Genomic DNA, 57,671 nt, shown 5'->3' with positions numbered 1-57,671 from the left:
ATTCAGTTACTATTTCAATGGCAACAGAAGTAACAGCTTCAATCCTTTTTGACTCAAATCATTCATGGGATGAACGCATTTTATCAGAACAATTTCGCTATTAATGATTGTATTGTGCGTTTTATGTGTATATGGTTGTTATAGTTAGTTTTTTTGTGAAAGCATCTTAAAACTCTTTAAGAGTGGGGGATATTGGTTATACTCATCATTTAGATAGCAAAATTAAAATCACAGAGCAATTGATAAAAAAATGATACCATCTTTAAACAGTTTTGATGATTTAGGTCTTTCCGCAAAGGTTGTTAACGCTGTAAAATCAGCGGGATATACAACTCCAACACCTATTCAAAGTGAAACAATTCCTCACGTCCTTCAAAGAAAAGACGTTCTAGGAATCGCTCAAACGGGAACGGGTAAAACCGCCTCTTTCGTATTGCCTATGCTCACTCTCCTTGAAAAAGGTCGTGCAAGAGCACGAATGCCCCGTACGCTCATCTTAGAACCAACAAGAGAAATTGCAGCTCAAGTTGAAGAAAATTTCGATAAATACGGAATAAATCATCGTTTAAATGTTGCTCTTTTGATTGGTGGGGTATCTTTTGAACTCCAAGATCGCAAACTTGAACGAGGAGCTGATGTTCTTATAGCAACACCAGGGCGCCTTCTTGATCATTTCGAGCGCGGTAAATTGCTCCTGATGGGCGTTGAAATCCTTGTTATTGATGAAGCTGATCGCATGTTGGACATGGGCTTTATTCCTGATATCGAACGCATCTGTAAACTAACACCTTTTACGCGTCAAACTTTGTTCTTTTCTGCAACAATGGCACCAGAAATTACAAAACTAACGAAACAATTTTTACATTCTCCGGTATCTGTTGAAGTTACAAAAGCTTCCTCAACAGCGACCACAATTACACAACGGCTTGTTAAATCTGGAAATAAATCATGGGACAAAAGAGCAGTTCTACGAGAGCTTATCCAAAATGAAGGTACCGAGCTTCAAAATGCTATTATTTTCTGTAATCGCAAGAGGGATATCTCTGAACTTCTTAGATCACTCATTAAACATAACTTTAATGTAGGTGCATTGCATGGGGATATGGACCAATATTCACGTATGAACACCCTAGCCGATTTTAAAAATAATAAACTTACACTTCTGGTTGCTTCTGATGTTGCTGCCCGTGGTCTCGATATTCCAGCCGTAAGCCACGTATTTAACTATGATGTTCCTACACATGCTGAAGACTATATCCATCGAATTGGTCGTACAGGGCGTGCAAATCGTAGCGGAAAAGCTTTTACAATCGTCACAAAAGCTGATCAAAAATATATCAATGCCATTGAGGAAATGAGTAATGAAAAAATTGAATGGCTCAATGGAGATCTCTCGACTTTAATAACAGATGATCAAACAGAAGATATTGTTGTAAAGAAAAAGCCCTTAAAATCATCAAAGAAAACTGCTCCACAAGAGCCTGTTGCTCACACTAAAAAATCTGTAGAAGAGAATAAAACAGAATATATCAAAAATGCAAATAATAAGGAGAAGCCATCTGAGCAACAACGCTCACGAAAAAATAAGAACTACACGCCTCTTGGATTTGGTGATGATATTCCTGCATTCATGCTTATAAAAACGCGTAGATAGACTCGTCCTTTACTCTCTGTAAGCATAAAGTAAATAAAAGATGTCTTTTAAAAGTTTCCCTTATTTCTTAGAGAGTCTTTTTATTACCTTTTCACGCCCTAAAAGTTGCAAAAGCTTTCCCATTTCAGGTCCATGATCCATGCCCGTAAGCGCTTGACGCAATGGCATAAATAAAGACTTTCCTTTCCGACCTGTTTTTTCTTTTAATGCTGTTGTCCAAATTTTCCAACTTTCCTCATTCAAAGCACCTTCAGGTAAGAAATCGAGTGATTGATGCATAAATGCACGATCCTCTAGTGCTACTGTATCAAAATTCTGTTCATCATGAATGATTTTCCACCATAAAACAGCATCATTGACTTTATCAATATTACTTCTTATCGCGTTCCAGAAATATTCCGCCTTATCTCCCTCAATAGAAAGTTTTTTAAGGCGCATTTTAACGTCCTTATAACTTAGTTCATGAACAAGATGACTATTCAAAGAAAGAAGATCAGCAATATCAAATTTTGCAACAGATTTTGATGTATCTTGTAAATTAAAATGCTCTAAAAGCGCTGCTTGATGGGGATAGGGATGTACATTTTGTGATGTCCCAATCAAAACGGCGAGGCATTGAACAGCTATAGATTCAAATCCTTCTTCCCGTAGAGAACGAATAGAAAGATCATTATTACGTTTTGAAAATCCTTTTCCTAAAACTGTCGCCAATAAATTGGTATGAGCAAAAATCGGTAATTCTGCATTAAGAGCTTTAAAAAGAGCAATTTGAGCGCCTGTATTTGTAATATGATCATCCCCACGAATAATATGCGTAATAGCCATATCTACATCATCAACAATAGACGGCAATGTATAAAGATAGCTTCCATCTTCACGAATAAGAACAGGATCTGAAAGAGAAGCCAAATCAATCGTCTGCTTTCCCTTTATTGCATCATTCCAGCAAACTTCTGTTCGCTTTGTTTGTAAAGGATCACTTTCAAAATTAGGAAGAAGAAAACGCCAATGGGGTTTACGGCCTTGAGATTCAAAGTTTTTTTTCTCTTCTTCTGTCAATTTTAATGCTGCACGGTTATAAATAGGAGGCAATTTGCGTGAAAGCTGGATTTTACGACGCCGCTCTAATTCTTCTGCAGTCTCATAACAGGGATAAAGAAACCCGCGTTGTTTGAGAATTTCCGCAACTTCATCATATCGATTAAATCGCTTAGATTGGTAATAAATTGAATCTGGTTGAATACCAAGCCATTCAAGGTCAACAGCAATAGCATCAATATATTCTTGTTTAGAACGTTCAACATCTGTATCATCATAGCGCAAAATAAATTCTCCTTTATGCGCTTGCGCATAAAGCCAATTGAAAAGCGCAATACGGATATTGCCAATATGAATATAACCTGTTGGAGAGGGAGCAAAACGAACTTTAACCATAAAATAATACTCAATTTTTATCGCGAAAATGATTGACTATGGGATAGCGACGATCGCGTCCGAAATTTTTGTAACTGATTTTTACACCGGGTGCAGATTGTCGTCTTTTATATTCGGCACCATAAAGAAGCTGTTCAACTTTCTCAACAGTTTCCCGTGGATGCCCACGTTTAATAATATCGCCAATACTCATGTCATTTTCTACAAGAGATTGTAATATATCATCTAAAATAGGATAAGGCGGAAGAGAATCTTCATCTTTTTGATTTTCCCGCAGCTCTGCAGAGGGTGCTTTTTCTATAATATTGGATGGAATGATCATTCCTTCTGGTCCTCTCAAATTGTGCAAGTGATTTTTATTGCGCCACTCCGCTAATGCATAAACCTGCATTTTATAAATATCTTTAAGAGGATTAAACCCGCCATTCATATCCCCATACAGTGTTGCATATCCCACAGCCATTTCTGACTTATTGCCTGTCGTTACCACCATTGAGCCGAATTTATTTGAAAGCGCCATTAAAAGTGTACCGCGTATACGACTTTGAAGATTTTCCTCTGTGACGTCAGAGGGTAACCCTGAAAAAACAGGTGCCATTGTCTTTAAAAAAGCCTCAACAGGTTGTGCAATCGGTATGATTTCATAACGACATCCCAAAAGATCAGCACATTCTTTGGCATCTTTTAATGATTCTTGCGAAGTATAATGATAGGGCATCATAATGGTGCGAACCCTCTCAGCACCAAGAGCATCCACCGCCATTGCCGTACACAGGGCTGAATCAATTCCTCCTGAAAGACCAAGAATAACATCCTTAAAGCCGTTTTTATTAACGTAATCTTTCAACCCCAAAACACAAGCTTGATAATCAGCCGCTAATCCATTGAGAAGACTTTCACTAGGACCTGAAATACAGTGCCATCCCGTCGTTGTTTTTTGCCAATGGCTTAAAGCAATATGGCTATCAAAGTGTTTCATTTGAAATATCTTTTTGCCTTGTCCATTCAAGGCAAAAGACCCACCATCAAAAACGAGCTCATCTTGACCACCTACTTGATTAGCGTAGATAATTGGCACTCCAGATTGTAGAGCCTGTGTATGAACAACGTCTATACGTTTTAATGTTTTATTACGATAATAAGGAGATCCGTTAAGGACAAGAATAATTTCCGCTCCTTTATCTTTAAGCTCTGTACTAAGAGAGGAATCATTCCAAAGATCCTCACAAATGACTATTCCTAATTTAATTCCATGATAGACAATAGGCTGAGGACGTGGACCTGAAGAAAATAAACGCTTTTCATCAAATTCAGCATAATTAGGTAAATCAAACTTCAAACATTCGGCAATGACTCTCCCTTCATCAAGAAGCATGACACCGTTGTAAATATTGCCATTGCGTCTTAATGGAAGTCCAATGACAATTCCTGGTCCGCCTACGGTTATCTTTGCTAATTTCTCAACAGTCTCTTCACATGTTTTTGTAAAAGCAGGTTTTAGAACAAGATCTTCCGGCGGATAAGCACTTATAAAAAGTTCCGTGAATAAAACAAGATCAGCTCCCTCTTCTTTGGCCTTTTGATGCGCCATGACAGCTAAAGAAAAATTCCCCTCAATATCACCGACAATAGGATTTAATTGGGCAATTGCTACCCGAAAATCATTTTTCATAAGCCTTTGTATCATTTCATCAGTTTAACAACCATAACTTTATTCTTCATCATCGGAAATATCATTTTTTAAAATTCTTTTCTGCCATAATGACCTAAAAAATATTAGGCAAATTTTTGCCTACCCCCCAGCGGCAATTGCTAACGAGTCAGTCACGCGATTTTTTTTAAGGAGTTCCGCAACAAGAAACGCCAATTCTAACGATTGATCTGCATTTAATCGTGGATCACATTGCGTATGATAACGATCAGATAAATCGTCCACAGAAATAGCATGTGCCCCACCGGTACATTCAGTGACATCACGACCTGTCATCTCAATATGAATGCCTCCTGGATAAGTTCCCTCTCCATGATGCACAGCAAAAAAATTCTCGACTTCTTTTAAAACATAATCAAAGGGACGCGTTTTATAACCACTAACAGTAATTGTATTGCCATGCATTGGATCACATGACCATATAACCGCACGCTTCTCGCGTTCAACGGCGCGGATGAGTTTAGGTAGATAACTTTCAACCTTATCATAACCAAAGCGCGTAATAAGGGTAAGCCGACCTGGCTCGTTTTCAGGATTTAGAATATCAATTAATCTTAAAAGCTCATCAGGCTCAATGGAAGGGCCACACTTTAATCCTATAGGATTTTTGATACCACGACAATATTCAACGTGAGCATGATCAATCTGACGTGTACGGTCTCCAATCCATAACATATGGCCAGATGTTGCATACCAATTTCCTGAAGTTGAATCAATTCGCGTCAAAGCCTCTTCATAACCAAGTAAAAGTGCTTCATGACTGGTATAAAAAGATGTTTCACGCAATGAAGAATGCGTTTTAGATGTAATCCCTATAGAACGCATAAAATCAATTGCTTCAGAAATACGCTCTGCCAATAATTCATAACGTTCCCCCTGCGGACTGTTAGAAACAAAACTCAACATCCATGTGTGAACATTTTCTAAATTAGCATAGCCACCTTGTGAAAAAGCACGCAAGAGATTAAGTGTTGCCGCAGATTGGCGATAAGCCATGGACATCCGTTGCGGATCCGGAATACGAGAATCGGCTCTAAATTCAATGCCATTAATAATATCCCCCCGATAAGCAGGAAGTTCAATCCCTTCTTTACTTTCGATATCAGAAGAGCGTGGCTTTGCAAATTGACCAGCAATACGACCAATTTTAACAACAGGCTTAAAACTACCAAAGGTTAAAACAATCGCCATTTGCAAAAATACACGAAAAAAATCTCGGATATTATCAGCTTCATGTTCTGCAAAGCTTTCGGCACAATCACCACCTTGCAATAAAAAAGCTTGTCCTTTTGCAACAGCTGCTAATTCATTTTTTAAATCACGTGCTTCACCGGCAAAAACTAAAGGCGGATAGCTTCTCAGTTTTCGTTCAACATCTTCTAACATAGACTTATCCGGATAAGTCGGAACTTGTTTAATTGGCCTTTCTCTCCAAGAGCCAGGCCCCCATTCTTTTATCATTACACCCTCTCTAAAGACTAAACTTACAGCTTGGCATATCAAAAACTTTTCACCAGAATATATGCTGCTTAATTTTCTATTTTCTTTCCATTTTCATATATATAACTTGGTTTATACATCGTTACCAATTCTTCTGCCATCGTTGGATGCACTGCCATCGTCTCATCAAAGATATCCTTCGTCAGCTTACCCTTGAGAGATATCCCTATAAGCTGAGCCATCTCACCAGCATTTTCCCCTAAAATATGAGCGCCCACAACAATACGACTTTCACCATCAACAATGAGTTTCATAAGCATTTTCTCTGAACTACCAGAAAGAACATTACGCATAGGACGAAAAACTGTACGATAAATTTCAAGACGCTTATAACGCTTTACCGCCTCCTCTTCTGAAAGACCAACCGTTCCAATCTCTGGTTGAGAAAAAACTGCCGTTGTAATTAAATCATGATCAGGTGTTGTGGGAATATTCTCAAATGCTGTCTTAACAAAACACATTGCACCATGTATCGCAACGGGTGTTAATTGAATATGACCTGTTACATCACCAACAGCCCAAATATGGGGGATATTTGTTGTCATTTTCTCATCAACAACAACTGCACCAAATTCATTCACCTTAACACCTGCCCGCTCAAGTCTTAAACCCGTTGTATTTGGTACACGCCCCGTAGCCAACATAATTTGATCGGCACTGATTATTTTCCCATTTGACAAAACAACTTCATAACAATTTTCTGCAGCCTGTACTTTAGAAATTGTTATACCATAGAGAATAGAAATCCCTTTTTCAATCATTGCATCGCTGAGCAATTGCCGCAAATCATGATCAAAATTACGAAGGATTAAATCACCACGATGAAGGAGTGTTGTTTTTACACCTAATTCATGAAAAATATTAGCAAATTCAACACCAATATACCCTCCACCAACAATCACTATTGATTTTGGGAGTTGATTAAGATCAAAAATCTCATTAGAAGTAAGGCAAAATTCACCGCCTTCTATGGACGTATTTGGTGCAAGTTTTGCCCCTGTTGCAATCAAAATTTTTTCTGCACTTACCCGCTCACCCGTGGCAGAAAGCTCTAATGTGTGATCATCCATAAAAGTAGCACGACTTTCATAAATATGCACATTGTTATTTTCTAATCCCTTACGATACAGCCCTTCTAACCTTGATATTTCTTTATTTTTAGCTGCAACCAACTTTTCCCAACTAAAAATTGGATCCGCATATTCCCACCCAAAACCAACACTTTTCTTAAATTCTTTGGCATATTGTGACGCATAAACATAAAGTTTTTTGGGAACACAACCACGAATAACACAAGTGCCCCCTATACGATACTCCTCAGCTATAGCGACACGCTTACCAAGAGCTCCCACAAGCCGTGCTGCACGCACCCCACCAGAACCACTTCCAATAACAAATAAATCAAAATCAAAAGAACCCACGAACTAATCCTTCTCACATATCTACAAACAATAGGCTAAGATCATTTATTATCAAATAAAAGTCTTTTTTCTTTTGAAGAAGCATTTTAAGCAATATTCTTAAAGGATTTATTCTTATTAAAAGATTAAAAACGGCGGAAAAACCGCCGCTATTACAAAAATCAGAAATCGCCTATTGCAGTCATGATATCAATCAAACTATTTTTTGTTTTCTGGAGATCCTGATTTTGTAGGTATAGTAGAATTATTCAAATTAAGTGTTTCAGACATCTCTTTTTTCACATTTTCTACAAGATCTTGCATAAGAGCAGAACGCCATACATCAAATGCAGAATAGGAATCACGTGCAATATTGGGGACTTCTGTCAAAAACTTTTTACCGGTATCAGAATTATAAAATGCTGTAATGGCATCAAGCTCTTTTTGAGTAAAATATTTTGCATACACATGAGCAATCTCTTTTTCTAGATCAGAGCGCCTTTTAACTAAAGCAAGCGCTTGCTTATCAACAATATCAGAAATAGCTGTTGCCAAATTCGGATCATCACTGATTAGTTCATTTTTGAAATCATGAACCGCATTTGGTAAAAAATTATCAAATTGATCCGTTGCATGAATGGATCTGATCGCCTTTCGCGCTGAATCCAAATGTTGATCACTCACACCTTGTGCATGAACCATTCCAATATTCACAACAAAAATGGTAATTGCACCCCAATATGCGACAAAACGCGGAAAAGAAAATATTATTCTCATTTAATGATTACCCTGATAGTTAATTATAATTTAAATTTGTTATTCTACCTAAAGTCTTTAAGACCCTTTTTTATTGTGCTAGTATATCATCATGTAAATATCTTTTCTAAAAATCAAATGGTTCTAAAACTTTTGTTTGTCCATCAGCCATAGCAACAATTGCACGTGAAGCCAACCCCAAAAAAAGACCATGCTCAACAACGCCAGGAATGGCAAGAAGCGCCTCTGATAATAATTGGGGTTGCAGAATGCATCCCCAAAATGCATCAAGAATAAAATGACCACCATCTGTTTCAAAAGGATTTTTTCCATTCATTCGCAATATAATGTCTCCAGAAAGTCCGAAATCATCAGCAACTTTTTCGATGGCTTTGCGTGTTGTATGGATACCAAATGAATTAACTTCAATCGGTAGTGCAAAAGCACCAAGTCTTTTTACTATCTTGGTTTCATCAGCAATGACAAGCATTTCACGGGATGCCGATGCCACAATTTTTTCATACAACAATGCTCCACCTCCTCCTTTAATGAGCATCATCTGAGGACCAATTTCATCTGCTCCATCAATATCAAGATCCAATTCAGGTATTTCTTCTAAAGTGCTAACAGGAACTCCAAACTTACGACAGAGCTGTTCAGAATATCGTGAGGTAGCAACACCAGTCACACGCAGACCATCCGCAACACGCTCACCAAGAAGACGAATAAATTCATTGACTGTCGAACCAGATCCGATACCAAGCCGCATACCATCCTCAATAAATTCAAGCGCTCTAACAGCTGCCATTTTTTTTAACTGCTGAACATTCATGAATGACTTCACCTTTTATCCGCAAGCAGTACTCACTCCCCCTATTACCGCCGATAATAAAAGGTAACTACCTGACTCAATCTTCTAAACTTACCGTTATTTTTGCTTGAACAGATGTTACTCATTATAGAAATATATGATAAGAATAAAATAGAATAATCAACAATTATCTTTTTTATTTCTCTGAGAAAATTTGTTAGCATTTTTCTCATTCAATAAGAATTTTTGATTTATCTTGTGCTATCAATAGGATGTACAAAGATGTACATAGCAATTTTTTTGAAAAATTTAAAATGATCAGATATAAAAATCATCTATTTCTAGAAACTGTAGATTATTATTTCGTTTCAATGACATTGATAAATTTACCAATCTAAATACCGTAAAATATTATCAAAAAAGTCTTCTATTCTTTTCCGTTTTGTCATCGTCCAGATATGAAGAAAAATGCGATTAAATTATATATTTTTTTGTGCATACCGTCTATGCATATTCCATGGTCTATGAAACCCTAGAGAAGACCAAATAATATCCCCACTTTTGGTCATCATCACGCTTCCTCGTGATAACAATTGTTGAGGGGTAAATATTATTTTTGCCTTCTTGTGACATACTGGATTATGCATCGCAATTGTAAATGTTTGAATAAGAATATCTGCCTCTACGCATTGATCTGTTTCTCTCTGTAAAACGATAACTTTTAATCCATTATCCAATAAGGATGCACAAACATGACGATCACAAATAAATTGTCCGTGCAATGAAGGCCCATACTTTGTTGGTTTAATCATTTCATTCACACGGAATGACTTTTTCCATACGGATGACGTTAATTTAGAAATATGGTAACGATCAATATATAACTTTTTATCATGGATAACACCCACCAGACGCATATTATCTGCGATCATCAGTTGTACAGGTGAATGCATCACACAAATACAAATACCAACCAAAATAAAAAAACTAAAAAAGAGTCGGATAGGTGTTTTGCAAAAAGTCAATCCAACCAAGCCTATACTCAGTAAGATCAACGCAGATAACGGCATAAAACCAGGATTCAAATCAGGAGAAATAGCCTTGATAGCATGTGCAATCTTTATCACAAGATCAACTCCAAACCCCATAATTTGAAGGGGAAGCCATTCAAATCCTCCTAACATTGCAAGAACTGCGATTAATCCAAATGGAATAACAAAAATTGAGATGACAGGCAAAGCAAAAGCATTACTGATAATGCTCAAAGATGCCATATTAGAAAAATGATAAGCAGCATAAATTCCACTTGCACTCCCTGCAACAAAGGAAGAAGCACACGTTGAAAGAATCGATAAGAAAACAAAATTTATCACTCCTCCTCCAACATAAGAGGAAGTTGTTTTTCCTTTACGAAAAAATGATCTTCCACTCCACCAATCAAAAAAAGCAATCAAAGCAGCAGTCGCAGAAAAGGACATTTGAAAGCTAGGACCTAATATTTCATGGGGTGTCATTGCCAGAGTTATCAACCCTGCAATGGAAAAATTACGCATTGTTATAGCAGAGCGATTACACAATATAGCAACCAACATAACAGCAATCATCACAAAACTTCTTTGCGCTGATATTGCTAAGCCCGACAATAACAAATAAAAAGCTGTTATCATAAACGCAACGATAGCAGCAAACTTTTTACTGGAATAATAGGAAGAAAAAACTGGAAAAAATGCTAAAAAACTACGGATACTCAAAAGAACTATGCCGCTTAACAACGCCATATGTAAACCTGATATTGATAAAATATGGGCTAATCCAGCTGTACGTAATGCTTCATTTGTCTCATTTGAAATACCAGCACGCTGCCCTGTTATGAGAGCAGCTGCAACACTCCCCTTTTCTCCGTCAAGGGCTATACGGATTCTTTGTGTCATCTTCGTGCGTAAATTTTCAATTTTCTGTAAAATGATAGCGAATATTCCATCAGGCTGCGAAACGGATATTTTTCTTGGTTTTCCTAAATAAACGCCTTGTGCCCCAATTCTTTTAAAATAATTATGAAAACTAAAATCGTAGCCTCCTGGACGCACCGGCCCAGAGAATGCACGAATCTTAACTTTTCCACGCAGTCCATCACCAACCGCTAAGCCAGATGGCAAATATTTTGCTGATAAACGAACACGATGAAGACTACGGCGTAATATGGGCTTTTCTGTGCTCAAAATATCCAAAACTAAACGAAATCCTCCTTTGGCTCCTGACTCAATAGAAACAATTCTTCCCGTCAATGTAGTGACAATGTCACTGCTTAACATGGGTGTTGCAATACGCCACGTTTCTATTTTTGCCGCTAAAGCACCCAATATAATACAAAACAGAAATCCCACGGGAATCCATATTTTTCGATAAAAACGTGCACCATAAAATATTCCCAGAAAAATACTGACCAACGCCCCCAATTGTCCCCAAGTTGGCTCCTGTTCTAAATGAAAATAAAAAATGATTCCTAGAGAAAAAAAGACTAAAATCAACGAAAAACGGATACCAAAAGCAACCTCTTTATTGATACAATCCGCTAACCATTTGCGAAAAAAAATGATTACTTCTTTTAAGAGTGTCAATAAAAAAAGTTTTTGTTGATTATAGCTACCGTTCTTTGCATCATCATACCTAAAAAAAACACTCTGCCCTATCTGACATGGCTTTTTTCTTTCTGTAACAGATTTTTCGGATAAACCCTCTTTAACTTTACTTTTATAAAACATCAGCCCCCCACTTTAACTCGCAATACGGCTATTGCACGCCCCATCACTTATGCTAACATGACTTTTCTATAAAGTTCCATAAGTAATATCTTAGTTTAAAGGAAAATATTCGTGTCTGTTATTACTCGTTTTGCCCCTTCACCCACTGGCTTCCTTCACATTGGTGGTGCTCGTACTGCTCTTTTTAATTGGCTTTATGCAAAACATACCGGTGGAAAAATGCTTTTACGAATTGAAGATACAGACCGGGAGCGTTCAACAGAAGCAGCTGTAAAAGCCATAATAGATGGCTTGCACTGGATGGGTCTTAGTTATGATGGTCTCCCCATTTCACAATTCCAACGCGCAGAACGTCACCGCCAAATTGCCGAGCAGTTGGTCAAGAATGGCAAAGCATATTATTGTTATGCTTCACCTGAAGAATTAGCTGAAATGCGTGAAAAAGCCCGTGCAGAAGGGCGCCCACCACGTTATGATGGACGTTGGCGGGACCGTGATCGTTCTGAAGCTCCTAAAGGTGTTAAGCCTGTTATCCGCATCAAAGCCCCCCAAGAGGGAGAAACGATAGTACATGACCGTGTTCAAGGTGATGTTCGTTTTCCTAATAAAGATCTCGATGACTTTATTATTTTGCGTTCTGATGGTTCACCTACCTATATGCATGCTGTTGTCGTTGATGATCATGATATGGGCATCACACATATTATACGTGGAGACGATCATCTTACCAACGCAGCCCGACAAACAATCATCTTTAAAGCAATGGGATGGGATATTCCTGTTATGGCACATATTCCTCTTATCCACGGTGAAAACGGCGCAAAATTATCAAAGCGGCATGGTGCGCTTGGTGTTGATGCTTACCGAACCATGGGATATCTTCCTGCTGCTTTGCGCAATTACCTTGTCCGTTTAGGGTGGAGTCATGGGGATGACGAACTTATATCACTTGAAGATATGATTTCTTGGTTTGATATTGAGGATATTAACAAAGGCGCTGCTCGTTTTGATCTCAAAAAGCTCGATTCCATTAACGGACACTATATGCGCATGAGCAATGATCAAGACCTTTTTGATGCCGCTCTTGATATTCTACCAGAAACCAATAGGGGAGTACAAACCATTGAAAGACTTGATGAAAAACGCCGTGTTCAATTTTTAAAAGCAATCCCACATTTGAAAGAACGTTCAAAAACACTGTGCGAATTGATTGATAATGCCGCCTTCATTTTTACGCAACGACCATTACAGCTTGATGAAAAAGCACAAATGCTCTTAGATAAAAATGGACGAACCATTTTAAACACTCTTTATCTTGCTCTGAAAGCTTGCCCCTCTTGGGATACAAAAGCTTTAGATGAAACTCTTCGCTCTTATGCCCAAACAGAAAATCTTAAATTTGGATCTATCGCCCAACCACTTCGCGCAGCTCTTACAGGATGTGCAACATCGCCAGGTGTTTTAGATATCCTTATTTTATTAGGACGCGATGAATCCCTTCATCGCATCAAAGACCAACTTATCACAACAATATACTCATGATATGTACTGAGTATATCTCCTCAAACGGGTCTCTATACAAATATTTCAACGCTATCTAAAAGAGTTTTTTATGTTATATCATTGAAATACAATTTGTATTGAGTAATAATGATCACTAAGGAAATATTTTAGATTGCATGTACTCACTTTTAGAGGCAATCTGCCCTTAGTATAAGTAAGAAAAGCTTCAGTTATTGTATATCTCCTACTCTGATGAAGCAGAGTCTTAATTTTTAGAAGCGAAGGATCTGAAAGGAATACCGAATGTCTGAGAATAGCGCACATCTTATTGTGAATGATAAAAAAGTAGAACTTCCCCTGCGTAAAGGCACAAGTGGACCTGAAGTCATCGAAATTGCTTCTCTCTACAAAAAAACCGATATTTTTACTTATGATCCTGGTTTTACTTCAACAGCTTCTTGTGAATCAAAAATTACTTATATTGATGGTGATAAAGGCATATTGCTTTATCGTGGTTATCCTATCGACCAATTGGCTGAAAAAGGAGACTTTCTCGAAAGTTGTTATCTTCTCCTTTATGGTGAACTCCCAACACAGAAAGAAAAAAACGACTTTGATCGATGTATTATGCAGCATACCATGGTTCACGAGCAGTTTTCACGTTTCTTCCACGGCTTCCGTCGTGACTCTCATCCCATGGCCGTCATGGTTGCCTGCCTTGGTGCTATGTCTGCATTCTATCACGACTCTATTGATATTACAGATCCTCACCAGAGAATGATTGCTTCTGTACGTCTTATCTCAAAAGTTCCAACGCTTGCGGCTATGGCCTATAAATACAGTATCGGGCAAGCCTTTGTTTATCCACGCAATGATCTTAGTTATGCTGCAAATTTCCTCCATATGTGCTTTGCTGTTCCTTGTGAAGAATATAAAATAAACCCAGTGCTTGCCCGGGCGATGGATCAAATCTTTATCCTTCATGCAGATCATGAACAAAATGCTTCTACATCTACAGTGCGTCTTGCTGGATCCTCAGGTGCTAATCCGTTTGCCTGTATTGCAGCAGGTGTTGCATGCCTTTGGGGACCAGCACATGGTGGTGCCAATGAAGCATGTCTAAAAATGCTACAAGAAATAGGTTCTATTAAAAGAATTCCTGAATTTATTGCACGTGCAAAAGATAAAAATGACCCTTTCCGCCTTATGGGCTTTGGGCATCGTGTCTATAAAAATTATGATCCACGTGCAAAAATCATGCAAAAAACTTGTCATGAAGTTTTAAAAGAACTCAACATTCAAGATGACCCGCTTCTTGATATTGCAATAGAGCTTGAAAAAATTGCTTTAAGTGATGAATATTTTATTGAGAAAAAGCTTTATCCCAATGTTGATTTTTATTCCGGCATTACATTAAAAGCTTTAGGTTTTCCAACCGAAATGTTTACTGTTCTTTTTGCATTAGCACGCAGTGTTGGGTGGGTGGCACAATGGAAAGAAATGATTGAAGACCCTGCCCAAAAAATTGGTCGTCCTCGACAACTTTACACAGGTTATGCTATGCGTGACTATGTTCCTATGGATGAACGTGTAAATTAAAGAGATAAATCAATCAATAAAGCTTCAGTTTACTGAGGCTTTATTGAAAGTGATCAAAAAGCATCTTTTAAGGATTTTTATAAAACCTAATTTTAAAGCTCTTTCTCGCCAGAGAACATCATTATAAAAATTTACGAAAAAATTCTAAATTTTGGCTCTGTCAATAAATTGATAATACTCTTTTGAAAATTAGCTACACATTTAGTAAAAAGAAATTGAAAATTTTACCCTATAATTCTCATTATTTTCAATGAAACGTATTTTCTATGATTCCCTCATATCTAAAACCCTTATTACATATTAAAACTTAGCAATGTTAGAGTTTCACTCTCTATCTTCTTCAAATACAGTAGATTAGAATGAAAATGAAATGCACTCTTAAAATTTTCTATGAAAAATGACTCTTTCTATAGGAATAGCTATAAAGATCAACTTATTATAATGATTATATCCTATACAGGCATTCATCTTAAACATCATCGGCTAAAATCAGGCTTCTTAGAAGAAAATTTTCACAATCGTTAGAAAATAAATTTATTTTGACATTCTGCATTTCATATAAAAAGTGGAAATAATAATATTTTATCCTGTTAAGGACTAAAATTTTCTTTGTATTTAAATTAATAGTTTTTCTTTTAAAGATAATTTACTGATTTTTAATAAAATTATTAAAATTCATTGTATAAGCGATAAGAGGTGACCTTCTTTCCTGTATTTTCTATTCTCATACTTGATAAAAATAAATCATTTTTTTGATAATAATATCTAGCATAATGAAAACAACTCTATTTTTTACATTGCTCCCAAAGAGCTTAAAGATTATAAAAATGCATAATGGTTTCATATTTGCCAGCTTATCTAATAGGAGAACATAATGAAATTATTAGTAGGAGCTCTTATAATAAGCGCAACACTGTTTACTCTATCGGCCAATTCTCAAACGCTGAAAATTGCAAGTGATGCTTCTTATCCGCCATTTAGTTATATTGACTCAAATAACGAACTTCAAGGGTTTGATATTGATATAGCTTATGCACTTTGTAAAAAAATGAATATTGAATGCACTATCGTCATGCAAGACTTCGAGGGAATGATTCCCGGACTTATTGCCAAAAAATACGATGCTATCGTTTCTTCCCTTTCTCCTACAAAAGAGCGCTTACAAAAAATTGATTTTACAGATCCTTACTACAACACAGTACTCGCTGTTATTGTTAGCAAAAATTCGGGAATTAAAGAGATCTCAACACAAAGTTTTAAAGGTAAAAACCTTGGTGTACAATCAAATACAACACAGGCTGCATATTCAGAAGACCATTATGCCTCTGAAGAAGTGAATATCAAACTTTATCCTACAGCAATAGAAGTTACTCGTGACCTTTTAAGCCATCGGCTTGATATAATCATCTTTGATAAATTAAAAGCATTAAATTGGCTTGAAAATGAAGGAAAAGATTGCTGCGAGTTGCTAGGAACTTTAGAAGAAACAAAATTTCCTATTGCAATTGCACTCCGCCAAAATAATACTGATCTTAAAAATAAGTTCAATAAAGCAATAGAGGAAATCCGCGCTGATGGAACCTATGATGAAATTATGAGAAAGTATTTTGCATTCGACATTGATTAAATATCACTATGAATTAAACTTGAAGCTTTATATTTAAGGAATATTTTTAAACTCTTTGTTGAACATGCAAGTATGATTGAAAATCCAGTGTTTTTATAAGAAAAATTTATATTTATAAAAAGTCAATTTTTAAGTGTTTCTCGATATTTAAACCTTTCATGGAATCTAATAATAATTGAGATTGTATTTTTATTTTATAAAAATCTAATTTTTTCTTCGTATTCAAATTGAATAGCCTTATTTTTAAAGAAAATTTCTCGATTTTTATTTATGAGATAATGCAAGCAATCATTTCATGAAAATTAAGCCATCATACAAGCAATAAGATATTTATTTTCTTTAAATCAATAAACAAAGATAATTTTTTGATAATAATCTGCAACATAATGATCTAAAATAAACGCCGATAAATTTTTGCATTGCTCCCAAAAAGCTTACAGATTATAAAACGTGACGATTTCATATTTGCCCGCTTATCCAATAGGAGAATATCATGAAACTATTAGCTGGAGCTCTTATAATAAGCGCCGCGCTATTCGCCCAATTGGCTGATGCGAAAATATTAAAAATTGCGAGTGAAGGCACCTATCCTCCCTTCAGTTATATTGACTCAAATAATAAACTGCAGGGGTTTGATATTGATATAGCTTATGCACTTTGTAAAAAAATGAATGTTGAATGTACTATTGTCACGCAAGATTTCGAGGGAATGATCCCCGGACTTATTGCAAAAAAATATGACGCTATTGTTGCTTCTCTCTCTCAGACACAAGAGCGTTTACAAAAAATTGACTTTACAGATCCTTACTATGAAACAGCACTGGCTGTCATTGTTACTAAAGATTCAGGAATTAAGGAACTCTCAACACAAAGCTTTAGAGGTAAAAATCTTGGTGTGCAATCCAATACAACACAAGCTTTGTATGCGGAAGATCATTATGCCTCTAAAGAGGTAAAAATCAAACTCTACCCTTCCACAATAGAAATGAATCGTGACCTCTTAAATCATCGACTTGATATGATTATTGTTGATAAATTAGAAGCATTAAATTGGCTTAAAAATGAAGGAAAAGATTGCTGTTTCCTCCTAGGGACTCTGGAAGAAACAAAGTTTCCTGTTGCAATTGCAATCCGTCAAAATAATAATGATCTTAAAAATAAGTTCAATGAAGCAATAAAAGAAATCCGTTTGGATGGAACTTATGAGAAAATTATGAGAAAATATTTTACAAATGATGTTTATTAAATATCAATATGATATTTAAATGTGACCTACTGTCTATTTCTAAAAAACATTATCTAACTCTTTCATGAGGAACACAAGAATGATTGAAAATTTAGCATTGCTATCATTTAGCAATGGTGGATGGGGAGCGGTTATACTTTCCAGTGCAGGAATGACATTGTCATTGGCGTTATGTTGTGGCCTTCTAGGGCTTCCCTTAGGTCTTCTAAATGCAGTAATGATTCGATCCAATATTAAGATAGCTAAAGCTCTAGCACGTCTCTTTTCAACGGTATTTCGTGGATTACCAGAGCTTTTAACTCTGTTTTTAGTTTACTATGGGTTACAAAACCTTATTCAAAATGCCTTTGACTATTTTAATCTTGAAGTCATGTTCAGCATCAATGCTTTTGTTGCTGGTGTCCTTGCACTCAGCCTGGTTTTTGCTGCTTTCTCTTGTGAAGTTTGGCTTGGAGCATTTAATATTTTTGATAAAGGTCAATATGAAGCTGCCAAAGCTTTAGGACTTTCACGATCAACCACATTTTTTCGTATTGTCTTTCCTCAGCTCATCCGAAATGCCTTACCAGGACTTTCTAATAATTGGCTTACTTTACTGAAAGATACATCTCTCGTTTCAACTATCGCGCTTGTTGACCTCATGCGACAAACGAATTTAGCTGTCGCGGCAACCAATAAACCCATGCTATTTTATCTTGTAGCATGCTTACTCTATTTATTATTTTCAGCGTTTTTTGCTACAATATTACGCTATGTGGAAACATACACTCAAATAGGCTATAAAAAGGTGCTAGGTTAATGATTCCGGAGTGGCTTTATTTCCTTTTTAATCCTGATCTTTTAAGCCGTTATGGACCAAAATTTATTGATGGCTTTATTGTTACTATTGAGCTTGTTTCTATTTCTTGTTCTCTTGGTTTTTTCCTTGGTATGCTTATCGCTTTTGCGCGTTTATCAAAGAATACGTTTTTACAATATTTTGCAAATGCTTATGTTTATTTTTTTCGCGGCTCTCCTTTGTTAGCCCAACTCTTCCTTTTTTATTATGGGCTTGGTTCAATGAACAATTTTTGGCAACAGGTTGGTCTATGGTGGTTTTTTCAAAACGCGTGGTATTGTTGTCTTTTTATTTTTACACTCAATTCTGCTGCCTATCAATCTGAGATCTTTAAAGGAAGTTTTTTATCCGTAACAACTGGGCAACGTGAAGCATCAAAAGCTTTAGGTCTAAGCAACTCTGTCACATTTTTTAAAGTTATTCTTCCACAAGCAATGATTATAGCATTACGCCCTCTAGGCAATGAGTTGATTTTAATGATTAAATCCAGTGCCATTGCCTCACTTATTACTGTTTATGATTTAATGGGGATTGCTAAACTCACTTATTCACGTACATTCGATTTTCAAGTTTACGTTTGGGCAGCCCTTATCTATCTTTTTATTGTTGAACTCATTCATCGTTTTATTGTTTTTATTGAACATCGCCTCACTCGATATTTACGATAAATAAATGATCATAAAAGAACTTTACCAAATCAAAATGTTGAATTAATAAATTCATTCATCAATGAAAGAATAAAACAAGATGAATTTGAAAAATAATCAATCGATCTCTCCCAATAAAAACCCTGTGATCTCCATTCGAAACCTCAATAAATGGTACGGAAATTTTCAGGTTCTACATGATATTAACTTTGATGTTCAAACTGGTGAACATATCGTTATTTGTGGGCCATCCGGATCTGGAAAATCAACGTTAATTCGTTGTATTAATCAATTAGAACAAGCACAAAAAGGTTCGATCCATATCCATAACGTTGATATCCATACCGCCCCTGTACAACAGCAAAAAAATGTTCTCCGTAAGATAGGAATGGTCTTTCAGAACTTTAATTTATTCCCCCACATGAGCGTTATACAAAATTGTATTTTAGCCCCTATGACAGTTCAAGGACTTTCCAAACAACAAGCAAAAGAACGAGCAATTCATTACTTAACGCATGTCGGTATTGAAAAACACTGTGAAAAATATCCTTTACAACTCTCTGGTGGGCAACAACAGCGTGTTGCGATTGCCCGTGCACTTTGTATGGAACCTGAAGTAATGCTTTTTGACGAACCAACCTCTGCTCTTGATCCAGAAAGTGTAGGAGAAGTTTTGCAAGTAATGGCTCAATTAGCAGATACAGGAATCACAATGCTTTGTGTTACTCATGAAATGGGCTTCGCACGGAAAGTCTCAGAAAGAATACTCTTTCTAGAAAACGGAAAAATTGTTGAAGATACAGCGTCTGAAAAATTTTTTACCAATCCTAAAAGCCAACGTGCTTGTGAGTTTCTTGCTAAAATTAAACATTAATCGTCAAGATATTGATTTATTTATATAATTTTATTTCTGCTTTTTAAAAGAGTAGTTATTATTTGCGCCCCCACCATTCCCGATGGTACTTCAGTTTTCATTTTTTGTTCCACCGTTTCAAAAGCATCGAGTTGTGCCTGTCGTAATAAAGGATTACACAAAAGTTGTTCTAGCTGTCTTGCTAACATGCCAGGACGCAAAAATTCATTCAAATATTCTGGAATAATAGGCTTATCAGCAATAATATTCGGAAGAGCAGCGCTCCATAACATCATTTTAGGAAAAATGAATAATTTAGAAAAATAATCAAGTTTATAGCAAAGAACCATAGGAACTTTTGCTAAGGCTAATTCAAGTGAAACCGTCCCATGGGCAGCAAGAGAAACATCTGCTTGTGCGAAAGCTTGCCATTTTTCATCTTCACCAACAACAATTTCTACTTTGTTTTTCCAGCCCTGCACAAAATCACGGATTTTATCAACCAAATGGGGTAAAGTTGGTAAAATAATCTGTAAATGAGGAATACGTTGTACAAGAATCTCTACTGTTTCTCGAAAAATAGGCATTAAAGAACGAATCTCTAAATTGCGTGATCCTGGCAAAATAACCAATGTAGGTGATGATGTTTGTGTATTGATCAAATTTCTTTGTTCTAATTGGCTTTTTTTTTCTGACTGAACTCTCAAAAGGGGAGGATATGTTAAAAGACGATGTCCAACATAAGTCGTAGCAGGGCCTCCCAAATCTTGCATAATCTTTTCTTCAAAAGGAAAAACCGCTAGAACATGATCAACAAATCCACACATAGCTTTTGCCCGCTCTGGCCTCCATGCCCAAACGGTTGGTGCAATATATTTAATGATAGGAATAGAAGGTGCTAAAACGCGCACCTTCTTTGCAACACGATGCGTGAAATCAGGGCTATCAATAATAATTAAACAATCAGGTTGCTCTTGTGCGATAAATTTGGATAAATTGCGAATGTGTAGCAACAACAACGGTAGTTTTTTCAACACCTCCTTTAAACCTATTAAAGCAATATCATGGGAATCAAAAAAGCTTTTTAAACCTAATGCCTTTAAATGCCTCCCCCCAATACCAATTAAATGAATGTCGCATCCCATCTGTTGTGATAAACAAGAAATTAAATCTGCCCCAAGCAAATCACCAGATTCCTCACCAGCAACCACAGCAATCTTTAAGCAACAATCATTCATGACCAAACTTCTCAAATGTCTCTATAAATAGAGAATATTTGTTGGCTTTTTCTATTGTTGTTTTAACTGATAATATTAGACTTCTATTTGCCTCTACCGCAACACCAGATAAACCACTCTTTGCAATATTCATTATTGTCGCGGGCCCAATTGATGGCAAATCAACGCGATTATCCTGTTGTGGTTTTGCACATTTTACAAGAACACCACCCTTAGAGGGAATTTGCCCTCTTTCTCGCATTTCACAAACACGCCACAACATATTATCAGTTCCCTCAGCGCCCTCCAAAGCAACCACCCTTCCCTGAACAACAACAACAGCTTGTCCAATATCCAATTGACCTAAAAGCTTTGCTGCTTCTGCTGCTAAAAAAATATCTTTTTTCTCTTTTGACGTAGCACGCCGTATTGTTAAATTAAATGCTATGGGAGCTAAAAGATCTGGTACTATTTCATGGGCACCGATAACACAAAAACCATGCGCTTCAATAACCCGTATAAAAGCTTTTAATAACGCATCATCCCCCCCACTCAAAGCTCCGATTAACTTAGGAAGAGCTAAAAATGTTGTCCAGTCCAGTCGCAATTGTTTAAGAAGTGGCCGCTTTTTTACACCACCTGCCAAAACAACATTATAAACTTCAGCCTCTTTTAAGACTTTAACGAGTCGCGCTAACTCTACAATTGATAGCTCGCAATGCTCATAACGATAAAGAACAGAATCTGCCTCACCACGCAAAAGCACAAGAAAAGGATTCTCTCCACTCTTCTCAAGAGCCTGCGCAACAGTAATCGGTAGAACACCATTTCCTGCTATAATGGCAGTACGGCCGGAAAGAAAACTTCTGGCTCCCCAAATAGGCATTTTTAATCCTTATGTTCTTTTATTCTATCACCTTCAAATTTTGGTGTACAATAAAAACGCTTTCCTTCTTCTTTAATAAAATTAACAACTTCAGAAACAGACTGAGAAGAAGAATAGAAAGACGCAACATCACTGACACGCTCTTTAAATGGTTTGCTATGATCAAAAAGCATCGCAACCGCATGACGGAGTGCGTGAATATCTTGACGCTCAAGTCCTGCACGCTTCATGCCAATAATATTGAGACCAGCAAGTTTTGCCTGCACACCAACAGCTGTTCCATAAGGTATCAGATCACCAACCAGTGCAGATACGCCGCCGATAAATGCATGATGTCCAACACGAACAAATTGATGAACAGCAGCACCACCACCAATAATCACATAATCACCAATAGTAACATGACCAGCAATCATTGCGTTATTGGCAAATGTTACATGATTACCTACATGACAATCGTGAGCGATATGCGCATAACAAAAAAATTGGCAATTATCACCAACAACCGTCATCCCCGCACTCGAATCAGAACCTCTATGCATTGTTACGCCTTCACGAATCGTACAATTCTTACCAATAGAAAGAGTCGTAGCTCCCCCTTTATGTTTATTATTTTGCGGCTCAGCTCCCAAAACTGCATGAGAAAACACTTTACTCTTAGCTCCTAACGTTGTCTTTCCCGTTATTACAACATGACTTGTCAAACTACATTCATCACCAATAACAGCCTCTGAACTAATATGGCAAAACGGCCCAACGCGTACATTCTCACCAAGCTGCGCTCCCTTCTCCACAAGAGCAGTTGGATGGATTTTCGTACCGGACATTTTTAAATTCCCATCAAATATCGTTTATTCTTCTTCGACAATCATCGCAGCAATTTCTGCTTCAGCGACGCGGACATCTTCTACTTTTGCAACACATGAAAAACGTCTCATACCAGATCTTTTTTTCAAAAGCTGAACATGAATCTTGAGCTGATCACCAGGCATAACCGGCTTACGAAATTTTGCATTATCAACCGTCATAAGGTAAACTAGATTTGTTTGCTTATTGCCTAAATTTAAAAGTGCTATTGCTCCTGCCGTTTGTGCCATAGCTTCTAAAATCAAAACTCCAGGCATAACAGGCTTTGAGGGAAAATGTCCCGTAAAATGTGGCTCGTTAATCGTTATATTTTTAATACCAATCGCTTCTTGTTCACCATCAATATCAACGATACGATCAATTAATAAAAATGGATAACGGTGCGGTAATATTGATAATAGTTTTTCAATATCGACAGCCTCTAAGTTTTTAGTTTTTTCACTGCTGATCATATCAGCGTTTCTCCTTTTTAACTTTTCCCATACTGCGCAACGCCGCTACTTCACGAAACCATTGTTTAAATGGTCGCGCTGGACTACCTCCCCATTTTTCGCCATCCGGAATGTCATTCATAACACCACTACGCGCAGCAATCTGAACAGATTTACCTATTATGATGTGATCAGCTACTCCCACACTTCCGCCAAGCTGAGACATATCCCCTATAGATGTACTTCCCGCAATGCCACATTGAGCGGCAATAAGACAATAGCGGCCAATTTTTACATTGTGGGCAATTTGTACAAGATTATCAATCTTGCTTCCTTCACCAATAACAGTATCTTGAAATGTCCCACGATCAATTGTCGTGTTCGCACCAACTTCTACACCATCCTCAATAATAACGCGACCAAGCTGTGGAATTTTCTCAATTCCAGAAACGCCCCCAACATAACCAAAACCATCTTGCCCAATGCAAACACCAGGATAAAGCTGAACCTTATCACCTATTATAGAACACTGAACTGTTACCTTAGGAGCAATATAGCAGTCACATCCAATACGGCAATTTTCACCGATAACAGCTGTGGATGAAATAAGAGTTCCTGCCCCAATCTCAACATTTTTACCAATAACAGCTCCCGCTTCAATACACACATCATGTGCCAACTTAGCCGTTGGATGAATATGCGCATGCGACGAAATCCCCTTCTGCCCCAACCAAGGCATTGGCTTGACAGAATCAGGAAATAAAATACGACCAATCTGAGCAAAATCCCGCTGCGGTGTGGATGTCACCAAAATTGCCATAGTTTCAGGAACTTTAAAAACAATCTCATGCGTACAAAAAACAGCAACAGCAGAACTGTTTAGTAAAGCATCAGAAAACCTCCGGTGCTCCACAAAAACAAGAGAACCTTCCACAGCACTCTCAAGTGAAGAAAGAGTATTGATAACTTTATGAGAAAACTCTGGATTAAGAAGCTTTGCACCCGTCAACTCAGCAACATTTGCAACTGTCAATCGCCGGGACGGCGTAAAAAAAAACGTATCCGCCATCAAAACACTTTCTCTCCCAGCTTAAGCTATTCTCTTCAAGTTTTTCCTTCTTAAAACTGCTCAAATCAGAACTTTGTAGAAATACCAAAATTCAATTGCTGCACACGATCCCCCTCCTGCTTCATTATTGGCCAAGCATAATCAAAACGCAAAGGACCAAACGGAGAATCCCACATCAAACTCACACCTGCAGATGAGCGCCAAGCACTTTTGGTATTGGTAACAGGCGGTTCACCTTTAAAAACTGCCTTATAATTATTGCCATAAAGCGTGGCAATATCCGCAAATAAAGCACCGCGCAATCCGAAACCTTCAGGCACAACAGGAATAGGAAACTGTACTTCAGCAGTCGCATTCATATATGTTGTTCCCCCTAAGAAATAAACTTCACCCTTATTGGAAACCTGACGTGGGCCTATCCCATTATATTTGAACCCTCTGATCATATCAGTATTCGCCTTAAACATATCGAAAATACGAACACCTTCTTTACCTATTTCGTGGATATACCCGCCCCCAAAAGAAAGCAAACCAACAATATCTTTCTGCTCAGAAAGAGTCTTGTACATCATCGCCTTACCCGTAGTCTTCAAGAACTTTGCACTCCCACCAAGCCCTGCATATTCCTGAAGAAGATTCACGTACCACCCATCATGAGGGGCTCTCATATCGTCAATTGTATTATAGGTAAAACCATAACTAATCGATGAACGTTTCCAAGGGCTCTGCTTTGCAGCTTGAACAATCGCACCAGAATATTTCCCGTATAATTCTATTATGTCACTCTCTTTATCGAAATTATACTCTCCGCCAAAATCATATTCTTCCTGCACATAAGAATAAGCTACATTAGCAGACAATTGATTATTAATAGGCAACGAAAACCGTAATGACCCGCCTGTCTGTCGTACATCATAAGCTTTATCAGCACGGTAAGTACTACGAAAAAGATCAATGCCAGCAGATAAACGATACCCTAAGAAATAAGGATCAATAAATGATAAATTATAATTACGGGATTTTTCTTGCCCCGCTCCTAATCCTAAACGAACATACTGACCACGTCCGCCAAGATTACGCTCAGTAACAGAAACTTCAAGTGACATACCAGGACTTGTCCCCCCCGTTGTATACCCCCCTGAAAGAGAGAGATCTCCTGTTGAAGCTTCAACGACATCTATCACCAAAACAACTTGGTCAGATTGTTCGGTAGGAACCATTGAAATATTAACGGCTTTGAAAAAACCTAAACTTTCTAGACGACGTTTTGCCCGCTGTAATAAAGTTTGATTGTAGGCATCTCCTTCATTCAAATCAATCTCACGGCGAATGACATAATCACGCGTTTTCTCATTACCACGTATATCAATACGCTGAATATAAGCACGTGTACCTTGTTCAATATTATATAAAATTGAAATTGTATGATTTGCCAAATCACGGTTTCCCCGTGGCTCAACTTTAGCAAAAGCATAGCCCGAATCAGCAACCTTGTTATTAATAATTGCAACAGACTGTTCAATCTCTTCTGCACTATAAACATCACCTGGCTGGGTTTTAAGCATCCTTTTTACAGATTGAACGTCAATTCCATCGACATCACTTTCAACTTGAATATCACTAATTTTATAACGCGCCCCTTCATCAAGAACAAAAGAAATTTTATACGTATTGCTTGCTGCATCAAAAGTTGCTTTAGAAGAGACTACACGAAAATCTGCATAACCACGATTATAATAAAAGCGACGTAAAGCTTCTTCATCAACAGCGAGGCGCTCTTCACTGTAAACATCGCCTCCTAACAACTTGGAAAAAATTCCTGAAGATTTTGTTGAAATCACATCACGCAAACGGCGACTTCCAAAGACACTATTTCCCTTAAAAGTGATATCACTAATCTTTGTCTTTTTTCCTTCAACAACATTAAAGACCACATTCACACGCCCTTTTCCAAGATTAATGGTTTGAACGTTAACCGTGATATTATTACGACCAAGAGTTTTATAAGCTTCACGAATTGTATTTATATCAGCAGAAAGCTTAGCAGAGTTAAAAGGTTCATTTGGTTTCAAAGAAATAAACCGTTTAAGATCTGGGTCTTTAAAAGATTTATTTCCTTGAAACAATATTTGATTGACAACCTCATATTCTTTTACGAATACGACCAATTTATCACCTACTTGATTTATTTTAACATCATAAAATAAACCTAATTCGAAAAGGTTTTTCACAGCATTATCAACATCACCACTGGAAAATCCTTGTCCAGCCTTAATACCCATATTGTCCCGAATTGCCTGAGAACTTACAAACTTATTCCCACGAACCTCAATAGAACGGACTACAGACGCTTGCATTTCTCCAACCGCAGCAATTGACATAAAAGCCGTTACTGGAACAATCATCCCCATCTTTAACACCAACGCAGATGCTGCATTTAAAAACTTTGAATTCGTAGTCATTGGCTCTTTTACCTTACTCTTATTCCTTGGACACAACGCCTTAAAAAGCTAACTGCCACAACAACCTTTTTACAGCGAAACTTTGTCATCCCTTAATTACTCATTATAATGTACAACGCCACAACATTTTGCAGACATGGTAAACAACCTTCAATTTATTTTTGCTATTATTACCCAATTCATAAAGTATTTTCCATAATTTAATTAGCTAAACCAACAAAAATAATCATTTAAAAAGACAAAAATTATAAAAAGGAGAAGAATGGAGAAACCTAAACGAAAAACAATTCCCTGAATTTTAGTGGATATTGTCTTCCCAGTAATAACTTCAATGACATGAAATAAAAGATGCCCACCATCAAGCGGTAGAATCGGAAAAAGATTAATAAGCCCAACACTTATTGAAAGAAAAGCTGCCAAATTCAACAAAGAAATAAAACCTGCCTCGCTCACTTTCCAAGCAATTTTAACGGTTTTAGAAGGTCCACTTAACCGACAACTATCCTCTTTTCCTTCTATTAAACGACTCATAAAAAGAACAGTTTGAGTGGCAATAAACGCAGTACGGTTTAATGCTTCTCTTACAGCTGTTAAAAAACCATAGTGAATATGTTTTATATAAGTTGGATCTAAACGCGTAGGATTATCTGAATCAACAGGAACACCTACACCTATCATAGCACTTTGTGTCCGATTACCGAATCCATCATCTCGCTCAACTACTTTCGGAGTAATGACCGTTGTAAACACGCGCCCCATGCGTTCTATCTTAAACTCTATAGGTTCTTTTCCGTGAAAAGTTACATAGTTCATCAAATCTTCAAAACTTTCAACCCGTCGACCATCCATTTCAACAAAACGATCACCTAATTCCAAACCAGACTGAACAGCAGGGCTATCTTTTACTAAAGAACCAACAACCGGTTCAATGGCTACACGACCGTAAATAAAGAAAAAAAGTGTCAGAATAACAACAGTAAAAAGGACATTGAAAAAGGGACCAGCAAAAACAGTTGCTGCTTTTTTCCAAGCATGCACACTGGCAAATGAACCATCAACTATCGGAGATGATTGGGATGATACCGTATCAATTTTTTCCTCATCTCCAACAAACTTTACATAACCTCCTAAGGGAATAAGCGCTAAGCGCCACTTGGTGCCATGCTTATCTGTGTAACTCGCTATTTGTGGACCAAATCCAAGTGAAAAAACTAACGCCTTAATACCACACCACCGACCAATGAGATAATGCCCAAGTTCGTGCACAAAAATGATAATCATAATGATGAAAAGAATACTTAAACTTCTTAAAAGAAAATCACCCATAGTGACGATATGATTTAAAAGTCCCAAAATATCTACTCCCAATTAAATCATACTAAAAAGATTAAAAGGTGCATTCATATCAGATATAAACGCCCCAATTAAATAAAGAAGAAAAGCGGCCCCTACCAATCCATCCATACGATCCATAAAGCCACCATGTCCAGGTAATAAAGAACTAGAATCTTTAACAGAAAACCGCCTTTTAAGCCATGATTGTCCTAAATCACTCAATTGTGAAGCAATTGATAAAATAAGTGTAAGGAGTGGCACAAAAAAACTTGTTAAATTTATATCAAAAAATCCAAAAGCAACCCATATACCGCCGAAAACTCCGATAAATGTGCCACCAAATGCTCCTGACCATGTTTTATTAGGAGAAAATTGTGGTGCTAATTTAGCCCCCCCTAAGGCACGTCCAATAAAATACCCACCAATATCTGTCCCCCACACTATCGTAAATAAGAAAATAACAACTTGGAACCCCAACATCTCATGATCCCGTAAAAAGCATAAAGCAACAACAGGAAAAGAGGCATATAAAAAACCACAAAAAACCCAACCACCCCTTTTTATAGATATAATAGCCAACACCGCAGCCAAAACGATTAAAACACAAAAATCTAATGAAGCAGATACACTCAACACTAAAAAAAAGCCGAAAAACAAATAAAAAATACTTGCTAATATTTTTTGTAAAACACACCACTTCTCTTTAGTAATACTCATCCACTCATAGAGAATAAAACCGCCAATACACCATACAAACAAAAAAAAGATGGTTCCTCCCAACCACGTTAGATACAATGCAATAACGCCAAACACAAAAGCTGTCAGAACACGATAAACCAAATTAGACAAAACAACATCCACACAATAAAAATAGAAAATACAAGCTCTAAAATTGTAGTATTTTTATTTCACACTTGTACAAACTTCTCTTATAATTTACCATAAATAATCCAGTCTACCAAGATAGTGCTTATAAGACGAATAATCAATGAAAACAGCTTCAAAAATCCCCTCTTAAAATTAATCCTAAAATATGTTTTTAAATATTTTCTCAAACATAAAATGAAAAAGCGGCTATCTATGCCCTATACAAATTAACTAATAGAGGTTAAAAACATTCTTCTATCAACTGTTCGTCATCTAAAAGAAAATTATGCCACATAACATCTGCTTGATCGATTCTACTCGCATATTTTATAATGGGAAATAAGAGAAAGGTTAGGCTTATTTTGTGTGTTATATTCTTTCCCCAACCTTCATCTTAGAATATTTAAATAATTTCTAATAATGTTTTCATTATACAGTTTAACAAAGACATGCTGACTAGGAGCCTTTAGCATGCTGTTAAATAGTGTCTTCCAGCAAAAGGCATGATCTACCATGCAGATTAAAAAATTAAAACATCTTCCCTTTCAAATCAATCTCTCCCATATCAAGATGATAAAACGATAAAACACCTTCTTGTATCACACCTTGCTATCACAGAGCACACCACCCCTTACTATTATCCATAGAAACAATTTACAGGCAGGAGTATAACATCCTTTTTCTAGCGACAAAACCGTCTTAAACGTGCATAATTTCAGATTCTTTTACGGCTAAAATTTTATCAATATCAGCAATAGTTTCATCTGTGAGTTTTTGAACTTTCTCACACAAACCATGGGCTTCATCTTGTCCAATTTCACCATCTTTTTCTAACTTTTTCAAATTGTCCATACCATCCCGACGAACATGACGTGTAGCAACACGCGCTTGCTCTGCATAGTGATGCGCAATTTTTACAAGTTCTTTACGGCGCTCTTCATTCAACTCAGGCAAAGGAATACGTAAATTCGTACCATCAGTTATGGGATTTAAACCAAGACCAGAATCGCGAATAGCACGCTCTACAGCTCCTACCATCGTTTTATCCCATACAGAAACAGAAAGCATCCGAGGTTCGGGAACAGAAATATTAGCAACTTGATTTATGTGCACAACAGAACCATAAGCTTCAACAGTCAACGGTTCTAATAAACTGGCCGATGCTCGTCCAGTCCGCAAACCACCCAACTCATATTTAAAAGCCGTAATAGCACCATCCATGCGACGTTTCAGATCATCCATAATTGATGTAACATCCATATTTCTGTCTCCTTCAATTGTCCTTTGAAGCTTACCCTTATTCCGATACTATTGTAAAGCGTCCTGTTCCATTCAAGACCTTAGCCAAACCGCCTTTTTCATGAATGGAATACACAATAATCGGCACATTGTTCTCACGTGCTAAAGTGACCGCCGTTGAATCCATAACAGATAATCCCCATTGCAAAATTTCAACATGCGTTAATTGGTCAAAACGCTTAGCCGTAGGGTCTAACTTTGGATCTGCTGAATAAATACCATCAACTTGTGTTCCTTTAAGAAGAACGTCCGCACCAATTTCTGCTGCGCGTAAAGTGGCAGCAGAATCAGTTGTAAAAAATGGATTTCCTGTACCGCCCGCAAAAATAACAACTTTTCCCTGATTCATATAAGCTATTGCTTTACGTTGCGAAAAACTTTCACAAATTTGTGGCATAGCAATCGCAGAGAGAACAACCGTTTCAACTCCTAATTTTGTCAATGATGTTCGCAATGCTAAAGAGTTAATAGCCGTTGCAAGCATTCCCATATGATCACCTGTCACTCGATCCCCACCATGCGAAGCAACAGCAACGCCACGAAAAATATTTCCCCCACCGATCACAACAGCAACCTCTATCCCCATTGCGCGCACTTCTGCAATATCAGCGGCAATGCGGTCTACAACAGAAACATCAATGCCAAAACTCTGCCCCCCCATAAGAGCTTCACCAGAAGCCTTTAAAAGAATACGTTTATACGGAAGTGCTAATGCCATTAATAATCTCCCCAAAAGCACATTTACTTTTTGCTTTTAACACCACGAAGGGCACCACTTTTTTCACGTGACGCCCTCTCAACAATTACATTGGTCCCTTCAGAGATTCTATACTCAACGATATGATTTTAAATCTCTGATTAAGAGTTTGCAATAACTAACCTTTTGCAGCAGCAGCAACCTCTGCAGCAAAATCAGACTCCTCTTTTTCTACACCTTCACCTAGTGCAAAACGAATAAAGCCTGTGATTTTTGCTGGTGCACCAATTGATTTCTCAGCGTCCTTTAAAGCTGCCTCAACAGTCACATCAGGATTCATAACAAAAGCCTGTGAAAGCAAAACAACCTCTTCAAAAAATTTACGCATACGCCCTTCTACCATTTTTTCAATGATATTTTCAGGCTTTCCAGACTGACGTGCTTGATCTGAAAAAATCGCTTTTTCACGTTCAATAGCACCAGCATCAACATCTTGTGCTGTAAGTGCTAACGGATTGGTTGCTGCAATATGCATCGCAACCTGACGACCAAAAGCAAGAGCAGCTTCTTTATTTCCTGTTGTTTCAATTGCCACCAAAACACCAAGCTTACCAAGACCGTCAGCCACACTATTATGTATATAAGTCGCAACAACACCATTCTCAACAGATAATTTAGCGGAACGACGAAATGTCATATTTTCACCAATTGTACCAATTGCATCTTTAATTGTAAGCTCTACAGTCTTCTCAGAACCAGGATAAAGAGAAACAGAAACAGATTCAACATCACCTGGCGTATCCAAGGCGGCTGTTGCTATATTGCGCACAATCTCTTGAAATCCATCATTGCGTGCAACAAAATCTGTTTCAGAATTAATCTCAACCAAAACCGCATTTAAATCTTTTGATACGACTCCGATTAATCCTTCAGCCGCTGTACGACCCGCCTTTTTATCTGCTTTAGCTATCCCTTTTTTACGAAGCCAATCAACAGCAGCTTCCATATCACCATTAGTCTCTGCTAGAGCGGCTTTACAGTCCATCATACCAGCGCCAGATAATTCTCGAAGTTCTTTTACTTGTGCAGCAGTAATGCTCATATTTGCCTCTTTATTCTGTAACAGTGAAAGCGTGCAAATTTCCTCTGCACGCCAGTAACCTCTTCTTTAGAAAATAAAAATACCTTAGTTAGGCGTTTTATATTACTCAGAAACTTCTGAAACCGCATTTTCCAAAATAGGCTCCACAGGTGCATCAACTTGAGCTCCCAAATCAATACCCATGGCACCTTGCTGGCGTGCAATACCATCAAGAGCAGCACGAGCAAAAAGATCGCAATAAAGAGAAATTGCACGCGAAGCATCATCATTTCCTGGTATTGGATGCGTTACATCATCAGGATCGCAATTGGTATCAATAATAGCAATTACAGGAATACCCAAACGCTTTGCTTCTTGGAGTGCAATATTTTCTTTATTTGTATCGATAACAAATATAAGATCTGGAACAGATCCCATATCTTTAATACCACCAAGCGCACGATTAAGCTTTTCACGATCACGTTCAAGATTTAAACGTTCCTTTTTGGTAAAGCCTTGTGCTTCAGCGGCAAGAATTTTGTCAAGCTTACGCAAACGATGTATCGAATTGGAAATCGTTTTCCAATTTGTGAGCATGCCACCAAGCCAACGCGCATTAACGTAATATTGGGCAGAACGATTGGCCGCATCAGCGATAATGTCAGATGCTTGCCGTTTCGTACCAACAAAGAGAATACGACCACCGCGCGCAACAGTATCTGAGACAAGTTTAAGTGCTCGGTGCAAAAGTGGAACAGTCTGAGCAAGATCAATAATATGGATATTATTACGCTGACCATAAATATAGGGTGTCATTTTGGGATTCCAGCGATGAGTCTGATGACCAAAATGTACACCTGCTTCTAGAAGCTGGTGCATAGTAAAATCGGGTAGTGCCATAAATTTTATCCTTTCCGGTTCAACCTCCGCGAAAAAAGCAGGAAAACCTACTACCGGCGGATGCTTGCTAGACTCTTTTCACAGATTATTTGCAAACACCCAAACTCCGCGTGTGGAATAGCGCAAACATACTATTATTTGATTCTTTTTCAAGTCATTTTCTTCAATCATTTAATATTTGCATTTTCACATTGATCAAGATCTTTTCCAAGTTCGAGGAATTCGAGACTATTCAATTTGGCACGCACAGAAAAAGTTCCATAATCCATATGAAGATCACGCATAACACCATTCTCATGTAAGAGAAAACTGCTACGATAAATCGGCAAACCATTTTTATTTTCTTCATCATCAAAATAAGAGATTGTAACAGGCCAATATTTTTCTTCATCCAATTTTTTCATTTTTTCCGTTTCGCTATCAGATAAAAGCGCCTTCTTTTCCCCTATAACGACACTTTCTTTTATAACTTTATCTGCTTTATTCGTCCCATCAAATACCGTAACATTGTAAAAATGATGCCCTGCTTTTGCATGGCGAATAATATTTTTTAGTTGCATTACTGGAAATTCAGCCATTGCAAGCTTATACTCTTTTTCCTTTGGCTTTTTTAATGTAACTGTAATACCATCCGGAGTGCGCTCTGCGACCCCTTCGGCACGATGCGCAACCTCTTCTCCCTCTTGATCTGTAATATCAAAACGAAATGTACGGCTGTCCCCTGTTTCATAACTCGTCGTCTGTTGATCCGTTAAACGTACCGGCATACCTTCAATGTTCATACGGCTAATGAAACGAAAACGTGTGTTATAACCCTGACATACCGAACCAGTAAGCTCGTAAACCATTCGCCCTGTCATCCCAGAAATTGTCATTTCATGCGAAACGTTATCGAGATGAAAATCATAAACTGCTCGATGAGGCACAATAAAAATGGGCTCTTCAGCTTTCGCAGTACATAAAAAAACAATATATAAAATTATTATAAATAATGATCTTATCATTCCCAACTTCCAAACTCTATCCCCGTTGCATAACATCATACAATAAGGCAAAAAAGGCTAATTTCTCAATTAACCACACATTTCCTTAAATCAAAAAATAGGATATGCAATGAATGTATTATAGAACAACTATGGAGTTTAAATTATGACCAATGGAATTGAAAGAAACCTAGAAAAGTTCGGTATCACTCTTCCTGAAGTAATCCCCCCCCTTGCCAATTACATCACCACTTCGCAAAGTGGTAATCAACTCTTTATTTCTGGACAGCTTCCTCTCATTAATGGAAAACCTATAGCCATCGGTAAAGTTGGTGCAACTGTGAATGTCGAACAAGCCCAAAAAGCATCTGAAGCTTGCGCTCTCAATATTCTCGCTCAACTCAAAGCAACTCTGGGTGACTTAAATAGAATAAAACGCATGGTAAAAATTACTGTTTTTGTGGCGGTAGATTCTCATTTTACCGATATCCCTTTTGTTGCCAATGGAGCTTCTGATTTATTTGTCAATATTCTTGGTGAAATTGGAAAGCACGCTCGTTCTGCTATTGGTGTTGCCTCTCTTCCCATGGATGTTCCTGTAGAAGTTGAAGCCATCATAGAAATCTAAATCTTCATAAAGACAGTGCATCACCCTAGCTAAATATAACTGAATCCAAAATACTTTTTTGTCTTATAACTTTGATAAAACTTGCACTTTCTTGTTTTGAAATTAAAATTCTAAACCTATAATAAAAGGAAACATTTGTATGAAACAAGCTTATGACAATAACAATATTTTTGCTAAATTGATTCGCAATGAAATCCCTTCTGTTCGTGTCTACGAAGATGATGATGTTATTGGATTTATGGATATCATGCCACAAGCACCAGGTCATACGCTGGTCATTCCTAAAAAAGGCTCTAGAAACTTACTTGATGCAGATACTGAAACATTATTTCCTGTTATTAAAGCTGTTCAAAAAATTGCAAATGCCGTCAAAAAAGCCTTTCAAGCAGATGGCATAACTGTCATGCAATTTAATGAAGCAGCTAGTCAACAAACCGTTTATCACCTCCATTTTCATATTATACCACGTATGGAGGGAATAGAACTTACCCCCCATAATGATATGATAACGCCTACAGAAATACTTGAAGAGAATGCAAAAAAAATCCGTGCAGCCTTATAACACACTCTTAAGTCGTAGTGCTTTTTTTCCTACACGTTTTTTTGTAAAATTTTTCATTTTACTTTTCTTTGAACCAACAGATACATCGGGAGATGAAATTTTTAACTGTAATCTTTCTTTTTCGCCATTTGATTTTTCTGTCAATACGTGAACGATTCCACCATTGCGTAACTTTCCAAATAAAATTTCATCAGCTAATGGCTTTTTAATATATTCTTGTATAACACGCCCTAGTGGGCGTGCTCCCATCTGAGAATCATATCCTTTATTGGAAAGCCATAAAGTTGCAGCAGGGCTTAATTCAAAACCAATCCCCCGATCAGCTAATTGTGCTTCAAGCTGAAAAATAAATTTTTGCACTATCTGATTAATGATTAAGTGAGATAAAGGCGCAAACGGAATAATTGCATCTAATCGATTACGAAATTCTGGTGTAAAGAGTCGATTGATTGCTTCTATATCCTCACCATCACGATGTACTTTCCCAAATCCAATAGCTGATTTTGCCATATCTGAAGCACCAGCATTGGTTGTCATAATCAAAATAATATTGCGGAAATCAATTTTCTTGCCATTATGGTCTGTTAATCTACCATAATCCATTACCTGCAATAAAATATTAAATAACTCTGGATGTGCTTTCTCAATCTCATCGAGCAAGAGAACTGCGTGAGGTTTCTGATCAACTGCATCGGTAAGGAGACCACCTTGATCAAATCCTATATAACCTGGAGGTGCTCCGATTAAGCGCGCTACCGTATGCCGTTCCATATATTCTGACATATCAAAACGCAATAATTCAATGCCTAAAGATGAGGCAAGCTGTTTTGCAACTTCAGTTTTTCCTACACCTGTTGGTCCTGAAAATAAATAACTTCCTATCGGTTTATCTGGTTCGCGTAAACCTGCTCTCGCCAATTTAATTGACGAAACTAATACGGAAATTGCCTGATCCTGCCCATAGACAACCTGCTTGAGCTCTTTTTCAAGCTTACTCAGTATCTTTTGATCGTCCCGAGAAACTGTTTTTGGTGGAATCCTTGCAATTTTAGCAACAGTCGCTTCAATTTCTTTAACACCTATACTCTTTTTGCGCTGTTTTTGTGGCAAGAGCTTTTGTGCTGCGCCACTTTCATCAATAATATCAATTGCTTTGTCAGGTAACCTACGATCAATTATATAACGTGAAGATAATTCTACAGATGCTTTCATCGCCTGATCTGTATATTTAATCTGATGAAAACCTTCAAAATAAGGCTTCATCCCCTGCAGAATCTTAATTGCATCAGTAATAGAAGGTTCATGAATATCAATCTTCTGAAAACGGCGTTCTAAAGCACGATCTTGTTCAAAGAATTTGCGATACTCTCTATAAGTCGTCGAACCAATACACCGCACAGCTCCAGAAGATAATGTAGGTTTTAAAAGATTTGCTGCATCCATATTTCCCCCTAATGTCGCTCCTGCTCCAATTAAGGTATGAATTTCATCAATAAATAAAATAGCATCTGGATATAGCTCAAACTCTTTAATAACTTGCTTTAAGCGTTCTTCAAAATCACCTCGATAACGTGTACCAGCAACAAGCCCCCCCATATCAAGAGAAAATATTGTTGCATTTGATAAAACTTCAGGCACCTGCCCATCAACAATGCGCTTTGCCAATCCCTCAATTATAGCGGTTTTCCCCACTCCAGGATCACCAACCAAAAGCGGATTGTTTTTTGACCTGCGACATAAAATCTGAATCATGCGTGAAATTTCTATTTCACGGCCAATTAATAAATCAATTTTCCCATTACGTGCTTTACAATTGAGATCAACACAATAACTCGTTAAAGCACTTGTTACCCTTTCATTATTGTCCGAAATCTGCTGATCTAATTGCTCTTCAAGTCCTTCAAGTAACATAGATAATCCATCATCACGCGTGATACCATGTGAAATAAAACGTACAGCGTCATAGCGTGTCATTCCCATCTCTTGAAGAAAATATGCTGCATGGCTTTCGCGTTCAGAAAAAATTGCCACAAGAACATTTGCTCCCGATACTTCATCTTTTCCAGCAGATTGAGCATGGATCACCGCGCGTTGGATAACACGCTGGAAAAAATCTGTAGGCTTTGTATCCTCATCAGCTCTAATCTGTTCATCTAGCTCTGAGCGAAGATAATTGGTTAAGCGCTCTCGTAATTCTTCTACATCTACTTGGCATGCCTGAATAACGGAATTTGCATCAGCATCATCTAACAGGGCAAGGAGAAGATGCTCTAATGTTGCATATTCATGCCGTGTTTGAGTGGCAATTGTTAATGCACGATGCAAAACCTCTTCAAGACTAGGTGTAAAAGATGGCATAATTCCTCACTTCTGTTCCATTACACATTGTAACGGATGTTCATTTTGACGTGCACATTCCCTCACTTGTACTATTTTCATTTCAGCAACTTCATAAGTATAGGTTCCACATTCGCCTATCCCATTGTGATGAACATTTAACATAATCCGTGTTGCTTCTTCGAAACTTTTTTTAAAAAAGTTCTTCAAAATGAAAACAACAAAATCCATAGGTGTGTAATCATCATTGAGTAAAAAAACGCGATATAATTTAGGTTTTTGGAGTTTTGCTCTAGCCTTAGGTATTACAACCGCACCATACCTACCTTCTTCCCAATTTTTGCCCTTTTCATAATGCATAATATGAGGTATAGAGTCCACCGTGAGCGTCTGTTCCATGATCGTTTTCCATGCAGCGTATTTTTTATTAATTTTAAGTTCTTTCATAATTATTGCAATACCTGTTTTATAAGAAAAAACTTCCCCCCCTATGGTTAGATTTAAGTCACTTATAAAATAACTTCTGTAAACAAATTAGTAATACCATTCGTCTAAACTACATCAACAAATTACAGAAAAGGAAGCTTTATAGAGGTTTTTTAGGATAAATGGAGAAATAGGATACTGCAAGTGTATATTAACTATCAAAAAATTATGCGCTGCTATAAAAAAATAGCAATCTCTTTTGTTATGTTAGCTTTTTCTCACTGTTGGGCATCAGCTACACCTCAAGGAGCCTATCCTGATAAGTATGCTGCTATTGTTATAGATGCCACTACAGGAAAAACTCTATTTCAAGCCAATGCAACATTGAAGCGTTACCCTGCTTCTTTAACAAAAATGATGACATTGTACCTCCTCTTTGAAGCTATGCAGATGCGTCGGGTAACACCAAATACACCAATTCCTGTTTCACATTATGCTGCAATGCGTCCACCGACAAAAATTGGATTTAAAGCAGGTCAAACAATTTCTGCAGAAGCAGCAGCTAAAGCACTCATTACAAGATCAGCAAATGATGTTGCTACTGCCATTGCAGAGTATCTTGGGGGTAGTGAGAAAAAATTCGCTCAAATGATGACAGCAAAAGCTCGTAAACTTGGTATGAAACATACACATTTCGCAAATGCTTCAGGGCTTCCAGACGTGCACAATTATTCTACCGCACGAGATATAGCTACTTTGTCATTAGCTTTAAGGAAAAATTTTCCAAAACAATATAAATTGTTTAGAATAAAAAGTTTTAATTTCCGTGGGCATACGATTAACAGCCACAATAAACTCGTAAAAATAATGAAAGGTGTCGATGGAATTAAAACAGGATACACACAAATGTCAGGTTCTAATTTAGCAACTTCGATGCGTCTTGAGGGGCGTTCTATCGTCGCTGTTGTTATGGGAGGTAAATCATCTATTGCACGTGATGAGCATATGGCTAGCTTATTAAATCAATATTTGCCAAAAGCAAGCCAAATGAAAAGTGGTGAACGTTTGACCTCTGTACACTATCACTTACCCACTGGCGCAAATACCCCTATACCGACCATTAAAGCTGTTCCAAGTAATTTTGACGATGAAATTTCGACTATGTTAACAGCATTTGCAGAACAACCTAAAAATTCGAATATCGCAATAACTGCTGTAAATAAAGTAATTATACCAATACCTAACCCTCAAAAAGCTATACCGGTTGAGGCACATAAAATTGTAACGGCCTCTTTATCCACAAACGCCGGATGGGCTATCCAAATTGGTTCCCTGCCCAATCAAGAACAAGCAAAAATTCTGCTTTTAAAAGCAAAAAATACAGCTTTTTCTGCTTTAAAGGATGCATCTTCACACATGCAGCTGTTTGAAAAAAATGGGCAGCGTTATTACCGAGCACGATTTACAGGATTTCAATCAAAAAAATCTGCTTTTGATGCTTGTTCTACATTAAAGAAAGCAAATTTTAACTGCTATACTGTAGTCTACTAAAAGTTTTTGAATTCTGCGTTAGGATAGTATTATGACAGATAATGCTTTTGCTTCATTCCATGAAAAAGAAATCTTATTGAAGCAATCATCCTTCCTTTCATTGCGTTCTCTTCACGATGCTGCTGCAAGACTTACTGGTTTAAAATATAATTCAACTGCATTAGATACACAATCTCTTGTTAATCTTCTTATTTGTCAAATAATGCGTAATCGTCGTCTCACAATGCCTCCTGTACGCATTCATTTACGCGTTGCAAGTCAAACTGGTAATGTGCCTATTAAAATCCGTCTAGGAGCAACAAATATTTAACTCTACAGGTTATCATCTCAAAAAATTATTGTATTATTATCTAGAATCTTAAAAATCCTTTGATACTCATGCTTTTTTCTTAAGTCGGAGGAATCGTTCTAACGGCTTTTCCAACTATCCCTAGAGACACCTTCAAGCTTCCAATCAAACCATTTTTTAGAGCACAAAAATACCAGATATTTCTTCACTTTTTGATTTAATATCAAAAATTATCCTTCATAACGCTTCAATTCTCCCTATAACATAAGCGCTGTACAAATTTCCTAAGCTTTTTAAACTCCAATACGCAAAGCAATTTTAAAATACAAATACTATCGATGAAAAAAACGTAAAAACGCCTTTTATAAAGAGTCTTAAGCCCCAAGAATTTTCGTTATAACATTGAGAGCTGACAAAAGAATGATAGTGCTCGTTTTGCTTCCTTTATAAATAAAAATGCTCATGCTCAATAGACTTTATACCATTCATAGAAACTTCACATTATACTATTTATATGTATCGTTGTGAAATAGATTTCAGATTGAGAGATGTTTCTTTTCAAGATATTTTTTCACCATACCAGATGCCCAAAAGATCTTCATTTCTAAAAAACTAAAATCTTTAAAGCTCTCTTGCATCTCATCATAATCGTTCAGGTTTAAAACAAATTTGCCTTAGATACCACAATAGAGGCAATACTCTCCCTCCAATCTTGCACGCAAAAAGCTACGAATCATTAAAAATACAATATATTGATTTATAATGATAATTTAGCGTTATTCATATTGAATTAGACCCTCGAATAACGTAAGATTCTCTCATTTCAAATCTGTTTATCTTGCATCAATCAAAACCACTCATTTGCACATAACAAGTGAGATGAGTGTGTGGATCAAATTTGTATAAGAAAGGACTAAATATGGCTCTTATGAGCCGTCTTAATGCAAGATCCGTCGCAACATTAGGAGCTGGTAAATATAATGATGGTGCCGGCTTGCTACTTCATAAGCGTAAAGATGGAGGTGCTCAATGGATTTACCGTTATACCATTCACGGGCGTCGTTGTGAAATGGGATTGGGTGCCTTAAGAGATGTTTCTTTAAAAACCACTGAACCCGTCTCAAATTTATCTCAAGCATGCTGCTGAATTTAAATTTGAATGTTGATTTATAAGTAACAAAAAATATAAGCTTTATCAGGAAAACAAGGCCATCCCTCTCACAATAGTTCAGTTATGGATTGAAGAATGTCCAGCTCTTAACAAGATATCGCATTGACTGCAAGGCCACCTTTACTTGTTTCTTTATAGCGTTCACTCATATCATGACCAGTCTGGCGCATTGTTTCTATACAAGCGTCAAGAGAAACAAAATGATTTCCATTACCATGTAATGCAAGAGAAGAAGCCGTTACCGCCTTAACAGCCCCCATTGCATTACGCTCAATACAAGGAACTTGTACAAGACCTGCAACAGGATCACATGTCATTCCTAAATGATGTTCAAGCGCAATTTCCGCTGCATTTTCAATTTGAGCTGGTGTTCCACCTAACGCCGCAGTTAACCCTGCTGCAGCCATTGAAGATGCCGTTCCAACTTCACCTTGACACCCAACTTCTGCACCAGAAATAGAAGCATTATGTTTGATAACACCGCCAATAGCTGCTGCCGTTAATAGAAAATTATGTATTCCCTTTCGATCTGAACCATCATTAAACTGAAGATAGTAACGCAAAACAGCTGGGACAACACCAGCAGCCCCATTTGTTGGTGCTGTAACAACACGACCACCTGCTGCATTTTCCTCATTGACTGCTATAGCATATACCGAAAGCCAATCGTTTGCCCAAAGTGGATAATTGCAATTTTTCTTTTGATTTTCCAAAAGCGTATCATGCAGTTTTTTAGCACGCCTTGGAATACGTAATCCACCAGGCAACTCACCTTCTTGTGAAAGACCTCTATTAATGCAATTTGTCATCGCTGAAAAAATTTCATCAAGCCCAGCATCAAGAGAAAAACGCTCTATTTTTATTTCTTCATTTAAGCGCTTCATTTCAGCAATTGAAAGTCCTGATTTTTCTGCCATTGATAACATTGTACGAGCAGAATCAAATGGATATGGCACCTCAGACACTTCTGATTCTATATTACCATTCATGTGTCTTAATTCATCCTCAGTTACAACAAAGCCACCACCAATAGAATAATAAATCTGCCGCAAAAGAACATTCCCATCAGTATCAAGCCCTTCAAATGCTAGTCCATTCGTATGACCAGGGAGAATTTCCTTTCGTTCAAAAATAAGATCACGTTGCGAATCAAACTGATAAACGGGATGGCCTTCTGGTTGCACTTTTTTTTCACGTATAACTTTTTCTAACAGGAATCCCATGCTATCAGGATCAACAGTAGACGCTTTTTCTCCTAAAAGTCCTAATATGATAGCTCTATCTGTCGCATGACCAATACCTGTGAAAGCTAAAGAACCATAAAGATAAACACGTATACGAGAAACTTGGTTGTCAGATAACTGAGAAAAATCTCGTATCCTTTGCAAAAACATATTAGCCGCTGTCATCGGCCCCATCGTATGTGAGCTAGAAGGACCAATACCAATTTTAAAAAGTTCAAAAACAGATAAAAACACGAACCACCTCAAAACTCCAATATGGTCTGAGTATACGCTTTTCTATAACGTTTGTCCTGTTTAAAATCAAATTGCGAGATAGAGTAAAAAAATGATAGCAATAAACACGAATGTTGCTCGTCTTGCTACCACCCAACACCCTCTTTCTATAGTGCTTTCCATTAGCCAACCTTCAAAACGAACAATGCCCTTAGAGTCATCACTCTCTTAATGTTTCGAACGTAGTAAAATAAGTGTTAATATGCAACATCATAATTTAATAAGAATGAAAAAATTCTACCAAGCATATTTTTCATAATGCACCAAGTTCTTCAAAGTATATGCTTAATGATATAAAACATTTTATGGACATGCTTCGATGAAACGTACAAAGTTTTCTAACGGTTCTCGTTCTGTCTCAAAATTGTTTTCTGGAGCACTCATATCGCGATAACCAAGTGCCATACCACAGATAATATTCTGATCAGAAGGTACAGATAAGAGCGTACGAATTTGTTTATGATAATCAGCAAAAGCTGCTTGGGGACAGGTATCCAATCCAAATCCACGTGCTGCTAACATAATGGTCTGCATAAACATACCCAAATCAAGCCAACTCCCTATTTCCATATCGTGATCCATTGTAAATAAGAGTCCTACAGGTGCATCAAAAAATAAAAAATTTCGTGCTTTTTGATGAAGCATTTTTTCTTCATCTCCTTTTTTTATTCCAAGACTCTGATAAAGTTCTAAACCAACTTTTCGACGCCTTGAAATATAAGGTTCACGCCACTGACGTGGATAATAATTATATTCACGCTCCCCTTTTACACCCGAAAGAACAAGTTGTGAAAGCTCTTGCCCTACTTTCTGTAATACACTTCCCGTAAGCACAATCACTTGCCATGGCTGAATATTGGTTCCAGATGGTGCACGTGCTGCAAGTGTTAAGATTTTTTTGATTGTTTCCAAACTAACTGGCTGGTTGGTAAAAGCTCGAATTGACTTTCGCGACAAAATAGATTGAAAAACACTAATAGAAGAAACTGCCATTGTCTTTTCTTTCTCTGTGAAAAATATTTTTTTGCCTATCAAGGACAATATAGTGTGAAAATACCTTTGCTGCTTTTTTCACACCCTCTATTTCTTCAAATGATTTACACATTTCACGCAGTGTCAAAAACTCCCATTAGCAATACTGATGGCTATCTTTTTTAATAGAAAAGAAATTGCCTAAAAGCAGATGAAATAAATCTCACAATCAACGATTAACCCCCAACTCTGCTAAGCTCTCAAAAAAAGTCTCCTCAATGCGTTCTAAATCCTGTAGAAGATCATCAATATCACGTTGCATCTTCTTTAAATCAGATCGTTTTTTATTAATTCCTGCAATTAATTTCTTAAGTTTTTTCTCATCATCAGGTGGTTTTCCAACCATAGCCAACATATCAGATATTTCAGACAACGAAAATTTAACTCTTTTAGCACGCAGTATTTGTTTTAACTTATGACGATCCGTTTGTGTATAAAGCCGTGTACTTCCACGCCGGAAAGGGATAAGAAGTCCCTCTTCTTCATAATAACGCAAAGTTCGAGCTGTTATTGAAAACTCACGTGTCAATTCTCCAATTGAATAATATTCGTACATTTTATCATTCTGTCTTTATAGATCACATTATTATAAGAAATATGTCTATTTTTATAAAACTTTAGTCAGCACTCTATCCTCTCCTTTCCTGCATTCTAAAATATGAAGAAATACATTCTTGTCAAATAAGTATTATACAGTAAAAAATTAATTATTTTTTTAGATGACAGGAAAGATTGCTAATCATCTATTATAAGGACTTTTAAATCTTTATAGAAGATATCCAATCAAAAATTTTCCTAAAATTCGAAATTAGTCGTTATTTCACTTATATATAAGCTACTCTTTTTCTTGGAATATAGCTTTTTGACTTCATGTATCTTGAAAAAAAATTTCTATACTACCCTCAAAAATAAAAAAACTTTAAAATGACGCAATAAAAAAATCAGTATCATTATCAAATAATAAACTACTCAGAATATTTGAAACGACTACAACCTTATAATTTTTATTATTATATTTTTCAGGGAAATATGCAATTTCTGCATTTTGAGATAAAAAAACGTCTGAAATTTCTATTCAGACGCTTTTATAGTATGTGAATGTTGTATTTAAATTATTTAGCAACTGATTCAGTTGTCATATTTGTCAACATAGCCTTAGCCACTTCGTTATTACTAGACTTACGCTGCTCATCTACTATCAGATCATCACGAACTGCAGCAATACGGCGGATTTGAGAAATCGTACCACCTGTACCAGCTGGAATAAGACGACCGACAATAACGTTCTCTTTAAGTCCTTGCAAAGTATCAATTTTACCAGAAACTGCTGCTTCAGTAAGAACACGTGTTGTTTCCTGAAACGATGCCGCCGAAATGAAAGAAGGCGTTTGAAGAGAAGCTTTTGTAATTCCAAGAAGAATGGGATTACCAGATGCGGGTTTCTTCCCTTCTGCAATCAAATTATCATTGATTTCATCAAGTTCAATACGATCAACGTTATCACCTGGAATATAACCAGAATCTCCAGATTCAGTAATTTCAACTTTTTGCAACATTTGACGAACAATCACTTCAATGTGCTTGTCATTAATAAGAACCCCTTGCAAACGATAAACCTCCTGAATCTCATTAACAAGGTAAGATGCCAAAGCTTCAACACCCTTAATCGCCAAAATATCATGAGGAGCTGGATTCCCATCAAGGATATAATCCCCCTTTTCAATTTGATCGCCTTCTTGGAAGTGAAACAGCTTACCTTTTGGAATCAAATATTCTACTGCCTCAAGAGTCTCATCATTTGGTTCAATAATAATACGACGTTTATTCTTATAACCACGGCCAAATCGAATTGTACCACTTACTTCAGCAATAATAGCATGATCCTTTGGACGACGTGCTTCAAACAGCTCAGCCACACGAGGCAAACCACCCGTAATATCTTTCGTCTTGGCACTTTCCATTGGTAAACGAGCAATAACATCACCCGCCTTAACATGAGCACCAAGCTCAACAGAAAGAATAGTTTCCGCTGACATCATATAACGGGCTTCACCTCCTTTATACAATTTAGCAATGGATTCACCTTCTTTATTTGCATGGATAACAATGGCTGGTTTGAGATCCGCACCACGCGGATTAGCGCGCCAATCAATCACCAAACGCTTCGTAATACCCGTAGATTCATCAGCTGTTTCAGTGACAGACAAACCATCAACCATATCTTCAAAACCTACATAGCCTTCAACTTCCGTTAAAACCGGACGCGTATAAGGATCCCATTCTGCTATACGCTGGCCACGTTTAACCATATCACCATCATCAACAAAAATGTGTGCACCATAGCTAACACGATGCACAACGCGCTCTTTTCCTAACTCATCCTTGATAAGGATAGCCATATTACGCCCCATAACAACCAAATGGCCTTCAGAATTGCGAACCACATTACGATTACGAATCTCCACCGTACCTTCATAGGATGCTTCTAAATAAGATGAATCAACAACCTGCGCAGTTCCTCCTAAGTGAAAAGTACGCATAGTAAGCTGCGTTCCCGGCTCACCAATGGATTGAGCAGCAATAACACCAACAGCTTCTCCCTGATTAACAGGTGTTCCACGCGCCAAATCTCGACCATAGCATTTCGCACAAACACCAAGACGTGTTTCACACGTTAAAGCAGAACGAATTTGAACTGACTGAATTCCGGCTTCTTCAATCTTTGCGACATCAGCTTCCTCAATCATCGCTCCACCTTCAAGAATAACCTCACCAGAGACGGGATGCAAAATATCCACAAGCGCTGTACGACCAAGAATTCTTTGCCCAAGAGAGGCAACAATTTGTCCTGCATCAACAATGGGCTGCATAGTAAGCCCTTTTGCTGTACCACAATCAACTGCTGAAATAATAGCATCCTGAGCAACATCAACAAGACGCCGCGTGAGATAACCGGAGTTGGCAGTTTTTAACGCAGTATCAGCAAGTCCTTTACGCGCACCGTGAGTTGAGTTGAAGTACTCGTTAACCGTCAGACCTTCCTTAAAATTTGAAATAATGGGAGTTTCAATAATTTCACCCGATGGTTTTGCCATTAATCCACGCATACCAGCCAATTGTCTCATCTGGTTAGCAGAACCACGTGCACCAGAGTGCGACATCATATAAATCGAATTCATTGGCCGTTGACGACCTGTTTTAGGATCAAAATCGATGGCTTGAATACGTTTCATCATTTCATCCGCAACGCGGTCTGTACATTTACCCCAAGCATCTACAACCTTATTGTATTTTTCACCTTGGGTAATCAAACCATCATTATATTGCTGTTCATATTCCTTAGCCAAAGCTTCTGTTTCCGCAACTAAACGCGACTTGCTATCAGGAATAACCATATCATCTTTACCGAATGAAATTCCTGCACGACAAGCATAAGAAAAGCCAAGCTGCATAATACGGTCACAAAAAATAACCGTCTCTTTTTGTCCACAGTGCCGATAAACATGATCAATCATTTTAGAAATATTCTTTTTCGTCATTTCTTGATTGACAATATCAAAGGAAATATTCGGATTTCTTGGCAAAAGCTCACCGATAATCAAACGACCAGGTGTCGTATCATAAAGTTTAGAAACCTCTTTTCCATCCTTACCGATATCCTTAACACGGCCTTTAATCTTCGTATGAAGCGTTACAACTTTATTTTCCAAAGCATAATGAAGCTCACCTATATCAGAAAAAGCCATTCCCTCACCTGGTTCTTTTTCAGAAACAATCGAAAGATAATAAAGACCAAGAACCATATCCTGTGATGGAACAATAATGGGGGCTCCATTAGCTGGATGAAGAATATTATTGGTTGACATCATTAAAACACGGGCTTCAAGCTGTGCTTCAAGAGAAAGCGGAACATGAACCGCCATCTGATCTCCATCAAAATCTGCATTAAAAGCAGTGCACACCAGCGGATGAAGCTGGATAGCTTTCCCTTCAATCAAGATAGGTTCAAAAGCCTGAATCCCCAAGCGGTGCAATGTTGGCGCACGATTGAGCAAAACAGGATGTTCACGAATAACCTCATCCAAGATATCCCAAACTTCTGGATGCTCCTTTTCAACAAGCTTTTTTGCTTGTTTTACAGTTGAAGAATATCCTTTCGCATCAAGGCGCGCATAAATAAATGGCTTAAATAATTCAAGAGCCATTTTTTTAGGAAGACCACATTGATGTAATTTTAATTCAGGACCTGTCACGATAACAGAACGTCCCGAGTAATCAACACGCTTTCCAAGTAAGTTTTGACGAAAACGCCCTTGCTTACCCTTTAACATATCTGAAAGAGACTTTAACGGACGTTTATTGGCTCCAGTAATCACACGCCCACGCCGTCCATTATCAAACAATGCATCAACAGCTTCTTGCACCATACGCTTTTCATTGCGCACGATAATTCCAGGAGCACGCAATTCAATTAGCCGTTTCAAGCGGTTATTACGATTAATAACACGTCGATAAAGATCATTCAGATCTGATGTCGCAAAACGCCCACCATCAAGTGGAACCAATGGACGTAAATCCGGTGGAATAACCGGAATTGTTTTCATAATCATCCACTCTGGCTTATTCCCAGATTCAAGAAAATTTTCAACGATCTTAAGTCGTTTAATCAATTTTTTCTGCTTTAACTCTGAAGTCGTTTCAGCTAATTCGAGACGCAAATCATTGGCAATTTTATCTAACTCCATACCAGCTAAAAGCTCGTAAATAGCTTCAGCGCCAATCATAGCTGTAAATTGATCTTCTCCAAACTCATCAATAGCAAGCATATATTCTTCTTCAGAAAGAAGCTGGTATAGCTTAAGAGATGTCAACCCTGGTTCAGTTACAATATAATTCTCAAAATAAAGAACCCGCTCAATATCTTTTAAAGTCAAATCTAAAAGTGTAGAAATACGGCCTGGTAATGATTTAAGAAACCATATATGCGCAACAGGCGCCGCAAGCTCAATATGCCCCATACGCTCACGACGTACGCGCGAAAGAGTAACCTCTACACCACATTTTTCACAAATAATGCCCTTATATTTCATGCGTTTATATTTGCCGCATAAACATTCATAGTCCTTAATAGGGCCAAATATACGTGCACAAAAAAGACCATCACGCTCTGGTTTAAAAGTCCGATAATTAATCGTCTCAGGCTTCTTAATCTCACCATACGACCAGGACAAAATTTTCTCAGGACTTGCAATAGAAATACGAATAGAGTCAAATGTCTGCGCTGGCGCTTGAGGATTGAAAAGATTCATGACCTCGTGGTTCATGCTGTTCTCCTTCAAAGATTCTTAGAACCTGTTGTAATATCTCATTTATTTTATAACAGATCTTCTTTAAAATACATTTATTTTTAAAAATGATCTGCAGTATCTTAATAAGGTTTTGAACCTTTTAAATTTAATTAGAGCGCAGCCTTTTCTAGTGCGCTCCTTGAATTATTGTTCTGCTGTGTCAGACAATACGCGCTGTGCAATAAGTTCACGCGCATCATCAAGCTCCACATTAAGAGCGAGTGAACGCATTTCTTTCACCAACACATTAAAGCTCTCAGGTATACCTGCCTCAAATGTATCATCACCGCGTACAATCGCTTCATAGACCTTCGTCCGACCAGCTACATCATCCGATTTTACTGTTAGCATCTCCTGCAAAGTGTATGCCGCACCATAAGCTTCAAGTGCCCAAACCTCCATTTCACCAAAACGCTGACCACCAAACTGCGCCTTACCTCCTAATGGTTGCTGTGTAACAAGTGAATAAGGACCAATAGAACGTGCATGAATTTTATCATCAACCAGGTGATGTAATTTTAACATGTAAATATATCCCACCGTTACTGGGCGATCAAAAGGCTCTCCCGTACGACCATCATAAAGTGTAACTTGCCCTGAACTATCTAATCCTGCGTCTTCCAGCATCATGTTAATATCTGATTCATGTGCTCCATCAAAAACAGGTGTTGCAATTGAAACCCCTTTCTTCATCTGTAAAGCCAATTTGTAAAGGCTTTCATTATCATACTGACGGACTGGCTCATTATGATTATCATCAGGCATAAGATTTTCAATACGCTGGCGCAAAGGAAGTATATCCCCAGTTTCTTGATATAATTCTAACAAATCGCCAATCTTCTTGCCCATCCCGGCACATGCCCAACCAAGGTGCGTCTCAAGAATTTGTCCAACATTCATACGACTAGGCACACCAAGTGGATTCAAGACGATATCAGCATGGGTTCCATCTTCAAGAAAGGGCATATCTTCTATGGGAAGAATACGTGAGACAACCCCCTTATTCCCATGACGCCCCGCCATCTTATCACCTGGTTGGATTTTGCGTTTCACAGCCACAAAAACCTTCACCATTTTCATGACACCAGGAGGCATTTCATCACCTCTTTGGACTTTTTCAACTTTATCCATAAAGCGACGTTGTAATGCTTCTTTTGATTCATCATATTGCTTACGCAAAGCTTCAATTTCATTTTGAAGCTTTTCATCCTCAACAGCAAATTGCCACCACTGTGATCGTGGATAATGCCCCATTACCGCGCTATCAAGCTTTTTGCTACCCGAAAAGCCTTTTGGACCTTCTACCGCGACTTTACCCGTCAACATATCGGTAAGACGCGCATAAACATTGCGATCAAGAATCGACTGTTCATCATCACGATCTTTTGCTAAACGCTCAATTTCTTCACGCTCAATTGCCATAGCACGCTCATCTTTTTCCACACCATGGCGATTAAAAACCCGAACTTCAACAACAGTACCAAAAGTCCCAGGTGGCATACGCATAGAAGTATCACGAACATCGGATGCCTTTTCCCCAAAAATTGCACGCAGAAGCTTTTCTTCAGGCGTCATAGGACTTTCACCCTTTGGTGTAATCTTTCCAACCAAAATATCACCTGGTTGAACTTCAGCACCAATATAAATAATGCCAGCTTCATCAAGATTTCTTAACGCCTCTTCCGCAACATTAGGAATATCACGCGTAATTTCTTCTGGACCAAGTTTTGTATCACGTGCTGCAACTTCAAATTCCTCAATATGAATCGAAGTAAAGACATCATCAGCAACAATGCGCTCAGATAACAAAATGGAATCTTCGTAATTGTATCCATTCCAAGGCATAAAGGCTACAAGAACATTCCGCCCAAGAGCTAAATCACCAAGATCCGTGGATGGACCATCGGCAATAATATCACCCTTCTCTACCCTATCACCGACATGCACAAGAGGACGCTGATTAATACAAGTGGACTGATTAGAACGCTGAAATTTTTGTAAGCGGTAAATATCAACACCTGATTTTGAAGGATCTAAATCTTCTGTTGCACGGATAACAATACGGGTTGCATCAACCTGATCAACAATACCACTACGTTTTGCACTCACAGCAGCTCCTGAATCGCGTGCAACAACGGATTCCATTCCCGTACCAACAAAGGGTGCCTCAGCGCGTACAAGAGGAACTGCCTGACGCTGCATGTTCGATCCCATCAACGCACGATTCGCATCATCATTTTCCAAAAACGGAATAAGCGCTGCTGCAACTGAAACCAACTGTTTTGGTGAAACATCCATCAAATCAACATGATCGCGTGGCGCCATTAAAACTTCACCCGCATGACGGCAAACAACAAACTCTTCTATAAAGCGGCCTTCACTATCTAATGAAGAATTAGCTTGAGCTACATAATGCTTTGCTTCTTCCATCGCAGAAAGATAAATAACTTCTTTTGTGACTTTACCATCAATAATTTTTCGATATGGGCTTTCAATAAAGCCATATTTGTTAACCCGAGCAAAGGTTGCTAAGGAGTTAATCAGACCAATATTCGGGCCTTCTGGTGTTTCAATCGGACAAATTCGACCATAATGCGTAGGATGGACGTCACGAACTTCAAAACCCGCACGTTCACGAGTCAAACCACCTGGACCAAGAGCAGAAAGACGGCGTTTATGGGTAATTTCCGACAATGGGTTGGTTTGATCCATAAACTGCGACAATTGTGAAGACCCAAAAAACTCACGAACTGCTGCCGCAGCAGGCTTTGCATTGATCAAATCCTGCGGCATAACTGTATCAATTTCAACCGATGACATACGCTCTTTTATCGCACGTTCCATACGAAGAAGACCAACGCGATATTGATTTTCCATCAACTCCCCAACGGAACGAACGCGACGATTGCCAAGATTATCAATATCATCAATTTCACCACGACCATCACGCAATTCAACCAACATCTTAACAACAGCAAGAATATCCTCTTGACGTAAAATGCGAACTGTATCTGGACAATCAAGATCCATACGCAAATTCATCTTAACACGTCCAACAGCTGAAAGATCATAACGCTCTGGATCAAAAAACAACGAATGGAACATTGCTTCTGCTGTATCGATCGTTGGAGGCTCCCCTGGACGCATTACTCGGTAAATATCAAACAACGCATCCTGCCGACTTTCATTTTTATCCACCTTTAAAGTGTTGCGGATATATGCTCCAATATTCATGTGATCAATATCAAGAATATTGATTTGATCAGCACTGACATCAAGCAAAATTTTCAATACTTTTTCGTCAATTTCATCACCAGCCTCAAGGTAAATCTCACCCGTCTCGTAATTGACGATATCTTCGGCCAAATAACAACCTAATAAATCATCTTCACTAACTTTAACCGCCTTGAGACCTTTTTCTTCTAAAGACTTCGCTGTACGAACTGTTAGCTTTTTACCAGCCTCAGCAACAACTTCACCACTATCTGCATCAATAAGATCAGAAATAAGCTTCATTCCTTTAAAGCGATCAACAGAATAAGGAACACGCCATCCTTGTCCATCACGCTCATAAGTCACTTTATCATAAAACGTCGACAAAATATCCGACGCATCCATACCTAATGCCATCAAAAGACTGGTAACAGGAATCTTGCGCCGTCGATCAATACGCGCATAAATGATATCTTTAGCATCAAACTCAATGTCAAGCCAAGAACCACGATATGGAATAACACGAGCAGCAAAAAGAAGCTTTCCCGATGAATGCGACTTCCCTTTATCATGATCAAAAAAGACACCAGGAGAACGATGCATCTGGGAAACAATAACACGCTCTGTACCATTAACGATAAAGGTACCATTCGTCGTCATTAAAGGCATATCGCCCATATAAACGCCCTGCTCTTTAATGTCTTTGATATCTTTGGAGCCAGTATCCTCATCAACATCAAAAACAATCAAACGTAATATGACCTTTAATGGTGCAGCATAAGTTAAATCACGTTGGCGACATTCTTCAACATCAAATTTCGGTAAATCAAATTCATAACCAACAAACTCAAGCATAGCTGTACCGGAGAAATCTGAAATAGGAAATACCGATTTAAAAACAGCCTGCAAACCTTCATCTGGTCGCCCACCTTCTGGTTCCTCAACCATGAGAAACTGATCATAGGATGCTTTTTGAACCTCAATAAGATTCGGCATTTCTGCCACTTCAGGAATCTTACCAAAAAATTTGCGTACCCGCTTACGACCATTGAATTGAGACATCATTGCAAGAGTCTGAGCCATCATCGCTCCTTGATCTTTACTGTTCAAGGTAGACCAACCTTGAAAGCCTTATAATCATTAACCTGCATATGCAGACCAGTTCACTTGACACCCGATAATGAGCATCACTAACCTCCCCACCAACATAAGCCATTTATCTCTTTGACTCTATGATGACGGGATGAGTAATTAAAACCTATCCCATTACTGTTACAAAACCGTTGGGACAAGGTTTTCTACTCACGATTTTCTTTCTTTATTAAAAGAAAGAAAATCGGCGAACATAAATGTTCGCCGATAAAATTAAATTTACTTAAGTTCAACTTTAGCACCAGCAGCTTCAAGTTGAGATTTAATTTTCTCTGCCTCTTCTTTAGAAGCACCTTCTTTAATAGGCTTGGGTGCTCCTTCAACCAGATCTTTAGCTTCTTTAAGACCAAGTCCAGTAAGAGCACGAACTTCCTTAATAACATTAATTTTTTGTGCGCCACCTTCAACAAGAATAACATCAAATTCTGTTTTTTCTTCAGCAGCTGGAGCAGCAGCACCAGCAACAGCAGCAACAGCCACAGGAGCAGCAGCAGAAACTCCCCATTTTTCTTCAAGTAACTTAGAAAGCTCAGCAGCTTCCAAAAGGGTTAGATTAGAAAGGTCTTCTACGATCTTCTCTAGATCAGCCATTTTTAAATTCCTTCAATTAAAAGATTTGAACCATTATTAAAACTTATTCAAAAAAACAGAAAAGCATTAAAGCTTTTCCATAAACATGAATACAAACAGCCTTAAGCCGCCTTATCCTCCTGAGCATATGCTCCAATGACACGTGCAACCTGACCAGCAGGAGCATTAACAACCTGTGCAATACGGGTCGCAGGGGTAGAAACCATACCCACAAGTTTTGCACGCAACTCGTTTAATGAAGGCAATGAAGCCAATGACTTCACAGCATCTACAGTTAAACTTGTTGCACCCATTGAACCGCCAAGGATGACAAATTTGTCATTGCTTTTTGCAAAATCAACAGCAACTTTCGGTGCTGTGATTGGATCTTCTGAATAAGCAATAAGTGTTTGTCCAGTAAACAAATCCACTATCGATTCAGATTCCGTGCCCTGAAGAGCGATTTTAGCAAGACGGTTTTTGGCGACTTTAACGGCACCGCCAGCTTCACCCATTTTCGAACGCAAATCGTTCATTTGTGAAACTGTCAGACCGGAATAATGTGCAACAACAACAGAACCAGACTTCCGAAAAGCCTCGTTAAGCCATGTAACAAATTCGCGTTTTTCCGCTCTATTCACTGTCTCTCTCCATTTAACAGATCTGCTTAAAACAAACCTGTTGGTTACCTTTGATAACATAAAATATTTCATGTCACCGATGAGGATCCTGTCCCCTTTTTCACGCACAGCGTTCAAAGGCAACCCTGGCTCAAACCCTTTAAGTCTTTTAACTCTCAGTTTTTACCCCAGTCTCATGCAGGCTTTTTGATTAAGATACTTAAAAGTATCACCTACAATCTCGGACAGGATATTCCGGAATTTCTCCCGGTACAACCTAAGCTCTATAAAGCTTAGATAGCTAAATACCGACCAAAACCAGCATTTAAAATACAATTTTGATGTTCACATACCCCAAAACAAAATTATAAATCAGGCTTATACTGTCTCTGAACGAACTGTTGCTGGATCAACTTTAACACCAATCCCCATAGTCGAAGAAACAGCAACACGCTTAATATACTCACCTTTTGCACCTTGCGGTTTAGCTTTAATAACTGCACTTGCAAAGGCTTTTATATTTTCTACGATTTTTTCAACACCAAAAGAAGCCTTACCAATACCAGCATGCACAATACCGGCTTTTTCAACACGAAACTCAACAGCACCACCCTTAGACGCTTTGACAGCACCAGCAACATCAAGTGTTACAGTACCAACTTTCGGATTCGGCATCAAACTCCGTGGACCAAGAATCTTACCAAGACGACCAACAAGAGGCATCATGTCTGGTGTTGCAATACAACGATCAAAGTCAATCGCCCCCCTATTAATGCTTTCAAACAAATCTTCAGCACCCACAATATCAGCTCCTGCCGCCTTAGCTTCCTCAGCCTTATCCCCACGAGCAAAAACGGCAACACGAATATTTCTTCCTGTTCCATTAGGCAAATGAGCAACACCTCGAACCATTTGATCAGCATGACGAGGATCAACACCCAAGTTCATTGAAATTTCGATTGTTTCATCAAATTTAGCAACAGCACGCTCCTTAACCATTAAAACAGCATCTTTTAAAGCGTAAAGTTCACTAAAATCGATATCTTTTCGGATATTTTTTATTCTCTTTGCTACTTTTGCCATAATATTAGCCCACCACTTCCAAACCCATCGAGCGAGCAGAACCTTCAACCATACGCATCGCTGCCTCAATGTCATTTGCATTAAGATCTTTCATCTTTGATTCCGCAATCGAACGAATTTTATCGCGAGAAATGCTTCCTACAGATACTTTACCAGGCTCTTTTGAACCAGATTTCAGTTTTGCTTCCTTCTTTAAAAAGAATGATACAGGAGGTGTCTTAAGAGAAAACGTAAAAGACTTATCTTGGTAATATGTAATAACAACTGGAATCGGCGCCCCCTTTTCCATTTCTTGTGTAGCTGCATTAAACGCTTTACAAAATTCCATGATATTAATACCACGTTGCCCAAGAGCAGGACCAATCGGTGGAGATGGAGTAGCAGCTCCTGCAGGAACCTGCAACTTGAGCTGACCTATACTTTTTTTTGCCATAACAATCTGCCTTCAATTTCACTGGTATACGGACAATTTATTTTGCCTGCTACCCGCTGCAGTTACGTGGTTCGGATCATTAAGCCGACAAAAGCTATAAATCACCTCCCACTCCTTACTTAAAGTAATTAAAATTACTCTAAATTCAATCAGAGTTTTTCAACCTGACCAAATTCCAAATCAACAGGCGTAGGACGCCCAAAAATAAGCACTTCAACCTTAAGACGAGAGCGCTCTTCTTCAACCTCTTGAACAATTCCATTAAATGAAACAAAAGGACCATCAGCAACACGAACTTGTTCACCAACCTCAAACAACACAGAGGACTTTGGAGACTCAACCCCCTCCTGAACTTGTTTGAGAATCTTTTCAACCTCTCGATCAGAAATAGGAACAGGACGCGCATCCGACCCTAAAAAACCTGTTACTTTAGGAGTATTCTTAATAAGATGATAAACTTCATCTGTTAATTCAGCACAAACAAGAACATAACCAGGAAAAAATTTTCGCTCAGTATCAACTTTACGTCCACGACGGACTTCTACAACACGCTCTGTTGGAACAAAAATTTTTTCAAATAGATGATCAAGTCCTTTCTGCTTTGCTTCCTTATCAATAGCTTCCGCTACTTTCTTTTCAAAATTCGAATATGCCTGAACAATATACCAACGAGCTGCCACAGTCCCACTTCCTTACATTCTCAACTAAAAAGATATTTCAGAAGATCAATAACCCGCCAAACACCAAAATGCATAACCTGATCCACAATAAAAAAGAAAGCTGAAGCCAATGCAGTTACCAACAAAACCATAATAGTAGAAATAACCGTCTCACGACGTGTAGGCCATTTCACTTTAACTGTTTCTGCATAAACCTGCTTCATAAAGGTAATCGGATTGGTTCTAGATGCCATCGTCACACTACTCTCTCTCGCCCTATTGTGTTTTATACAACAAAATAAATAGGAAAAAATGCAAAAGCCACTTCCAGACTTACGCAATTTTCTTACTTTCTATTCAATACCGTTTCACACACAAAAAAACAAGCCCCATATAAAAAAAAGCAAAAAAGCGGAAAAGCAGAAAAATCTACTACCTCATATCTAAATCCTATTCCCCTTTGGCAGGGGCAGCAGGACTTGAACCCGCGACCTGCGGTTTTGGAGACCGCCGCTCTACCAACTGAGCTATACCCCTAATTCTTAAAACTAAAATACCTTTAACAAGCGCTCAACAAGCATTATTTATTCAATGATCTTAGAGACGATACCGGCACCAACAGTACGACCACCTTCACGAATAGCA

At 37.9% G+C, this 57,671-nt stretch carries 46 protein-coding genes, 1 tRNA gene and 1 pseudogene (1 of these 48 running past the window's edge); 14 read left to right on the top strand and 34 right to left on the bottom strand.

Going from position 1 to position 57,671, the window contains the following annotated elements:
- Positions 1-104: the end of an NAD kinase gene (locus tag ACFIMQ_RS06855; protein WP_375608554.1), read on the top strand. It extends 670 nt beyond the left edge of the window; the window shows 104 of its 774 coding nt (coding positions 671-774); its start codon lies beyond the left edge, outside the window; its stop codon occupies positions 102-104.
- A 146-nt stretch (positions 105-250) separates the two neighbouring features.
- A complete protein-coding gene (locus ACFIMQ_RS06850; protein ID WP_375703654.1) occupies positions 251-1,654 on the top strand; it encodes a DEAD/DEAH box helicase in 1,404 nt (467 codons plus the stop codon).
- Positions 1,655-1,714: 60 nt separating this feature from the next.
- Here ACFIMQ_RS06850 and gltX (ACFIMQ_RS06845) read toward each other — a convergent pair whose 3' ends face one another.
- The 7 genes from gltX (ACFIMQ_RS06845) to ACFIMQ_RS06815 form a co-directional block, all read right to left on the bottom strand.
- Positions 1,715-3,088 (bottom strand): glutamate--tRNA ligase, encoded by a 1,374-nt coding sequence (gltX, locus tag ACFIMQ_RS06845; protein ID WP_375703653.1) that lies wholly within the window; start codon positions 3,086-3,088, stop codon positions 1,715-1,717.
- Positions 3,089-3,098: 10 nt separating this feature from the next.
- Entirely contained in the window at positions 3,099-4,760 is a 1,662-nt protein-coding gene (locus ACFIMQ_RS06840) for an NAD+ synthase (protein ID WP_375703652.1), read from the bottom strand.
- Between the two features lie 120 nt (positions 4,761-4,880).
- Positions 4,881-6,260 (bottom strand): class II 3-deoxy-7-phosphoheptulonate synthase, encoded by a 1,380-nt coding sequence (locus ACFIMQ_RS06835; RefSeq protein ID WP_375703651.1) that lies wholly within the window; start codon positions 6,258-6,260, stop codon positions 4,881-4,883.
- A 68-nt stretch (positions 6,261-6,328) separates the two neighbouring features.
- On the bottom strand, positions 6,329-7,720 hold the full coding sequence (gor, locus tag ACFIMQ_RS06830; RefSeq protein WP_375703650.1) for a glutathione-disulfide reductase: 1,392 nt from the start codon (positions 7,718-7,720) through the stop codon (positions 6,329-6,331).
- A gap of 198 nt (positions 7,721-7,918) precedes the next feature.
- Positions 7,919-8,476 carry a DUF2059 domain-containing protein gene (locus ACFIMQ_RS06825; RefSeq protein ID WP_375610644.1) on the bottom strand — a complete coding sequence of 186 codons (558 nt, stop codon included), beginning with the start codon at positions 8,474-8,476 and terminating at the stop codon, positions 7,919-7,921.
- A 106-nt stretch (positions 8,477-8,582) separates the two neighbouring features.
- Positions 8,583-9,287 (bottom strand): ribose-5-phosphate isomerase RpiA, encoded by a 705-nt coding sequence (gene rpiA, locus ACFIMQ_RS06820; protein ID WP_375610643.1) that lies wholly within the window; start codon positions 9,285-9,287, stop codon positions 8,583-8,585.
- Positions 9,288-9,745: 458 nt separating this feature from the next.
- Positions 9,746-12,028 (bottom strand): ComEC/Rec2 family competence protein, encoded by a 2,283-nt coding sequence (locus ACFIMQ_RS06815; RefSeq protein ID WP_375616802.1) that lies wholly within the window; start codon positions 12,026-12,028, stop codon positions 9,746-9,748.
- Positions 12,029-12,139: 111 nt separating this feature from the next.
- Here ACFIMQ_RS06815 and gltX (ACFIMQ_RS06810) point away from each other — a divergent pair, with 111 nt between their 5' ends.
- The 7 genes from gltX (ACFIMQ_RS06810) (at position 12,140) to ACFIMQ_RS06780 (ending at position 20,362) form a co-directional block, all read left to right on the top strand.
- Entirely contained in the window at positions 12,140-13,570 is a 1,431-nt protein-coding gene (gltX, locus tag ACFIMQ_RS06810; protein WP_375616801.1) for a glutamate--tRNA ligase, read from the top strand.
- 264 nt (positions 13,571-13,834) lie between these two features.
- Positions 13,835-15,130, top strand: a complete 1,296-nt coding sequence (gene gltA, locus ACFIMQ_RS06805; protein WP_375616800.1) for a citrate synthase — start codon at positions 13,835-13,837, stop codon at positions 15,128-15,130.
- Between the two features lie 874 nt (positions 15,131-16,004).
- Positions 16,005-16,757 carry a transporter substrate-binding domain-containing protein gene (locus ACFIMQ_RS06800; protein WP_375616799.1) on the top strand — a complete coding sequence of 251 codons (753 nt, stop codon included), beginning with the start codon at positions 16,005-16,007 and terminating at the stop codon, positions 16,755-16,757.
- A 493-nt stretch (positions 16,758-17,250) separates the two neighbouring features.
- Positions 17,251-18,003: a transporter substrate-binding domain-containing protein gene (locus ACFIMQ_RS06795; RefSeq protein WP_375616798.1), complete on the top strand. Its 753-nt coding sequence runs from the start codon at positions 17,251-17,253 to the stop codon at positions 18,001-18,003.
- Positions 18,004-18,082: 79 nt separating this feature from the next.
- Positions 18,083-18,802, top strand: a complete 720-nt coding sequence (locus ACFIMQ_RS06790; RefSeq protein ID WP_375616797.1) for an ABC transporter permease — start codon at positions 18,083-18,085, stop codon at positions 18,800-18,802.
- Positions 18,802-19,509 (top strand): ABC transporter permease, encoded by a 708-nt coding sequence (locus ACFIMQ_RS06785; RefSeq protein ID WP_375703649.1) that lies wholly within the window; start codon positions 18,802-18,804, stop codon positions 19,507-19,509. Before ACFIMQ_RS06790 ends, ACFIMQ_RS06785 begins: the two co-directional genes overlap by 1 nt.
- 79 nt (positions 19,510-19,588) lie before the next feature.
- Complete coding sequence (locus ACFIMQ_RS06780) at positions 19,589-20,362, top strand: amino acid ABC transporter ATP-binding protein (RefSeq protein ID WP_375616795.1); 774 nt, start codon at positions 19,589-19,591, stop codon at positions 20,360-20,362.
- 20 nt (positions 20,363-20,382) lie between these two features.
- Here the strand turns inward: ACFIMQ_RS06780 and lpxB are convergent, their stop codons facing one another.
- From lpxB to ACFIMQ_RS06715, 13 genes are all read right to left on the bottom strand, one after another.
- Positions 20,383-21,579 (bottom strand): lipid-A-disaccharide synthase, encoded by a 1,197-nt coding sequence (lpxB, locus tag ACFIMQ_RS06775; protein WP_375703648.1) that lies wholly within the window; start codon positions 21,577-21,579, stop codon positions 20,383-20,385.
- On the bottom strand, positions 21,572-22,444 hold the full coding sequence (locus ACFIMQ_RS06770; RefSeq protein WP_375703647.1) for an LpxI family protein: 873 nt from the start codon (positions 22,442-22,444) through the stop codon (positions 21,572-21,574). The genes lpxB and ACFIMQ_RS06770 overlap by 8 nt, the downstream gene beginning before the upstream one ends.
- Positions 22,445-22,446: 2 nt before the next feature.
- A complete protein-coding gene (gene lpxA / locus ACFIMQ_RS06765; RefSeq protein ID WP_375616792.1) occupies positions 22,447-23,271 on the bottom strand; it encodes an acyl-ACP--UDP-N-acetylglucosamine O-acyltransferase in 825 nt (274 codons plus the stop codon).
- A gap of 24 nt (positions 23,272-23,295) precedes the next feature.
- Positions 23,296-23,763, bottom strand: coding sequence for a 3-hydroxyacyl-ACP dehydratase FabZ (gene fabZ, locus ACFIMQ_RS06760; protein ID WP_375616791.1), 468 nt, complete (start codon positions 23,761-23,763; stop codon positions 23,296-23,298).
- 1 nt (position 23,764) lies between these two features.
- Positions 23,765-24,811, bottom strand: a complete 1,047-nt coding sequence (lpxD, locus tag ACFIMQ_RS06755) for a UDP-3-O-(3-hydroxymyristoyl)glucosamine N-acyltransferase (protein WP_375616790.1) — start codon at positions 24,809-24,811, stop codon at positions 23,765-23,767.
- Positions 24,812-24,876: 65 nt separating this feature from the next.
- Positions 24,877-27,273, bottom strand: coding sequence for an outer membrane protein assembly factor BamA (bamA, locus tag ACFIMQ_RS06750; protein WP_375703646.1), 2,397 nt, complete (start codon positions 27,271-27,273; stop codon positions 24,877-24,879).
- Between the two features lie 204 nt (positions 27,274-27,477).
- Entirely contained in the window at positions 27,478-28,626 is a 1,149-nt protein-coding gene (locus ACFIMQ_RS06745; protein WP_375703645.1) for an RIP metalloprotease, read from the bottom strand.
- A 15-nt stretch (positions 28,627-28,641) separates the two neighbouring features.
- Positions 28,642-29,457 (bottom strand): phosphatidate cytidylyltransferase, encoded by an 816-nt coding sequence (locus ACFIMQ_RS06740; RefSeq protein WP_375616787.1) that lies wholly within the window; start codon positions 29,455-29,457, stop codon positions 28,642-28,644.
- 717 nt (positions 29,458-30,174) lie between these two features.
- Positions 30,175-30,735 (bottom strand): ribosome recycling factor, encoded by a 561-nt coding sequence (gene frr, locus ACFIMQ_RS06735; protein ID WP_375703644.1) that lies wholly within the window; start codon positions 30,733-30,735, stop codon positions 30,175-30,177.
- Between the two features lie 37 nt (positions 30,736-30,772).
- Positions 30,773-31,492: a UMP kinase gene (pyrH, locus tag ACFIMQ_RS06730; RefSeq protein ID WP_375608534.1), complete on the bottom strand. Its 720-nt coding sequence runs from the start codon at positions 31,490-31,492 to the stop codon at positions 30,773-30,775.
- A gap of 157 nt (positions 31,493-31,649) precedes the next feature.
- Positions 31,650-32,573 (bottom strand): translation elongation factor Ts, encoded by a 924-nt coding sequence (gene tsf, locus ACFIMQ_RS06725; RefSeq protein ID WP_375616784.1) that lies wholly within the window; start codon positions 32,571-32,573, stop codon positions 31,650-31,652.
- 102 nt (positions 32,574-32,675) lie between these two features.
- Positions 32,676-33,452, bottom strand: coding sequence for a 30S ribosomal protein S2 (rpsB, locus tag ACFIMQ_RS06720; protein ID WP_375616783.1), 777 nt, complete (start codon positions 33,450-33,452; stop codon positions 32,676-32,678).
- Positions 33,453-33,619: 167 nt separating this feature from the next.
- Positions 33,620-34,456, bottom strand: coding sequence for a cell envelope integrity EipB family protein (locus ACFIMQ_RS06715; RefSeq protein WP_375703643.1), 837 nt, complete (start codon positions 34,454-34,456; stop codon positions 33,620-33,622).
- Positions 34,457-34,601: 145 nt separating this feature from the next.
- Between ACFIMQ_RS06715 and ACFIMQ_RS06710 the strand changes: the two genes are divergently transcribed.
- Both ACFIMQ_RS06710 and ACFIMQ_RS06705 read left to right on the top strand, forming a co-directional pair.
- Positions 34,602-35,063 carry a RidA family protein gene (locus ACFIMQ_RS06710; protein WP_375703642.1) on the top strand — a complete coding sequence of 154 codons (462 nt, stop codon included), beginning with the start codon at positions 34,602-34,604 and terminating at the stop codon, positions 35,061-35,063.
- 139 nt (positions 35,064-35,202) lie between these two features.
- Positions 35,203-35,625: an HIT family protein gene (locus ACFIMQ_RS06705; protein ID WP_375631236.1), complete on the top strand. Its 423-nt coding sequence runs from the start codon at positions 35,203-35,205 to the stop codon at positions 35,623-35,625.
- Here ACFIMQ_RS06705 and clpA read toward each other — a convergent pair.
- Together clpA and clpS are read right to left on the bottom strand one after the other, a co-directional pair.
- On the bottom strand, positions 35,620-37,983 hold the full coding sequence (clpA, locus tag ACFIMQ_RS06700; RefSeq protein ID WP_375703641.1) for an ATP-dependent Clp protease ATP-binding subunit ClpA: 2,364 nt from the start codon (positions 37,981-37,983) through the stop codon (positions 35,620-35,622). The genes ACFIMQ_RS06705 and clpA overlap by 6 nt on opposite strands.
- A gap of 6 nt (positions 37,984-37,989) precedes the next feature.
- Positions 37,990-38,361, bottom strand: a complete 372-nt coding sequence (gene clpS / locus ACFIMQ_RS06695) for an ATP-dependent Clp protease adapter ClpS (protein WP_375703656.1) — start codon at positions 38,359-38,361, stop codon at positions 37,990-37,992.
- A gap of 231 nt (positions 38,362-38,592) precedes the next feature.
- On the opposite strand from clpS, the gene ACFIMQ_RS06690 reads away from it, so the two are divergent.
- The 3 genes and pseudogenes from ACFIMQ_RS06690 to ACFIMQ_RS06680 form a co-directional block, all read left to right on the top strand.
- Positions 38,593-39,939, top strand: coding sequence for an SPOR domain-containing protein (locus tag ACFIMQ_RS06690; protein WP_375703640.1), 1,347 nt, complete (start codon positions 38,593-38,595; stop codon positions 39,937-39,939).
- Positions 39,940-39,970: 31 nt separating this feature from the next.
- Positions 39,971-40,249 (top strand): hypothetical protein, encoded by a 279-nt coding sequence (locus tag ACFIMQ_RS06685; protein ID WP_375616777.1) that lies wholly within the window; start codon positions 39,971-39,973, stop codon positions 40,247-40,249.
- Between the two features lie 898 nt (positions 40,250-41,147).
- A pseudogene (locus tag ACFIMQ_RS06680) lies at positions 41,148-41,354 on the top strand (Arm DNA-binding domain-containing protein); the annotation flags it as partial.
- A 131-nt stretch (positions 41,355-41,485) separates the two neighbouring features.
- Here the strand turns inward: ACFIMQ_RS06680 and ACFIMQ_RS06675 are convergent.
- The 12 genes from ACFIMQ_RS06675 to ACFIMQ_RS06620 all read right to left on the bottom strand — a co-directional run bounded on the left by ACFIMQ_RS06675 (position 41,486) and on the right by ACFIMQ_RS06620 (position 57,563).
- Entirely contained in the window at positions 41,486-42,877 is a 1,392-nt protein-coding gene (locus ACFIMQ_RS06675; protein WP_375616776.1) for an L-serine ammonia-lyase, read from the bottom strand.
- A 342-nt stretch (positions 42,878-43,219) separates the two neighbouring features.
- Positions 43,220-43,909, bottom strand: coding sequence for a nitroreductase (locus tag ACFIMQ_RS06670; protein WP_375616775.1), 690 nt, complete (start codon positions 43,907-43,909; stop codon positions 43,220-43,222).
- Positions 43,910-44,117: 208 nt separating this feature from the next.
- On the bottom strand, positions 44,118-44,504 hold the full coding sequence (locus tag ACFIMQ_RS06665; RefSeq protein WP_375616774.1) for a MerR family DNA-binding transcriptional regulator: 387 nt from the start codon (positions 44,502-44,504) through the stop codon (positions 44,118-44,120).
- Positions 44,505-45,060: 556 nt separating this feature from the next.
- Positions 45,061-49,272, bottom strand: a complete 4,212-nt coding sequence (gene rpoC, locus ACFIMQ_RS06660) for a DNA-directed RNA polymerase subunit beta' (protein ID WP_375616773.1) — start codon at positions 49,270-49,272, stop codon at positions 45,061-45,063.
- Between the two features lie 168 nt (positions 49,273-49,440).
- Positions 49,441-53,592, bottom strand: coding sequence for a DNA-directed RNA polymerase subunit beta (rpoB, locus tag ACFIMQ_RS06655; protein ID WP_375608557.1), 4,152 nt, complete (start codon positions 53,590-53,592; stop codon positions 49,441-49,443).
- A 288-nt stretch (positions 53,593-53,880) separates the two neighbouring features.
- Positions 53,881-54,252 carry a 50S ribosomal protein L7/L12 gene (gene rplL / locus ACFIMQ_RS06650; RefSeq protein ID WP_012755028.1) on the bottom strand — a complete coding sequence of 124 codons (372 nt, stop codon included), beginning with the start codon at positions 54,250-54,252 and terminating at the stop codon, positions 53,881-53,883.
- 101 nt (positions 54,253-54,353) lie between these two features.
- Entirely contained in the window at positions 54,354-54,872 is a 519-nt protein-coding gene (gene rplJ, locus ACFIMQ_RS06645; protein WP_375703639.1) for a 50S ribosomal protein L10, read from the bottom strand.
- A gap of 357 nt (positions 54,873-55,229) precedes the next feature.
- The gene (gene rplA, locus ACFIMQ_RS06640) at positions 55,230-55,934 is read right to left on the bottom strand and encodes a 50S ribosomal protein L1 (protein WP_375616771.1); all 705 of its coding nucleotides are present in this window, start codon (positions 55,932-55,934) and stop codon (positions 55,230-55,232) included.
- Positions 55,935-55,938: 4 nt separating this feature from the next.
- Complete coding sequence (gene rplK / locus ACFIMQ_RS06635) at positions 55,939-56,367, bottom strand: 50S ribosomal protein L11 (protein WP_375616770.1); 429 nt, start codon at positions 56,365-56,367, stop codon at positions 55,939-55,941.
- 149 nt (positions 56,368-56,516) lie between these two features.
- Positions 56,517-57,047 carry a transcription termination/antitermination protein NusG gene (gene nusG / locus ACFIMQ_RS06630; RefSeq protein WP_375616769.1) on the bottom strand — a complete coding sequence of 177 codons (531 nt, stop codon included), beginning with the start codon at positions 57,045-57,047 and terminating at the stop codon, positions 56,517-56,519.
- Between the two features lie 20 nt (positions 57,048-57,067).
- Entirely contained in the window at positions 57,068-57,280 is a 213-nt protein-coding gene (secE, locus tag ACFIMQ_RS06625; protein WP_375608518.1) for a preprotein translocase subunit SecE, read from the bottom strand.
- 207 nt (positions 57,281-57,487) lie between these two features.
- A tRNA-Trp gene (locus ACFIMQ_RS06620) sits at positions 57,488-57,563 on the bottom strand.
- Positions 57,564-57,671: the final 108 nt, after the last annotated feature.

The sequence above is a fragment of the Bartonella sp. AD13SXNS genome (genome assembly GCF_042196465.1).
Lineage (GTDB): Bacteria > Pseudomonadota > Alphaproteobacteria > Rhizobiales > Rhizobiaceae > Bartonella.
The sequence above is the reverse complement of the archived record's forward strand: the minus strand, read 5'-3'. Positions and strand labels throughout refer to the sequence as shown.

Coding starts and splice junctions, on each gene's coding strand:
- ACFIMQ_RS06835 (WP_375703651.1), bottom strand. CDS start 6,260: ATGATAAAAGAATGGGGGCCTGGCTCTTGGAGAGAAAGGCCAATTAAA.
- secE (WP_375608518.1), bottom strand. CDS start 57,280: ATGGCATCTAGAACCAATCCGATTACCTTTATGAAGCAGGTTTATGCA.
- clpS (WP_375703656.1), bottom strand. CDS start 38,361: ATGGAACAGACGCTCACGGTGGACTCTATACCTCATATTATGCATTAT.
- gltX (WP_375703653.1), bottom strand. CDS start 3,088: ATGGTTAAAGTTCGTTTTGCTCCCTCTCCAACAGGTTATATTCATATT.
- ACFIMQ_RS06710 (WP_375703642.1), top strand. CDS start 34,602: ATGACCAATGGAATTGAAAGAAACCTAGAAAAGTTCGGTATCACTCTT.
- rpoC (WP_375616773.1), bottom strand. CDS start 49,272: ATGAACCACGAGGTCATGAATCTTTTCAATCCTCAAGCGCCAGCGCAG.
- rplL (WP_012755028.1), bottom strand. CDS start 54,252: ATGGCTGATCTAGAGAAGATCGTAGAAGACCTTTCTAATCTAACCCTT.
- ACFIMQ_RS06840 (WP_375703652.1), bottom strand. CDS start 4,760: ATGAAAAATGATTTTCGGGTAGCAATTGCCCAATTAAATCCTATTGTC.
- fabZ (WP_375616791.1), bottom strand. CDS start 23,763: ATGATCAGCAGTGAAAAAACTAAAAACTTAGAGGCTGTCGATATTGAA.
- ACFIMQ_RS06795 (WP_375616798.1), top strand. CDS start 17,251: ATGAAACTATTAGCTGGAGCTCTTATAATAAGCGCCGCGCTATTCGCC.
- ACFIMQ_RS06800 (WP_375616799.1), top strand. CDS start 16,005: ATGAAATTATTAGTAGGAGCTCTTATAATAAGCGCAACACTGTTTACT.
- lpxA (WP_375616792.1), bottom strand. CDS start 23,271: ATGTCCGGTACGAAAATCCATCCAACTGCTCTTGTGGAGAAGGGAGCG.
- gltA (WP_375616800.1), top strand. CDS start 13,835: ATGTCTGAGAATAGCGCACATCTTATTGTGAATGATAAAAAAGTAGAA.
- clpA (WP_375703641.1), bottom strand. CDS start 37,983: ATGCCATCTTTTACACCTAGTCTTGAAGAGGTTTTGCATCGTGCATTA.
- rplA (WP_375616771.1), bottom strand. CDS start 55,934: ATGGCAAAAGTAGCAAAGAGAATAAAAAATATCCGAAAAGATATCGAT.
- ACFIMQ_RS06815 (WP_375616802.1), bottom strand. CDS start 12,028: ATGTTTTATAAAAGTAAAGTTAAAGAGGGTTTATCCGAAAAATCTGTT.
- ACFIMQ_RS06770 (WP_375703647.1), bottom strand. CDS start 22,444: ATGCCTATTTGGGGAGCCAGAAGTTTTCTTTCCGGCCGTACTGCCATT.
- lpxD (WP_375616790.1), bottom strand. CDS start 24,811: ATGGCGGATACGTTTTTTTTTACGCCGTCCCGGCGATTGACAGTTGCA.
- ACFIMQ_RS06780 (WP_375616795.1), top strand. CDS start 19,589: ATGAATTTGAAAAATAATCAATCGATCTCTCCCAATAAAAACCCTGTG.
- ACFIMQ_RS06850 (WP_375703654.1), top strand. CDS start 251: ATGATACCATCTTTAAACAGTTTTGATGATTTAGGTCTTTCCGCAAAG.
- ACFIMQ_RS06685 (WP_375616777.1), top strand. CDS start 39,971: ATGACAGATAATGCTTTTGCTTCATTCCATGAAAAAGAAATCTTATTG.
- tsf (WP_375616784.1), bottom strand. CDS start 32,573: ATGAGCATTACTGCTGCACAAGTAAAAGAACTTCGAGAATTATCTGGC.
- rplK (WP_375616770.1), bottom strand. CDS start 56,367: ATGGCAAAAAAAAGTATAGGTCAGCTCAAGTTGCAGGTTCCTGCAGGA.
- ACFIMQ_RS06785 (WP_375703649.1), top strand. CDS start 18,802: ATGATTCCGGAGTGGCTTTATTTCCTTTTTAATCCTGATCTTTTAAGC.
- lpxB (WP_375703648.1), bottom strand. CDS start 21,579: ATGAATGATTGTTGCTTAAAGATTGCTGTGGTTGCTGGTGAGGAATCT.
- rpiA (WP_375610643.1), bottom strand. CDS start 9,287: ATGAATGTTCAGCAGTTAAAAAAAATGGCAGCTGTTAGAGCGCTTGAA.
- rpsB (WP_375616783.1), bottom strand. CDS start 33,452: ATGGCACTACCCGATTTTACTATGCACCAGCTTCTAGAAGCAGGTGTA.
- ACFIMQ_RS06715 (WP_375703643.1), bottom strand. CDS start 34,456: ATGATAAGATCATTATTTATAATAATTTTATATATTGTTTTTTTATGT.
- ACFIMQ_RS06790 (WP_375616797.1), top strand. CDS start 18,083: ATGATTGAAAATTTAGCATTGCTATCATTTAGCAATGGTGGATGGGGA.
- pyrH (WP_375608534.1), bottom strand. CDS start 31,492: ATGGCATTAGCACTTCCGTATAAACGTATTCTTTTAAAGGCTTCTGGT.
- ACFIMQ_RS06705 (WP_375631236.1), top strand. CDS start 35,203: ATGAAACAAGCTTATGACAATAACAATATTTTTGCTAAATTGATTCGC.
- ACFIMQ_RS06670 (WP_375616775.1), bottom strand. CDS start 43,909: ATGGCAGTTTCTTCTATTAGTGTTTTTCAATCTATTTTGTCGCGAAAG.
- ACFIMQ_RS06665 (WP_375616774.1), bottom strand. CDS start 44,504: ATGTACGAATATTATTCAATTGGAGAATTGACACGTGAGTTTTCAATA.
- bamA (WP_375703646.1), bottom strand. CDS start 27,273: ATGACTACGAATTCAAAGTTTTTAAATGCAGCATCTGCGTTGGTGTTA.
- rpoB (WP_375608557.1), bottom strand. CDS start 53,592: ATGGCTCAGACTCTTGCAATGATGTCTCAATTCAATGGTCGTAAGCGG.
- frr (WP_375703644.1), bottom strand. CDS start 30,735: ATGGATGTTACATCAATTATGGATGATCTGAAACGTCGCATGGATGGT.
- ACFIMQ_RS06825 (WP_375610644.1), bottom strand. CDS start 8,476: ATGAGAATAATATTTTCTTTTCCGCGTTTTGTCGCATATTGGGGTGCA.